This window comes from Streptomyces sp. NPDC101165, from assembly GCF_044768135.1.
GTDB lineage: Bacteria > Actinomycetota > Actinomycetes > Streptomycetales > Streptomycetaceae > Streptomyces.
In genome coordinates this window covers 111,048-165,647 of sequence record NZ_JBIWPG010000008.1, presented here as the reverse complement: position 1 = coordinate 165,647, position 54,600 = coordinate 111,048, and the positions used below count along the sequence as shown (strand labels likewise).

At 71.9% G+C, this 54,600-nt stretch carries 55 protein-coding genes, 1 other RNA gene and 1 pseudogene (2 of these 57 running past the window's edge); 24 read left to right on the top strand and 33 right to left on the bottom strand.

Going from position 1 to position 54,600, the window contains the following annotated elements:
- Together efeU and ACIRVH_RS18865 are read left to right on the top strand one after the other, a co-directional pair.
- Positions 1 to 326: the final stretch of an iron uptake transporter permease EfeU gene (gene efeU, locus ACIRVH_RS18870; RefSeq protein ID WP_403954358.1), read on the top strand. Its footprint begins 547 nt before the window's first position; the window shows 326 of its 873 coding nt (coding positions 548-873); its start codon lies off the left edge, out of view; it ends in the stop codon at positions 324 to 326.
- Complete coding sequence (locus ACIRVH_RS18865; protein WP_403954355.1) at positions 286 to 1,281, top strand: hypothetical protein; 996 nt, start codon at positions 286 to 288, stop codon at positions 1,279 to 1,281. The genes efeU and ACIRVH_RS18865 overlap by 41 nt, the downstream gene beginning before the upstream one ends.
- 112 nt (positions 1,282 to 1,393) lie before the next feature.
- Here ACIRVH_RS18865 and ACIRVH_RS18860 read toward each other — a convergent pair whose 3' ends face one another.
- From ACIRVH_RS18860 to ACIRVH_RS18840, 5 genes are all read right to left on the bottom strand, one after another.
- Positions 1,394 to 2,131: a bifunctional DNA primase/polymerase gene (locus ACIRVH_RS18860; protein WP_403954353.1), complete on the bottom strand. Its 738-nt coding sequence runs from the start codon at positions 2,129 to 2,131 to the stop codon at positions 1,394 to 1,396.
- A gap of 117 nt (positions 2,132 to 2,248) precedes the next feature.
- Complete coding sequence (locus tag ACIRVH_RS18855) at positions 2,249 to 2,863, bottom strand: TetR/AcrR family transcriptional regulator (RefSeq protein ID WP_403954350.1); 615 nt, start codon at positions 2,861 to 2,863, stop codon at positions 2,249 to 2,251.
- Positions 2,864 to 2,939: 76 nt separating this feature from the next.
- Positions 2,940 to 3,935, bottom strand: a complete 996-nt coding sequence (locus tag ACIRVH_RS18850) for a small ribosomal subunit Rsm22 family protein (RefSeq protein WP_403954348.1) — start codon at positions 3,933 to 3,935, stop codon at positions 2,940 to 2,942.
- A 147-nt stretch (positions 3,936 to 4,082) separates the two neighbouring features.
- Positions 4,083 to 5,252 (bottom strand): serine hydrolase domain-containing protein, encoded by a 1,170-nt coding sequence (locus tag ACIRVH_RS18845; RefSeq protein WP_403954345.1) that lies wholly within the window; start codon positions 5,250 to 5,252, stop codon positions 4,083 to 4,085.
- Positions 5,204 to 6,499 (bottom strand): multidrug effflux MFS transporter, encoded by a 1,296-nt coding sequence (locus ACIRVH_RS18840; RefSeq protein ID WP_403954342.1) that lies wholly within the window; start codon positions 6,497 to 6,499, stop codon positions 5,204 to 5,206. Before ACIRVH_RS18840 ends, ACIRVH_RS18845 begins: the two co-directional genes overlap by 49 nt.
- 86 nt (positions 6,500 to 6,585) lie before the next feature.
- On the opposite strand from ACIRVH_RS18840, the gene ACIRVH_RS18835 reads away from it, so the two are divergent.
- A complete protein-coding gene (locus ACIRVH_RS18835) occupies positions 6,586 to 7,614 on the top strand; it encodes a Gfo/Idh/MocA family protein (RefSeq protein WP_403954340.1) in 1,029 nt (342 codons plus the stop codon).
- Positions 7,615 to 7,670: 56 nt separating this feature from the next.
- On the top strand, positions 7,671 to 8,429 hold the full coding sequence (locus ACIRVH_RS18830) for an SDR family oxidoreductase (RefSeq protein WP_403954337.1): 759 nt from the start codon (positions 7,671 to 7,673) through the stop codon (positions 8,427 to 8,429).
- A 266-nt stretch (positions 8,430 to 8,695) separates the two neighbouring features.
- Here ACIRVH_RS18830 and ACIRVH_RS18825 read toward each other — a convergent pair whose 3' ends face one another.
- The gene (locus tag ACIRVH_RS18825) at positions 8,696 to 9,952 is read right to left on the bottom strand and encodes a D-alanyl-D-alanine carboxypeptidase family protein (RefSeq protein WP_403954334.1); all 1,257 of its coding nucleotides are present in this window, start codon (positions 9,950 to 9,952) and stop codon (positions 8,696 to 8,698) included.
- 200 nt (positions 9,953 to 10,152) lie between these two features.
- On the opposite strand from ACIRVH_RS18825, the gene ACIRVH_RS18820 reads away from it, so the two are divergent.
- Together ACIRVH_RS18820 and ACIRVH_RS18815 are read left to right on the top strand one after the other, a co-directional pair.
- Positions 10,153 to 11,616: an ABC transporter permease gene (locus ACIRVH_RS18820; protein ID WP_403954332.1), complete on the top strand. Its 1,464-nt coding sequence runs from the start codon at positions 10,153 to 10,155 to the stop codon at positions 11,614 to 11,616.
- Positions 11,617 to 11,646: 30 nt separating this feature from the next.
- Positions 11,647 to 12,423 carry an ABC transporter ATP-binding protein gene (locus tag ACIRVH_RS18815; protein ID WP_403954329.1) on the top strand — a complete coding sequence of 259 codons (777 nt, stop codon included), beginning with the start codon at positions 11,647 to 11,649 and terminating at the stop codon, positions 12,421 to 12,423.
- A gap of 73 nt (positions 12,424 to 12,496) precedes the next feature.
- Here ACIRVH_RS18815 and ACIRVH_RS18810 read toward each other — a convergent pair whose 3' ends face one another.
- Both ACIRVH_RS18810 and ACIRVH_RS18805 read right to left on the bottom strand, forming a co-directional pair.
- Positions 12,497 to 13,483 (bottom strand): aldo/keto reductase, encoded by a 987-nt coding sequence (locus ACIRVH_RS18810; RefSeq protein WP_403954326.1) that lies wholly within the window; start codon positions 13,481 to 13,483, stop codon positions 12,497 to 12,499.
- 110 nt (positions 13,484 to 13,593) lie between these two features.
- Positions 13,594 to 13,920 carry a nuclear transport factor 2 family protein gene (locus ACIRVH_RS18805; protein ID WP_403954323.1) on the bottom strand — a complete coding sequence of 109 codons (327 nt, stop codon included), beginning with the start codon at positions 13,918 to 13,920 and terminating at the stop codon, positions 13,594 to 13,596.
- 121 nt (positions 13,921 to 14,041) lie between these two features.
- Here ACIRVH_RS18805 and ACIRVH_RS18800 point away from each other — a divergent pair, with 121 nt between their 5' ends.
- Together ACIRVH_RS18800 and ACIRVH_RS18795 are read left to right on the top strand one after the other, a co-directional pair.
- A complete protein-coding gene (locus ACIRVH_RS18800; protein ID WP_403954322.1) occupies positions 14,042 to 14,587 on the top strand; it encodes a DoxX family membrane protein in 546 nt (181 codons plus the stop codon).
- 101 nt (positions 14,588 to 14,688) lie between these two features.
- Positions 14,689 to 15,027 carry a MazG-like family protein gene (locus tag ACIRVH_RS18795; protein WP_403954320.1) on the top strand — a complete coding sequence of 113 codons (339 nt, stop codon included), beginning with the start codon at positions 14,689 to 14,691 and terminating at the stop codon, positions 15,025 to 15,027.
- 22 nt (positions 15,028 to 15,049) lie between these two features.
- Here ACIRVH_RS18795 and ACIRVH_RS18790 read toward each other — a convergent pair whose 3' ends face one another.
- The 9 genes and pseudogenes from ACIRVH_RS18790 to ACIRVH_RS18750 all read right to left on the bottom strand — a co-directional run bounded on the left by ACIRVH_RS18790 (position 15,050) and on the right by ACIRVH_RS18750 (position 20,821).
- On the bottom strand, positions 15,050 to 15,637 hold the full coding sequence (locus ACIRVH_RS18790) for a tyrosine-protein phosphatase (protein ID WP_403954927.1): 588 nt from the start codon (positions 15,635 to 15,637) through the stop codon (positions 15,050 to 15,052).
- A gap of 63 nt (positions 15,638 to 15,700) precedes the next feature.
- A complete protein-coding gene (locus ACIRVH_RS18785) occupies positions 15,701 to 16,249 on the bottom strand; it encodes a hypothetical protein (protein ID WP_403954317.1) in 549 nt (182 codons plus the stop codon).
- A gap of 19 nt (positions 16,250 to 16,268) precedes the next feature.
- Positions 16,269 to 16,946, bottom strand: coding sequence for a DUF429 domain-containing protein (locus ACIRVH_RS18780; RefSeq protein ID WP_403954314.1), 678 nt, complete (start codon positions 16,944 to 16,946; stop codon positions 16,269 to 16,271).
- A 40-nt stretch (positions 16,947 to 16,986) separates the two neighbouring features.
- Positions 16,987 to 17,393: RNase P RNA component class A (rnpB, locus tag ACIRVH_RS18775), an RNA gene on the bottom strand.
- A 118-nt stretch (positions 17,394 to 17,511) separates the two neighbouring features.
- Positions 17,512 to 18,228 (bottom strand): annotated as a pseudogene (locus ACIRVH_RS18770) (DMT family transporter); the annotation flags it as partial.
- A gap of 59 nt (positions 18,229 to 18,287) precedes the next feature.
- A complete protein-coding gene (locus ACIRVH_RS18765; protein ID WP_403954312.1) occupies positions 18,288 to 19,136 on the bottom strand; it encodes an AraC family transcriptional regulator in 849 nt (282 codons plus the stop codon).
- A gap of 26 nt (positions 19,137 to 19,162) precedes the next feature.
- The gene (locus ACIRVH_RS18760) at positions 19,163 to 19,672 is read right to left on the bottom strand and encodes a TetR/AcrR family transcriptional regulator (protein WP_403954924.1); all 510 of its coding nucleotides are present in this window, start codon (positions 19,670 to 19,672) and stop codon (positions 19,163 to 19,165) included.
- Between the two features lie 4 nt (positions 19,673 to 19,676).
- Complete coding sequence (locus ACIRVH_RS18755) at positions 19,677 to 20,087, bottom strand: DUF4260 family protein (protein ID WP_403954309.1); 411 nt, start codon at positions 20,085 to 20,087, stop codon at positions 19,677 to 19,679.
- A 113-nt stretch (positions 20,088 to 20,200) separates the two neighbouring features.
- Positions 20,201 to 20,821 carry a TetR/AcrR family transcriptional regulator gene (locus ACIRVH_RS18750; RefSeq protein WP_403954306.1) on the bottom strand — a complete coding sequence of 207 codons (621 nt, stop codon included), beginning with the start codon at positions 20,819 to 20,821 and terminating at the stop codon, positions 20,201 to 20,203.
- 66 nt (positions 20,822 to 20,887) lie between these two features.
- On the opposite strand from ACIRVH_RS18750, the gene ACIRVH_RS18745 reads away from it, so the two are divergent.
- The 3 genes from ACIRVH_RS18745 to ACIRVH_RS18735 are packed head-to-tail and all read left to right on the top strand — an operon-like array spanning position 20,888 to position 23,931.
- On the top strand, positions 20,888 to 22,546 hold the full coding sequence (locus ACIRVH_RS18745) for an FAD-dependent monooxygenase (protein WP_403954922.1): 1,659 nt from the start codon (positions 20,888 to 20,890) through the stop codon (positions 22,544 to 22,546).
- A gap of 33 nt (positions 22,547 to 22,579) precedes the next feature.
- On the top strand, positions 22,580 to 23,326 hold the full coding sequence (locus ACIRVH_RS18740) for a MerR family transcriptional regulator (protein ID WP_403954304.1): 747 nt from the start codon (positions 22,580 to 22,582) through the stop codon (positions 23,324 to 23,326).
- Positions 23,323 to 23,931, top strand: a complete 609-nt coding sequence (locus tag ACIRVH_RS18735) for a hypothetical protein (RefSeq protein WP_403954301.1) — start codon at positions 23,323 to 23,325, stop codon at positions 23,929 to 23,931. Before ACIRVH_RS18740 ends, ACIRVH_RS18735 begins: the two co-directional genes overlap by 4 nt.
- On the opposite strand, the gene ACIRVH_RS18730 is transcribed toward ACIRVH_RS18735, so the two are convergent.
- Positions 23,918 to 25,351, bottom strand: a complete 1,434-nt coding sequence (locus tag ACIRVH_RS18730; protein WP_403954299.1) for an RNB domain-containing ribonuclease — start codon at positions 25,349 to 25,351, stop codon at positions 23,918 to 23,920. The two genes, ACIRVH_RS18735 and ACIRVH_RS18730, sit on opposite strands and share 14 nt — an antisense overlap.
- A 76-nt stretch (positions 25,352 to 25,427) precedes the next feature.
- Here ACIRVH_RS18730 and yaaA point away from each other — a divergent pair, with 76 nt between their 5' ends.
- Complete coding sequence (yaaA, locus tag ACIRVH_RS18725; protein WP_403954297.1) at positions 25,428 to 26,219, top strand: peroxide stress protein YaaA; 792 nt, start codon at positions 25,428 to 25,430, stop codon at positions 26,217 to 26,219.
- A gap of 75 nt (positions 26,220 to 26,294) precedes the next feature.
- Complete coding sequence (locus ACIRVH_RS18720) at positions 26,295 to 26,942, top strand: bifunctional 4-hydroxy-2-oxoglutarate aldolase/2-dehydro-3-deoxy-phosphogluconate aldolase (protein WP_403954294.1); 648 nt, start codon at positions 26,295 to 26,297, stop codon at positions 26,940 to 26,942.
- Here the strand turns inward: ACIRVH_RS18720 and ACIRVH_RS18715 are convergent.
- Genes ACIRVH_RS18715 through ACIRVH_RS18705 form a run of 3 tightly spaced genes read right to left on the bottom strand, consistent with a single transcriptional unit; the run spans position 26,914 to position 29,801 of the window.
- Positions 26,914 to 28,191, bottom strand: coding sequence for a bifunctional RNase H/acid phosphatase (locus tag ACIRVH_RS18715; RefSeq protein WP_403954292.1), 1,278 nt, complete (start codon positions 28,189 to 28,191; stop codon positions 26,914 to 26,916). The genes ACIRVH_RS18720 and ACIRVH_RS18715 overlap by 29 nt on opposite strands.
- 12 nt (positions 28,192 to 28,203) lie before the next feature.
- Entirely contained in the window at positions 28,204 to 28,947 is a 744-nt protein-coding gene (locus tag ACIRVH_RS18710; protein WP_403954920.1) for a zinc ribbon domain-containing protein, read from the bottom strand.
- A 14-nt stretch (positions 28,948 to 28,961) separates the two neighbouring features.
- A complete protein-coding gene (locus tag ACIRVH_RS18705) occupies positions 28,962 to 29,801 on the bottom strand; it encodes a Nif3-like dinuclear metal center hexameric protein (protein ID WP_403954289.1) in 840 nt (279 codons plus the stop codon).
- A gap of 188 nt (positions 29,802 to 29,989) precedes the next feature.
- Here ACIRVH_RS18705 and ACIRVH_RS18700 point away from each other — a divergent pair, with 188 nt between their 5' ends.
- A complete protein-coding gene (locus tag ACIRVH_RS18700; RefSeq protein ID WP_403954287.1) occupies positions 29,990 to 31,168 on the top strand; it encodes a hypothetical protein in 1,179 nt (392 codons plus the stop codon).
- 350 nt (positions 31,169 to 31,518) lie between these two features.
- Here ACIRVH_RS18700 and ACIRVH_RS18695 read toward each other — a convergent pair whose 3' ends face one another.
- From ACIRVH_RS18695 to ACIRVH_RS18685, 3 genes are read right to left on the bottom strand one after another with little or no spacing between them, the layout of a single operon-like run.
- Positions 31,519 to 32,460, bottom strand: a complete 942-nt coding sequence (locus ACIRVH_RS18695) for a 3-oxoacyl-ACP reductase (RefSeq protein WP_403954284.1) — start codon at positions 32,458 to 32,460, stop codon at positions 31,519 to 31,521.
- A 12-nt stretch (positions 32,461 to 32,472) separates the two neighbouring features.
- Positions 32,473 to 33,549: a Zn-dependent alcohol dehydrogenase gene (locus ACIRVH_RS18690; RefSeq protein WP_403954282.1), complete on the bottom strand. Its 1,077-nt coding sequence runs from the start codon at positions 33,547 to 33,549 to the stop codon at positions 32,473 to 32,475.
- 24 nt (positions 33,550 to 33,573) lie between these two features.
- A complete protein-coding gene (locus tag ACIRVH_RS18685) occupies positions 33,574 to 34,485 on the bottom strand; it encodes a MaoC/PaaZ C-terminal domain-containing protein (RefSeq protein ID WP_403954279.1) in 912 nt (303 codons plus the stop codon).
- A 312-nt stretch (positions 34,486 to 34,797) separates the two neighbouring features.
- Between ACIRVH_RS18685 and ACIRVH_RS18680 the strand changes: the two genes are divergently transcribed.
- Positions 34,798 to 36,075: a sensor histidine kinase gene (locus ACIRVH_RS18680; protein ID WP_403954277.1), complete on the top strand. Its 1,278-nt coding sequence runs from the start codon at positions 34,798 to 34,800 to the stop codon at positions 36,073 to 36,075.
- Here the strand turns inward: ACIRVH_RS18680 and ACIRVH_RS18675 are convergent.
- On the bottom strand, positions 36,053 to 37,621 hold the full coding sequence (locus tag ACIRVH_RS18675; RefSeq protein ID WP_403954274.1) for an alpha-L-arabinofuranosidase B: 1,569 nt from the start codon (positions 37,619 to 37,621) through the stop codon (positions 36,053 to 36,055). The two genes, ACIRVH_RS18680 and ACIRVH_RS18675, sit on opposite strands and share 23 nt — an antisense overlap.
- 229 nt (positions 37,622 to 37,850) lie before the next feature.
- Here ACIRVH_RS18675 and ACIRVH_RS18670 point away from each other — a divergent pair, with 229 nt between their 5' ends.
- Positions 37,851 to 38,462 (top strand): response regulator, encoded by a 612-nt coding sequence (locus ACIRVH_RS18670; RefSeq protein ID WP_403954272.1) that lies wholly within the window; start codon positions 37,851 to 37,853, stop codon positions 38,460 to 38,462.
- Positions 38,463 to 38,475: 13 nt separating this feature from the next.
- Here ACIRVH_RS18670 and ACIRVH_RS18665 read toward each other — a convergent pair whose 3' ends face one another.
- From ACIRVH_RS18665 to ACIRVH_RS18650, 4 genes are all read right to left on the bottom strand, one after another.
- Positions 38,476 to 39,270, bottom strand: coding sequence for a hypothetical protein (locus tag ACIRVH_RS18665; protein ID WP_403954269.1), 795 nt, complete (start codon positions 39,268 to 39,270; stop codon positions 38,476 to 38,478).
- Positions 39,271 to 39,299: 29 nt separating this feature from the next.
- Positions 39,300 to 39,839, bottom strand: a complete 540-nt coding sequence (locus ACIRVH_RS18660; protein WP_403954266.1) for a SigE family RNA polymerase sigma factor — start codon at positions 39,837 to 39,839, stop codon at positions 39,300 to 39,302.
- A gap of 51 nt (positions 39,840 to 39,890) precedes the next feature.
- Positions 39,891 to 41,339: an MFS transporter gene (locus ACIRVH_RS18655; protein WP_403954263.1), complete on the bottom strand. Its 1,449-nt coding sequence runs from the start codon at positions 41,337 to 41,339 to the stop codon at positions 39,891 to 39,893.
- Between the two features lie 75 nt (positions 41,340 to 41,414).
- On the bottom strand, positions 41,415 to 42,626 hold the full coding sequence (locus ACIRVH_RS18650; protein WP_403954261.1) for a lipid-transfer protein: 1,212 nt from the start codon (positions 42,624 to 42,626) through the stop codon (positions 41,415 to 41,417).
- Positions 42,627 to 42,789: 163 nt separating this feature from the next.
- On the opposite strand from ACIRVH_RS18650, the gene ACIRVH_RS18645 reads away from it, so the two are divergent.
- The 5 genes from ACIRVH_RS18645 (at position 42,790) to ACIRVH_RS18625 (ending at position 48,407) form a co-directional block, all read left to right on the top strand.
- Entirely contained in the window at positions 42,790 to 44,523 is a 1,734-nt protein-coding gene (locus ACIRVH_RS18645; protein WP_403954258.1) for an MFS transporter, read from the top strand.
- Between the two features lie 127 nt (positions 44,524 to 44,650).
- Positions 44,651 to 45,301 carry a class I SAM-dependent methyltransferase gene (locus ACIRVH_RS18640; protein ID WP_403954255.1) on the top strand — a complete coding sequence of 217 codons (651 nt, stop codon included), beginning with the start codon at positions 44,651 to 44,653 and terminating at the stop codon, positions 45,299 to 45,301.
- Positions 45,302 to 45,411: 110 nt separating this feature from the next.
- The gene (locus ACIRVH_RS18635; RefSeq protein ID WP_403954253.1) at positions 45,412 to 46,374 is read left to right on the top strand and encodes an N-acetylmuramoyl-L-alanine amidase; all 963 of its coding nucleotides are present in this window, start codon (positions 45,412 to 45,414) and stop codon (positions 46,372 to 46,374) included.
- Positions 46,375 to 46,457: 83 nt separating this feature from the next.
- Complete coding sequence (locus ACIRVH_RS18630; protein WP_403954250.1) at positions 46,458 to 47,291, top strand: hypothetical protein; 834 nt, start codon at positions 46,458 to 46,460, stop codon at positions 47,289 to 47,291.
- Positions 47,292 to 47,396: 105 nt separating this feature from the next.
- Entirely contained in the window at positions 47,397 to 48,407 is a 1,011-nt protein-coding gene (locus ACIRVH_RS18625) for an LLM class F420-dependent oxidoreductase (RefSeq protein WP_403954247.1), read from the top strand.
- Here the strand turns inward: ACIRVH_RS18625 and ACIRVH_RS18620 are convergent.
- Complete coding sequence (locus ACIRVH_RS18620) at positions 48,404 to 48,970, bottom strand: hypothetical protein (RefSeq protein ID WP_403954244.1); 567 nt, start codon at positions 48,968 to 48,970, stop codon at positions 48,404 to 48,406. The genes ACIRVH_RS18625 and ACIRVH_RS18620 overlap by 4 nt on opposite strands.
- 327 nt (positions 48,971 to 49,297) lie before the next feature.
- Here ACIRVH_RS18620 and ACIRVH_RS18615 point away from each other — a divergent pair, with 327 nt between their 5' ends.
- The 3 genes from ACIRVH_RS18615 (at position 49,298) to ACIRVH_RS18605 (ending at position 51,642) form a co-directional block, all read left to right on the top strand.
- A complete protein-coding gene (locus tag ACIRVH_RS18615; protein ID WP_403954241.1) occupies positions 49,298 to 50,161 on the top strand; it encodes a helix-turn-helix domain-containing protein in 864 nt (287 codons plus the stop codon).
- 118 nt (positions 50,162 to 50,279) lie between these two features.
- Positions 50,280 to 50,678, top strand: coding sequence for a hypothetical protein (locus tag ACIRVH_RS18610; protein ID WP_403954239.1), 399 nt, complete (start codon positions 50,280 to 50,282; stop codon positions 50,676 to 50,678).
- 229 nt (positions 50,679 to 50,907) lie between these two features.
- Entirely contained in the window at positions 50,908 to 51,642 is a 735-nt protein-coding gene (locus ACIRVH_RS18605) for a hypothetical protein (RefSeq protein WP_403954236.1), read from the top strand.
- Between the two features lie 63 nt (positions 51,643 to 51,705).
- Here the strand turns inward: ACIRVH_RS18605 and ACIRVH_RS18600 are convergent, their stop codons facing one another.
- The 3 genes in view from ACIRVH_RS18600 to ACIRVH_RS18590 are tightly spaced (each overlapping or abutting the next) and all read right to left on the bottom strand, a layout consistent with a single transcriptional unit that may run on beyond the window.
- Positions 51,706 to 52,785 carry a prenyltransferase gene (locus tag ACIRVH_RS18600; protein ID WP_403954234.1) on the bottom strand — a complete coding sequence of 360 codons (1,080 nt, stop codon included), beginning with the start codon at positions 52,783 to 52,785 and terminating at the stop codon, positions 51,706 to 51,708.
- On the bottom strand, positions 52,782 to 53,534 hold the full coding sequence (locus tag ACIRVH_RS18595) for a class I SAM-dependent methyltransferase (RefSeq protein WP_403954231.1): 753 nt from the start codon (positions 53,532 to 53,534) through the stop codon (positions 52,782 to 52,784). Before ACIRVH_RS18595 ends, ACIRVH_RS18600 begins: the two co-directional genes overlap by 4 nt.
- Positions 53,528 to 54,600 carry the 3' portion of a glycosyltransferase family 4 protein gene (locus ACIRVH_RS18590; RefSeq protein ID WP_403954228.1) on the bottom strand. 349 nt of this gene lie beyond the right edge of the window, so 1,073 of the gene's 1,422 nt are visible here — the last part of the coding sequence; its start codon lies beyond the right edge, outside the window; it ends in the stop codon at positions 53,528 to 53,530. The genes ACIRVH_RS18595 and ACIRVH_RS18590 overlap by 7 nt, the downstream gene beginning before the upstream one ends.

Below are 54,600 nucleotides of genomic sequence, written 5' to 3'. Positions count from 1 at the left end.
CCGGCGGCATGCTGGTCGTGGTCGCGGCGGGCGTGCTCGCGTACGGCTTCCACGACCTGCAGGAAGCCAACTGGATCCCGGGCATCCGGGACCTGGCCTTCGACATCAGCGACACGATCGAGCCGGACAGCTGGTACGGCACGCTGCTGAAGGGCGTGTTCAACTTCCAGCCCGACCCGACCGTGGTCCAGGTCACGGTGTGGCTGCTGTACCTGATCCCGACACTCGCGATCTTCCTCGCCCCGGTAGGGTTCGCCTCCGGGAAGGGGAAGGTGAAGGCACCTCATGACCAGGGAACGCAGCCGTCGAAGGCTCCGCAGGCGTGACCGGAACGGACTCATAGCGGTCTCACTGACCGTCATGTCACTGACGGCGAGCGGATGTGTGGTGGTGCACGGGGAGCGCGAGATGCTTCCCGCCACCACCCGCGCCGAGGCCGCCAAGGCGCTCACCCAGTTCACGGACGCGTACAACAAGGCCGACAAGGCCTACGACCGCTCCCTGGACAAGGACCATGTCACCGGCGCCCTCGCCGACATCGACGGCGCCCGGCTGAAGGCCGGGCACGCCAACAGCCCGTCGGGCAACGCGCATCACGTGCAGCTCACGCTGACGGACGCCCATTTCACGATCCCGAAGAAGGCCGGCTGGCCGCGCTGGTTCGTCGCGGACGCCAAGGGCAACCTCGGAAGCAGCAACGCCCGTTGGCTGCTGGTGTTCACCCGCAACGACCTCGGCGACCCGTGGCGGGTGGCCTATCTGACGCTGGTCGCGGCCGGTGACGTACCGGAGTTCAAGAAGGACAAGGACGGCTGGGCCGAGGCCGTGCCCGCCGACTCCACGCAACTGGCCGTGGCCCCCGGCGACCTGAGCAAGGGCTACGCGGCCTATCTGAAGAACGCCGGCACGACGTTCGCGGACGGCCGGTACACCAGCGGCCTGCGCACGGACCGCAAGAAGCAGACGACGAAGCCGGGCCTGGTCCGGCAGTACATCGACGAGCCGCTGACCCGCGGCGACTACGCGCCGCTCGCGCTGCGCACGGCGGACGGCGGGGCGCTGGTCTTCTTCACCACGCACCACTACGAGAAGCAGACCGCTGCCGCGGGCACCTCCGTACCGACCCCGAACAAGGACGTGCAGGCCCTGACCAAGGGCGAGATGAAGCAGTCGCTGACGCTGGAGATCATCTCCAACGAGGCCGCCCTCGACCCGGCGGGCAGCGGTCCGGTGTCGATCCTGGGACGGGTCCAGGGCCTGACGGCGGCACAGGGCGAGTAGAACGCCCCAAAGGGGCGCGGGGAACTGCGCGACGAGCCACAACGGACCCGCAGCCGCCCGACGGCCTGTCGCGGCACCCCGTGAAGCGCCCGCCGCTCGACCCGCGGAGCGCTCAGTGCCGCAGCGGCCAGGCGGCGCCCGCGTGGTCGGCCTCCGCGCCGGCGTGGCGGGCGCAGGCGTCCGTGAGCACCTCCAGCAGGCTCAGCGGGTCGGGCAGCGCGTGCTCCGGGCCGCGGGCCCAGCGCACCTGCCGGTCGTCGCCGGGCAGCCGGGCGGGCGGTACGAGGACGTAGGAGCCGCGGCAGTGCCAGCGCAGCCCCGGGTGCTCGTCCATGGTCTCGGGGTGGCAGTCCAGCTCGCACGGCCACCACTCGTCCTCGTCCTCGGGGGTGCCCCGGGTGAGGGTGAAGAACAGCATGCGGCCGTCGTCGCTCTCGGTGACCGGACCGACCTCCACACCGGCGCCGAGGAGGCGGTCCAGCGCCTCCCGGCCGGCCTCCAGCGGCACGTCGAGGACGTCGTGCACCATGCCGGTGGCGGTGATGAAGTTGGCCTGCGGCTGGTGCCGGGCCCAGCGCTCGATCTGCGCGCGGTCCGTCGTGGACTGGGTCTGCCAGGCGAACGACACCGGGTGCCGGGCCGGGGTGGGACAGCCGACACGGTCGCAGGAACAGCGGTAGCCGGGGGCGGGGTGCGCGGCGGGCGCCAGGGGCAGTCCCGCGGTGGCGGCGGTGAGCAGCAGGGCCTCACGGCCGCCGTCGTCGGCGGCGGTCTCCTTCGGGCGGCGTCCGAGCAGCCACTGGGAGAGTTTGCCCTGCCGGCCGGACCGGCCGCCGAACGTCGCGCTCATCTATACGCCTCGCCTCGCTGGTGTCCGGACAGCATGCCCTATCGTCCCACCTTCCAATGCTTCGGGGGGCCGGAGCGGGGATCCGGAGGAACCGGACGAGACGTGCCTCACAGCACCTCAGCGGGGGGCGAGACCGTACAGGGCGTAGTCGACCAGGGTGTCCGTGTACGCGTGCGAGATCGGCCCGGTGTGCTGCAGCCAGCGCTGGGCGAGCGGTGAGACGAACAGCTCCAGGGCGATGCGCGGGTCGACATCGGGGCGTACCGCGCCGCTGTCCTGCGCGGAGCGCAGCCGGTCGACGTACAGCTGGAGCTGGGGTTCGAGGAGTTTGGTGACGAACTCGCGGCCGAGCTGCTCGTTGACCACGCCCTCGGCGGCCAGCGCGCGGCTGGGTGCCTCGAAGCGGGGGTCGTACAGCTCGTCGACGGTGGCCCGCAGCACCGCCTTGAGGTCGGCGGCGAGATCGCCGGTGTCCGGGATGGCGTACGGCTCCTGCCCCGCCGCCCGGGCCGCCTGCTCGCCGAGGTCCAGGAAGGCCTCCATCAGCACGTCCGCCTTCGACGCCCACCACCGGTAGATGGTCTGCTTGCCGACCCCGGCGCGGGCGGCGATCCCCTCGACGGTGGTCTTCGGGTATCCGACCTCGGCGACCAGGGCGAGGGCGGCGTCGTAGATCGCTCTGCGGGACTTCTCGCTGCGCCGGGTGGCGTCGGGGGCGGGCTTCTTGACCATGGGGTGACGCTACAAGCTCGGCCGGTTCAGCAGTGCGCCGGGAAGTGCCGCGCTGTGCCGTCGATCGGCTGCGGCGTCAGGGCGCTTCCTCCCGCGGCGGCCAGGCGTCGCCCCAGTCGGCGTCCCGGGCCGCCTTGTACAGGTCGCCGTGGCGCTTGGTGACCGTCGTGCGGCGCAACTGCTCGTCGGCCTCGCACAGGTCGAGGAGCACCTGGCCCTTGCGGATCTGCGGGCGCCGGACCACCCGGGCGGGGGCCGGCTCGGCGGGCAGCCGGGTGGCGGCGACGTAGCTGAACTTCTCGTCCTCGTACGCCAGGGAGCCGCCCTTGACCTGGCGGTGCAGAGAGGAGCGGCTGACCCGGGCGGAGAAGTGGCACCAGTCCGTGCCGGGGACGATGGGGCAGGCGGCGCTGTGCGGGCAGGGCGCGGCGACGCGGAACCCGGCGCGGACGAGGCGGTCACGGGCCTCGATGACCCGGGCGTAGCCGGCGGGGGTGCCGGCCTCCACGATCACGACGGACTGGGCGGCGGCCGCGGCCGCGTCGACGAGGGAGGTGCGGTCGGCCTCGGCGAGTTCGTTGAGGACGTACGACACCGTGACGAGGTCGGCGCTGTCGAGGCTGAGCGCCGTGCCGATCCGGGCCCGCTGCCAGCGGGCGTCCCGCAGCGCGGGGTTGGCTTCGGCGATCTCCCGGCCGAGGGCGAGTGCGGGCTCGGCCCAGTCCAGCACGGTGACGCTGCGCTCGCCGGGCCAGGTTGCGGTGACGGCCCAGGTGGCGGCGCCGGTGCCACCGCCGACGTCGACGTGGCTGCCGGGCGTCCAGTCGGGCACGGCGTCCGCGAACGCCTCCAGCGCCGAGCGGACCGCCTCGAAAGTGGCCGGCATGCGGTAGGCGGCGTACGCGGCGACGTCGGCGCGGTCGCGCAGGATCGGGGCGTCGGTCGGGGTGGCCCCGCGGTAGTTGGCGATCAGCCGTTCCACGGCGCCGGCGGCCTGCGATGGCGGTAGCCCCGCGAGCAGGTCGGCAAGGGTGGCGCGGAGTTGCTCGGCCGGGCGTACGGGGTCGTTCACCCGGCGATTCTACGGCGCCCGGTGCCGGTGCCGGCCTCGCTGGGGGCTCCGCCTCCAGACCCCCGGCCCATGTCCACCCACCACCCGTCTCGGTCGGCTGGAAAGGCGCCGCCACGGGGTCCGACTCGGGCGGCCGGGAGGTGCGCCTCAGACCACCGCTCTCGCCAGACGCGTGGCCGCAGCCGCCCTCGGCCGGCTGTCCGGCGGCCTGCGTACGGGGTGCACCGTGTTCGCCAGCAGCACCAGGAACGTGTCCGTCGCCGGGTCGAGGACCAGCGAGGTCCCCGTGAACCCGGTGTGCCCCGCCGCTCCCCTGCCCGCCAGCTCGCCCATGAACCACGGCTGGTCCAGGGCGAAGCCCAGGCCCGGCGGGGCGAAGAGGAGTTCCACGAAGTCGGGGCCGAGGATGCGCGCGGGGCCGTACGCGCCGCCCGCGAGCAGGGCGCGGCAGAAGACCGCCAGGTCGTGCGCGGTGGAGAAGAGACCGGCGTGGCCCGCCACCCCGCCGAGCGCCCAGGCGTTCTCGTCGTGGACCTCGCCGCACAGCATTCCGCGGTCGGCCTTGGCCCAGGGCCGCCGCTGGTCCTCGGTGGCCGCCGCGCCGGGGCAGGGGCCGAAGGCGGTCGCCGTCATCCCGAGCGGGCGGGTGATGCCGTCCTCGATCAGGACGTCGAGCGGGCGGCCGGTGATCCGCTCCAGGACGAACTGGAGCAGGATCATGTTCAGGTCCGAGTAGAGGTACCGGCCGGGCTCGGACGTGGGGGCCTCCGCGCGGAGCATCGCGAGGAGGGCGCCGGCGTCCGGGCAGTCGTACAGCGGGAGTTCGGGGCGCAGTCCGGAGGTGTGGGTGAGCAGCTGCCGTACGGTGACGCCGTGTGCGGCAGCCGCGGTGAACTCGGGCAGGTAGGCGCCGATCCGGGCGTCCATGCCGAGGGTGCCGCGCTCGATCTGCTGCACGGCGGCGACGGACGTGAAGAGCTTGGTGAGGGAGGCCAGGTCGAACGGGGTGTCGACGGTCATCGGGACCCGGTCGGCGGGCGGCAGTTCGACGCCGGTGTCGGTCTCGGGATCGTAGGAGGCATAGCGGACCGCCCAGCCCGCGGCCTCGGCCACGGCGATCACGGGCCCGCGTCCGGCCATGACGACGGCACCGGCGGCCCAGGGGCGTGCTCCGGTGGTGAGGGCGTGCACCTCACCGGCCAGGTGCTCGAGTTCCCGGGGGGCGAGCCCGGCGCGTTCGGGTGTGCCGGCGCGCAGTCTGGGTGCGCTCAGTTGTCCTCTCCCTCCGACCCCGCACGGGTGTTCCAGGGACGGCACATTCCCACGAAGCAGGCCGCCGCTACCAGTGCTCCCGCCAGTTGGACGACCGCCATGGGCACGGCGGTGTGCTCCCCGGCCACGCCGACGAGCGGGGAGGCGACCGCTCCGACGAGGAAGGAGGTGGTGCCGAGGAGGGCGGAGGCGGAGCCCGCGGCGTGCCGGGTGCGCAGCAGGGCGAGGGACTGGGCGTTGGGCAGGGTGATGCCCATCGCCGACATGAGGACGAACAGGGCGGCGGCGATCGGCGCCAGGCCGACCTCGCCGAAGGTGCCCGCGGTCATCAGCAGCAGGGCGGTCGCGGCCAGCACGATGATCGCGAGGCCGGTGCCGAGAACCTTGTCCAGGCTGACCCGGCCCACCAGGATCCGGCCGTTGACCTGCCCGGCGATCATCAGCCCGACCGAGTTGACGCCGAAGAGCAGGCTGAAGGTCTGCGGGGAGGCGCCGTAGATCTCCTGGACGACGTACGGGGAGGCGGATATGTAGGCGAACAGGGCGGCGAAGGCGAAGCCGCCGGCGAGCATGTAGCCGGTGAAGGGCAGGTCGGCGAGCAGGCCGCGCATCGAGCTCAACGCCTGTCCCACTCCCCCGCCGTGCCGCTCGGCGGGCGGCAGGGTCTCGGGCAGCCGTAGCCAGACGAGGGCGGCGAGCGCGGCCCCGACCACGGTGAGGACGACGAACACGCCCCGCCAGTCCGTCACCCGGAGGATCTGCCCGCCGATCAGGGGCGCCACGATCGGCGCGGCCCCGGAGATCAGCATCAGGGTGGAGAAGAAGCGGGCCATGGCCACACCGTCGTAGAGGTCGCGTACGACGGCCCGCGCGATGACGATGCCGGCCGCGCCCGCGAGCCCCTGGGCGAGACGGAAGGCGACCAGCGCCTCGACGGTGGGCGCGAAGGCGCACAGAGCGGTGGCGACGAGGTAGACGGCGAGGCCGGTCAGCAGCGGACGGCGGCGGCCCCAGCGGTCGCTCATCGGGCCCACGACCAGCTGCCCGAGCGCCATGCCGGCCAGGCACGCGGTGAGGGTGAGCTGGACGGTGGCGGCGGGGGCGTGCAGGGAGCGGGTGACCTCCGGCAGGGACGGGAGGTACATGTCCATCGCCAGCGGAGGTGTGGCGGTGAGGCCGCCGAGGACGAAGGTGACGAGCAGACCGGTGCGGCGGGTGGCGGCGGCCGAGCCGGGTGCGGTGGTGGACTGGCGCTCCGTTTCCGGTGTCGGTGCCGCCGCGTGCTCGGGCATGTGTCCCTCCCTCTCCTGCTGGATCGGCCTCTATGCTCGCAGCTCGTACACACTGCCGTGGCACACATGAACGAGGGCGGGGCGGGATGGCGGAGCAGAGCGTGCGGTGGGGGATCCTGGCGACCGGCGGGATCGCGGCCGCGTTCGCGGCGGACCTGGTGGACCTGCCGGACGCGGAGATCGTGGCCGTGGCCTCGCGCAGCCAGGAGTCGGCTCAGGCGTTCGCCGAGCGGTTCGGGGTCACGCGTGCGTACGGCGACTGGGAGCCTCTGGCCGCGGACCCGGACATCGACGTCGTGTACGTCGCCACCCCGCACACGGCGCACCGGGCGGCGGCCGGGATGTGCCTGACGGCCGGGCGGAACGTGCTGTGCGAGAAGGCGTTCACACTCAACCTCCGCCAGGCCGAGGAACTGGTGGCGCTGGCCAAGGAGCGCGACCGCTTCCTGATGGAGGCGATGTGGATGTACTGCAATCCGCTGGTCCGGCGGTTGAAGGCGCTCGTGACGGACGGCGCGATCGGCGAGGTGCGCACGGTGCAGGCCGACTTCGGTCTCGCGGGTCCCTTCCCGCCGGCGCACCGGCTGCGGAATCCGGCACTGGGCGGCGGGGCGCTGCTGGACCTCGGGGTGTATCCGGTGTCGTTCGCGCAGCTGCTGCTGGGTGAGCCGGACGAGGTCGCGGCACGCGCGGTGCTGTCCGACGAGGGCGTCGACCTCCAGACGGGCGCGCTGCTGTCCTGGGAGAGCGGGGCGTTGGCCTCGGTGCACTGCTCGATCGTCGGCGGTACGGGGGTCACCGCCTCGGTGACCGGCTCGCGCGGCCGCATCGACATCCCGTCCGGCTTCTTCCACCCCGACCGCTTCGTGCTGCACCGCGACGGCCGTGACCCCGAGGAGTTCACCGCCGACCCCGCCGACGGCCCGCGCACCACCCTCCGGCACGAGGCCGAGGAGGTCATGCGGGCACTGCGGGCGGGCGAGAAGGAGTCGCCGCTGGTGCCGCTGGACGGCAGCCTCGCGGTGATGCGGACGCTGGACGCGATACGGGAGCGGACCGGGGTGCGGTATCCGGGGGAGGCCCGCGGGGAGGCCGTGGCCACCGTCACCGGGTAGCCGTATGGCGGACATTGCATTCCGCATCGCGGACTTCCCGCCTACGCTGCGGAGCCATGACTGACAGGCAATCGAAGATCGCGGTGGTGACCGGCGCCGGCTCCGGTATCGGGCGGGCCGTCGCCGTGGAGCTGTTGGGCGCCGGCTGGTCGGTGGTGCTGGCCGGCCGGCGCGTCGAGACGCTGGAGGAGACGGCGGCGCTGGCGCCCGGGTCGCCCGCGCTCGCCGTGCGCGCCGACGTGTCCCGGCCGGAGGACGTGGAGGCGCTGTTCGCGGCGGCCGTGGACCGGTTCGGGCGCATCGACCTGCTGTTCAACAACGCCGGGACGTTCGGCCCGGGCGGGGTGCCGGTCGAGGAGCTGGCCTACGAGGCCTGGCGGCACGTGGTGGACACCAACCTCAACGGGGCGTTCCTGTGCGCGCAGGCGGCGTACCGGCGGATGAAGGAACAGGACCCGCAGGGCGGCCGGATCATCAACAACGGCTCCATCTCCGCCCATACGCCCCGCCCGCACTCGGTCGCCTACACCGCGACCAAGCACGCGCTGACCGGCCTGACCAAGTCGCTGTCGTTGGACGGACGGCCGTACCGGATCGCGGTCGGGCAGATCGACATCGGCAACGCGGCCACCGACATGACGGCCCGGATGCAGACCGGGGCACTGCAGGCGAACGGCGAGGTGGCCCCGGAACCGGTGATGGACGTGGCCGACGTGGCGCGCACCGTGCGACACATGGCCGAGCTGCCGCTGGAGGCGAACGTGCAGTTCGCGACGGTCCTGGCGACGGCGATGCCGTACATCGGGCGAGGCTGAGGACGGGGCTCGGGAGGGGCCGGAATCGAGCCCCTCAAGTTACACAAACGGAATTTCAACGTCCGCACTATTGCGGCCCGTCGGCCGCATATGCTCAACTTTCCTCCACAAGAGCTTCACACTTGGAACATGGGGGTTCCGTAGCCATACCGAGGGGGGGAGTCGGCAGTCGTTCCACCGGACCGGAGTTGGGGGTGGACCTCGCGTGGGACCGCGGGGTACGCACCGGTCGGTGGAACGGCTGCCGCAGTACTCGATCCGGTACCTCAGCGCCGATGCCGTGGCCCCGACCCGGACTCCGGCTCCACCTCGGCCCGAGTCTCTTCGGCCCGAGCCTCTTCGGTCCGCGCCGTCCTGGCCCGAGCCACCTCGGCGCGAGCGGCCTTGGCTCGCACCACGCGCCGCCGCAGCGCCCACGCACCCACGCCCAGCAGTGCCGCCGTACCGGCCGCACCCTCCAGCAGCCGCCACGACGAGGGGTGCCCGGAGGACGCCGAGCCGGGAGCACCGGCCGCGGCCCGGGCCGCCTTCCCCTCGGGCGCCGGGCTCGCGCTCGCCCCGCCCTCGCTGATCGGATCGACGAGCGTGCCCACCGCCTGCGCCGAACGCCCGGCCCCGAAGCCCCAGTCGAGCAGCGCGGCGGTCTGCTCGTAGACGGCGTTGCTGCCCTCGGCCGGATGCATCACGGTGACCAGCAGGGTGCGGCCGCCCCGGGTGGCCGCGCCGGTGAAGGTGTTGCCGGCGTGGCTGGTGTAACCGTTCTTCACGCCGATGAGACCGTCGTACGTGTGCAGCCCCCAGGCCCCCGTGAGCAGGCGGTCGGTGTTCTGGATCTGGAAGGTCTTCTTGCCGCCGGCCGGGAAGTCGGCGGTCCTGGTGCCGCAGTAGCCGCGGAAGTCGGCGTTCTTGAGGCCGTGCCGGGCGAAGAGCGTGAGGTCGTACGCCGAGGAGAGTTGGCCCTTGTGGTCGAAGCCGTCGGGGCTGATCACATGGGTGTCCAGGGCCTGCAGGTCCTCGGCCATGGCCTGCATCTCGGCGACCGTCTTGGCCACGCCCCCGTTCATGTGCGCGAGCACGTGCACCGCGTCGTTGCCGGAGCGCAGGAACACGCCCTGCCACAGCTGCTCGACGGTGTAGGTGATGCCGGGCTTGACGCCGACGAGGCTGGAGCCGGCCGGGATGTCGGCGAGGTCGGCGTCGGTGACCTTGTACCGCTCGGTCCGCTCGAACTTCTTCAGCACGGTGTCCGCGAACAGCATCTTCAGCGTGGACGCGGGCGCCAGCGGCCGGTGCGCGTCGAAGGAGGCGAGCACCTCGCCGGTCTCGCCGTCGGCGACCAGCCACGAGCGGGCGGAGAGCTTCTTGGGCAGGCCGCCGGCGCCGCGCACCTGGACTCCGGTACGGGCCAGCCGCTCACCGCCGATCACGGTCGCGGCGGAGGCGGGGGCGGCCACGGACAGGGGGAGGGCGGCGGCCGTCAACCCGAGGGCGGCACGCCGGCTGAGCCGGGAACATTCACGCACCCGGGGACCGTACACCGCACCCAACAGGCATTTCCTGGCAGGAGGCCCTCCCTGGCATAGGAATTTGCTGTCTTATGAAAATTTGACCCCCCATCCTGCTTTCTCAGCTCTGACACATCCTTTACTCAGCGCGCCTCAAAGGTTCCTCCCTAGCTTGTGGCCGCGCCCACAGCGGGCGCCAAGAACCTTCGAGGAACGGGATGTTTGGCATCTATCTCAAGCGTGAGCTGAGCCGCCGCAAGAAGGCCGCTCTGGTCATCGCGATGGGTCTGGCGCTCGGTATCGCGCTGGTCATCACCGTCAACTCGGTGTCGGCCGGTATGACGCAGGCGCAGGACAAGGTCCTGAAGTCGCTCTACGGCCTCGGCACCGACATGACGGTCACCAAGGCGCAGTCGGCCCCCAAGGCCGGCAGCTCGCAGGGCCCGAACTTCAAGTTCGACGCCAGGTCCAGCAGCAAGAGCTCGCAGAGCTCGGACCGGGTGATGACACAGGGCGGTCAGGCTCTGAAGTCCTCACTGGTCGAGAAGGTCGCCGCGCAGAAGGGCGTGGCGAGCGCGGTGGGCGCCCTCTCCCTGAACGTCACCAAGGTCGACGGCTCCTTCACCCAGGGCAAGGCGAAGTCGTCCACCTCGTCGTCCGGCTCCCAGCAGCAGGGCGGCCCGGGCGGCGGCACCGGCGGCGGCAGCGGGCAGCCGCAGGTGCAGGGCGGCGGCGCCAACTTCAACGTCAACAGCTACTCGGTGGCCGGCGTCGACGTCACCGACCAGGCCCTCGGCCCGCTGGCCACGATGAAGATCACCTCCGGGAAGACCTTCACCTCGGCACAGACCGACGCGAAGGTGGCGGTCGTCGGCAAGTCGTACGCCAAGGAGAAGAAGTACAAGGTCGGCTCGACCTTCAAGATCTCCGGCACCAGGTTCACGGTCATCGGCATCGCCACCCCGGACAGCAGCGAGTCCACCACCGACGTCTACCTGCCGCTGAAGCAGGCCCAGTCGCTCGGTGACGCCAAGAACAAGGTCACCACGATCTACGTCAAGGCGACCGACTCCAAGCAGATCTCCACCGTCAAGAAGACCATCCAGAGCAACATCTCCGGTACGACGGTCACCACCTCCTCCGACCTGGCCTCCACCGTCTCCGGCTCGCTGTCCACGGCCTCGAACCTGGCCGGCAGCGTCGGCAAGTGGCTCTCGATCACCGTCCTGGTCGCCGCTTTCCTGGTGGCCGCGCTGCTCACCTCGTCGGCCGTGTCCCGGCGGGTGCGCGAGTTCGGCACCCTGAAGGCGCTCGGCTGGCCGAGCCGCAAGGTGACCCGGCAGGTGGTCGGCGAGTCCATGGTCAACGGCCTGATCGGCGGCGGCCTCGGCATCGCCCTGGGCCTCGCGGCCGCCTACACGGTCACCGCGATCAGCCCGAAGCTGCAGGCGGAGCTGGGCAGCAGCGGCGGCGGTGGCATGGGCGGCGGTCCCGGTGGCGGCGGCCCCGGCCAGCAGGCCACCAAGAACACCCTGGAGATCGCGCTGACCGCGCCCGTCTCCCTGACCACCATCGCCCTGGCCGTCGGCCTCGCGGTCGCCGGCGGTCTGATCGCCGGCGCCATGGGCGGCTGGCGCGCCTCCCGGATGCGCCCGGCCGACGCCCTGCGCAGCGTCTCCTGACCCACCCTTCTGTTCACTCACGGAGCACCCATGTACAGACTCACCGGCGTCACCAAGCGGTACTCGCGGGGCAAGGAGACGGTGGAGGCGCTGCGCGGCGTCGACCTCACCATCGCCGACGGCGACCAGCTGGTCATCCAGGGCCCGACGGGCGGCGGCAAGTCCACCCTCCTGCAGATGATCGGCGGCCTCGACCGCCCCTCGTCCGGCAGCGTCGAACTGGACGGCGTCGACCTCGCCACGATCAGCGAGGCCAAGCTGACCCGGCTGCGCGCGGAGAAGATCGGCATCATCTTCCAGGCGTTCAACCTCATCCCGACGCTGACCGCGCAGGAGAACGTCGAGACGGCCCTGGTCCCGCTCGGCGTCAAGCCGGCCGAGCGCCGCGAACGAGCGGCCGACGCCCTGTGCTCGGTCGGCCTGGGCGAGCGCCTGACCCACGTCCCGTCCGAGATGTCCGGCGGCCAGCAGCAGCGCGTCGCCATCGCCCGCGCACTGGTGAAGAACCCGAAGGTACTGCTGGCCGACGAGCCCACCGGCAACCTCGACGAGGGCACCCGCGACGACATCATGGCCCTGCTGGAGGGCCTGTGGCGGGAGCACGGGCTGACCTTCGTCATGGTCACCCACGACTCCTCCATCGCCCGCCGCGCCCCGCGCCTGGCCACCATCAAGGCGGGCCAGATCACGCTCACCGAGCAGGGCGGGGGCGGCGCGGGTCGACAGCAGGCGTACGGGCAGCAGGCGAACGGGCAGTATCCGCAGGAGCAGTACGCGCAGCAGCAGTACGGCGGTCACGGCTACTGACGTCGCAGTAGGCCCTGTTGGGCCTCGTACGGGACAGACCACTGGACCCGCTTCTACGGCTCGCTGGGGCCGCTCATCGCCCGAGCAGGCGATCGATCTCGGTCAACTGCTCGGCGGTGAGCGGTCCCTTCGCGATCGCGCCGGCGTTCTGCTCGGCCTGGGCGACGGTCCGGAAGCCCGGGATCGGCACGGTGCGCGGGCTGCGCGCCCACAGCCAGGCCAGGGCACCCTGGGCGGGGGTACGGCCGCCACTGGTGAGGATGTCCCGCAGGGCCTCGACCCGACTCACCCACTCGGGATCGGCACCGGACCCGTCGCCCCCGAACCCCTGGAGCCAGGCGGGCGGCCTGCTCCGGATGTCCCCGGCCTCCAGGGAGGTGTGCCGCTTACCGGTCAGCAACCCCATGGCGAGAGGGCTCCGGTTGATGCTGGCGAGCCCCGACTCCTCGCACAGGGCCAGCATGTCGGGCGCGTCCTGCAGCACGTTGAGCGCGTGCTGTACGGCCGCGCAGTGCTCCCCTTCGGCGAAGACGGCGGCGCGGGCGGGGTCGTCGGTACTCCAGGCGTAGGCCCGGACAAGCCCCTCCTTGACGAACTCCTCACAAGTATTGCGGAGTTGAGCCGCACGCTCGGGCTCGGCGTCGGAGAGGTGCAACTGGTAGAGGTCGACGTGGTCGGTGCCGAGGCGGCGCAGGGAAGCGGTCAGGGCCCGGCGGGCGTAGGCCGGGGAGTCGTCGGCGCCGGTGAGGGTGCGGGTGTCCGCGTCGAAGACGTTGCCCCACTTGGTGGCGACGACGACCTGGTCCCTCCGCTTCCCCAGCGCACGACCGAGGATCTCCTCACTGTGCCCGGTGCCGTAGACATCGGCGGTGTCGAAGAAGGTGACGCCGAGGTCGAGGGCACGGCGGACGGCCCGTACCGACTCCTCGTCGTCGACCTTCCCCCACCCGAGGGGCTGCCCGTCGGGTGCCTGCCACTCGCCGCCGATGGCCCAGCACCCGAATCCGAGGGCACTCACTTCGATCCCGCTGCGTCCCAGTGTCCTGCTGGTGGTCTCCATGCCGCAGAACGCTAGGAGTTGGAGCGCACACGAGGGCAAGCGGTTTCACAGGGGGGACTACTCGGGGGATTGCTCGGGAGGATTACGCCTGCCCGGTCCCGAACCGGGGACTAGGCCTGCCCGGTCTCGAACCGGGAGATCCTGCCGTCGTCCTCGATCTCGAAGTGCCACTTGGTGCGCATCTCGCCCCAGGCGTCGTTGCGGTAGCGGGCGATGAGGTCGCGGCCGCCCCGGGACTCGTTGTCGACATCGATGTGACCGTTGGAGGTGAAGATCTCCCGGTCGATCCACTCGGCGAGGTCGGTGTCGGAGCCGTCGTCGGCCATCGTCGCGCCCGGCGAGAGGAGGGACATGAAGCCCTCGCGGTCGTGCGAGTTCACGGCGTTGACGAAGGCCCGGACGGACGGATCGCTGAGCTTGGCTGGCTGAATCGTCATGGCGTCAGACTCACACCGCTCCCCCGCCCCCGCCACCCGAACGCCCTCCACGACGGGCCCGCAGGAGCACGGGGTGCGACGGTGGCAAGGGACTTCATAGGCGCTGACAGGAGTGACGACCGTGACCTGTTACGACCGACGTGATCTGGGCCTGCTGCTGCTCCGGCTGGGGACGGGCGGGGTGCTCGTCGCACACGGCACGCAGAAGCTGTTCGGGTGGTTCGGCGGCCACGGCCTGGAGGGCACGGGCCAGTTCATGGAGTCCGTCGGCTACGCGCCCGGCAAGGCGAGCGCGACGGCGGCGGGCCTGGCGGAGGCGGGCGGCGGCACCCTGCTGGCGCTGGGCCTCGCGACCCCGGCGGCGGGCGCGGCGGCGGCCGGCGCGATGGCCGGGGCTGCGGCGGTCCACAAACCCAACGGCTTCTTCGCCCAGGAGGGTGGCTACGAGTACGCGGCCACCCTGGGCCTGGCGGCAGCGGGCCTGGCCATCGCGGGCCCGGGCCGCCTCTCCCTCGACCACGCGTCCGGGCATGTCTTCGACCGGGGGTGGATGGTGCCGGTGGCACTGGGGGTGACGGCGGCGGCTACGGCGGTGGTGGTAGGAGCACGAAACCGTCGGGTGCGACAGAAGACGGAGGGCGAGCAGGAGGTCCTGTTCGAGGACTAGCCCCGTCCGGGGCATGAGGTGCTCTTCGCGGACTGGCCCCGTCCGGGGCATGAGGCGCTGTTCGAGGAGTAGCCCAGCCGGGGCATGCCAAGCTTCGGGGCATGAGCGACCCGGACACCTCCCCCGCCCTCTGGCCGACGATCGACGAACTCTGGGACCGCCTGGAGGCGACCCGCAGGCACGCCGGCCCCGAGGGCGTACTGCTCCGCATCCTCAAGCTGTCGGAGGAGGTGGGCGAGGTGGCCGAGGCGGTGATCGGCGCGACCGGCCAGAACCCACGCAAGGGAGTCACCCACACGTGGGAGGACGTCCAGTCCGAACTGTGCGATGTGGCGATCACGGCGCTGGTGGCGCTGCGGACGCTGGCCCCGGACGCCCGGGAGGTCTTCGACGCACACCTGAAGGGTGTGCGGGAGCGCCCGTTGACTCCTCCTGCCTGAGCGCGCGCCCCTTTGCCCGAGCTCAGCCGACGAGGCGGCCCCGCAGGCGAGTCAGGGTGGATCCGTCGAGGCCGAGCCCGTTGATCAGGAAGGCCCCGAAGCTGCCGTAGTCGTGCACGGCCTGGTCCCGGAAGGCGGCAAGGTAGTCGCTGCGCACCTCCTGGAGAGGGATGAGCAGGTCGGGATTCTGCATGTAGCCGGCCGCCTTGAGCTGGTCTCGCAAGGCCTGGTCAGAGGCAGCACGCAGCTGATTGGACAGCAGGTAGTCGATTTCGGCCGTCGACGCGGGCACGCCCACAGCACGCAGGATCGTGTCGGCGACGACTCCGGTACGGTCCTTGCCCGCCGAGCAGTGGAACAGGACCGGCTTGGTGGAGTTCGCGACGGTACGGACGGCGGCACCGAGGGCGGCCCGATTGGCGATGAAGGCGAAGAGGCTGGTGTCGTCGACGGGCTGAGGGACGGGGGTGACGCCTGCCGGGAGCCGGTCGGTTCCGTCGGCCTGCACCTCGGTGAGGGTGCGAAGGTCGATGACACTGCCGAGCCGCAAGCCGGCCAGGGCGGTGACACCCTCCGGACGAATCTTGGCCAGACTTTCGGACCGGTACAGGGCGGAGCCTTCGCCATCTCTCCTGGCCTTCCAGTCGTGGATCGTAACTGGGCTGGTGTCGGCTCATGCTTTCCTCGGCTTGCGGGGCTTGGTCCAGTTGCCGTGCGGCCGGTTTCGTTCCCGGGCAAGCCTCGCGGTGTCGAACTGGGCCTTGCTTGTGACTGTTCGTGGTTCGGGTTCGAGCACGGCTGCACTTGCTCGCCACGGGGCGGCCGAGGCCCAGCCGACGAGGGGCATGGTCTCGTTGTAGTGGGGGGCGAACCGTGCGGTGATGAGCGCCGGCATCCGGTAGTTCAGCTCTCGCACATGCTCGACGAACGCCTCGGGAAGCGAGACGTGGTGCGTCTCGACGTAGTGGGGGAAGTCCTGGCGCCAGAGCCAGGTGCCGTCGGTCACCAACGACGAGCATCCGAGGGAGTGGCGGTGCGCACTGCCGGTGATGACGTCATGGCCCGCTTCCATGACGTCGATGAGGATGTGGCCGGCGTCCAGGTAGGCCACAAGGTCCGCCTCGTCCGGTTCGCCGAAGGGCCGGACGGCGTCGCGGATGGATCCGGTCGGCCGACCGGGGAGGTCGTCGAGTTCGTCGTAGAAGCCCAGCAGTCCCAGCACCGTATTTCCCTCGACTTGGTCAGTACCGGATCTCGACGACGTGCCCCTCCCCATCCAGCTCCGGCACCTCCGGAATCCGCCCCGCGCCCCCCAGCGCGATCCGGTGCGCCGACCAGGCCGCCGCTGCGGCATCGAGTACGTCGTCCGCAGGAACGCGATCCGCCTCGCCGAGCTGATCCGGCAGCACGATCCCGGCTGCGGCCAGCAACTGGCGGCGCGCGTTCTGGCCACGCCACGTCTTCTTGGCGTGGTCCAACGGCACCCCTCCGGCCAGAGCGTAGAAGGACACCTCGGGGTGCACCTCATGGATCCGCTCGTCGGTGAGCCAGCACGCCCGGGCCTCGATGAGTTTGGGAGCCAGGGCCCACGCCTGTCGGCTCAGTCGGTGGCCGGTGAGTTCATGGCAGCGGTCACCGGCCGCCATGTAGTCCGGTTCCTGCCAGGCCGGGCGCGGTGCCACGAGGAAGACGCTGTTGCGCCGTGCCCCCAGGAGTGACCTCGCGCCGAGATCAGCCGCGCGCCAGCCCTTCTCGATCAGGCCCAGGGGCATGTCCACCGCGATCGCCTCTGCCCCGGCGGCACGCTCGATCAGCGCATCGAGACGGAGGTCCACGAGGCTGCCCGCGAAGTCGCCGTCCCTGAGCCGGATCCCTGTCCAGCCCTGCTTGCCGCAGGCGTCGACCCCCAGGACTTCCATCCCGCCTCGCCTCTCGCGCAGGACGAACAAGAAGAAGAGGCAGACGAGTCGGGCTGTACGCCGGGTTCTGTTCTCCGGGGTCCTCGCGGACCTCGAAGCGACGGCCATCCATCTAGGACCGACGTTGCCGTCGGCCTCGTGCGGTCTACCCGCGGACTCGGGCGGGCAGCCCTCGAACGTCCGCGCAGAGCCGCCTTTTACAGCGGCTCCTCTTGACCTTGCTCCGGGTGGGGTTTACCTAGCTGCCCAGGTCACCCTGGGCACTGGTGGTCTCTTACACCACCGTTTCACCCTTACCGAGGGCCGAAGCCCCCGGCGGTTTGCTTTCTGTGGCACTGTCCCGCGGGTCACCCCGGGTGGCCGTTAGCCACCACCCTGCCCTGTGGAGCCCGGACGTTCCTCGGGAAGCCCCCTAGGGGGACTCCACGCGGCCGTCCGCCCGGCTCGTCTGCCGTGTCGACCATGGTACCGGGCGTGCGGGGCGGCGTGGGCCGGCGGTCGCCGTGGCCAGTACCGAGCCCGCCAGGATCAGGGTGAAGGCGACCGCGATGCCCGTAGTCAGGGATTCGTCCAGGAACAGCGCGCCTGCAGCCACCGCCACGGCCGGGTTGACGTACGTGATGACCGTCGAGCGGGTCGGGCCGACCTCCTTGATCAGTTCCAGGAAGGCCACGAAGGCCAGCGCCGTGCAGATGACGCCCAGGCCGGCGAGGGAGGCCAGGACCTGACCCGACGGTACGGCGGACGGCCAGGTGGCCGCTGCCGCGGGGGCGTAGACCAGGGCGGCCAGGGTCAGGCACGGGGCCGTGAGCTGGAGGGTGGGAACGTCCTTCAGCCATCGCGCGGCTATCAGCGGGGCCGTCGCATAGCCCAGGACGGTCAGCAGGACCTCGCCGAGCGAGCGCGCGTCGCCGCCGGTGAGGTGGGGAACGGTGAGGACCGCCACGCCGGCGAGGCCCAGGGCCAGGCCCGCGACCCGCCGCACGCCGAGGCGTTCCGTGTCGCCGAAGAAGCGGGCCAGGAGCACCCCGACGATCGGTACGCCTGCGATCAGCAGGCCCGCCGTGGAGCTGGACAGGTGGCGTTCGGCGTCGGTGAGGGTGAACCAGGGGCCGACGATCTCGATGCACGCGAAGGCCAGCATGGGACGCCAGTGCGTGCGGACGACACGGATCAGGTCGCCCTGGCGGATCGCGAACGGGAGCAGGAGGAGCGCGCCGAGCGCACAGCGCGTGAACACCACCATGGCGGGGGACAGGTCGCCCACCGCCACCTTGATCATCAGATAGGGAATGCCCCAGACCACTCCCATCAGGGAGAACAGGAACCAGCCACGTGCAGTCATGGGGTCGAGTTTCGGCTGCCCCCTGCCCAGGTGTCTTGAACGCTGTTGCGGTACGCCGCCGGGGTCACCCCCAGTACGCGGCGGAACCAGCGGGTGAGGTGCGCCTGGTCCGCGAAGCCCACCAGGCCCGCCACCTCGGCAGGACGCAGTCCTGCCTCCAGCAGGGTGCGTGCCCGCGTCACCCGGTACTGGGCCAGCCAGGCGTACGGCGGTACCCCCATCGTCGTACGGAAGGCACGGAGGAGCTGGTAGCGGGAGAGGCCGAGGTCTGCCGCGAGGAGGGAGAGGGAGGGTGGGGCCGTCAGTTCGTCTGCCAGGCGGTCGCGGACCGTCAGGGCAAGGGTGGTGGCGCCTGGGATGTGGTGCGCGATCGGCCTTGCCGTGGAGTGGCGGTGGGACAGCGCCGTCAGGAGCCAGGGGAGGCGGGATTCGACTTCCAAGGGGTCGGGGCACGTGCTGAGTTCCGTGTGGGTCACGCGCAGGGCCTTGGCCAGTTCGGGGTCCTCCAGGAGTGGTTCGCGGAAGTGCGGGAGGGTGCCGAGGGTGCCGTCCGCCAGCAGGGACGGCTCCGCGTACAGGGCTCGGTAGGCGTAGCCGTCGGTGGGGGTGCCGGGGCCGCCGGTGTGCATCTCGCCCGGTTCGAGGACGACGATCGTGCCGGGGCCGGTGCGGATGTGGCCGCCGCGGTAGTCGATCACCTCGGAGCCGCCCACGCAGACGCCGATCGTGTACTCGTCGTGGGCGTGCGGGGCGTAGGTGTGCCGGTGGAAGTTCGCGGTCAGGAGGTCGAGCGGGGGGCCGCAACGGCCCAGTCGCGCTCTCGTCCACAGCGCCTGTTCCGCCATCGCCCACTCCCCTGCCGTACTCCCTGCTAAGGGTGCAACGCCTTCAGGCCCCGCTTCCATGCCGCGTCCAGGTCGGCGTCGGCCGGAAACCGGCCGTGGATCTCCAGGATCACCATCCCGTGGGCGAAGGCCCAGACCGCGCGGGCCAGGTCCAGGTCGCCGGCGCAGGCCCGCAGCAGGGGCAGGGCGGCCCGGTCTTCCAGGCCTTCGGGGAGTTCGGGGCGCGGGAGGGGCTGTTCCATGGCCAGGCAGTACAGGTGCGGGTGGGCGAGGGCGTAGGCGCGGTAGGCCCCGGCCAGTGCTTCCAGGGAGCCGGGCGTGTGCGCCTCCGCGGCCTCCAGGGTCTCGGCCGATTCCGTCAGCATCTGCGCCGTCAGCTCGACCTCTACGGCGTGCTTGTCGGGGAAATGCTTGTAGAGGGAGGGGGCCTTGATGCCGAGGCGGTCGGCCAGGGCGCGCATGGTGAGGGCGGCGGCCCCGGACTCCTCCAGGAGGGCCCGCGCCGCCGTCGCGATCTCTCGTGCCCTCGGCGTCAGACGCTCAGCCACGCTGGAAGCCCTCCTTCGTCCGCAGTCCGTATCCGAAGGCGCGATCGTACGAGATGTGGGCCAGCCAGCCGCACAGGGCCGCGAAGGCGGGGGCCCAGGTGAAGGGGCCGAACGCGTACGCCGCCAGCAGCGCCAGCGGGACCGGGGCTCGGTGCATCGCGTTGTAGTACGGCACCGCGCGCGGCGCCAGTTGGCCCTTCGCCATGTGAGGCGCCTCGTCCAGTGCGACCAGGAAGGTGAGGTCCGGCAGAACGAGGAGGACGAGCGCGAGGGCGCCGGCGAGCCAGCCGTGGTTGACGGCTTCCAGGACCGCGAAGGCGGACCAGAACAGGGCTCCCGCGAGCCAGGCCGTGCGGCGCAGGACGGTGAGGGGCGAGGTGGCGCTCGTGGTCGTGGCGGACATGGCTGCCTCCGGGGTCGTACGGCGTCGGGCCGGGCTGGCTAACACCGTTAGTCATGACGGTATGGCTAACGCCGTTAGCCGTCAAGGGGTGGCAGTCCGGGGCCCGGGGGCGACTAAGGGGTCATCCGCTCCAGCACGGCGAACGCGGCCTCCAGTCGGGCGCGGTGATCCTCCGCGACCTCCTCCACCGGATCCCCCGCCATCAGCCGGCGCGCCGAGGTGACATACACCGTGCGGTACGCGGCGACCGTCAGGGCGGCCAGCAGGTGCGGGTCGGCCACTTCCGTTTCGGCCAGGGCGGCGGCCAGGGCGGACTCGACCTCCTCGACCCCCTCGCGGGCGCGGGCGCGCAGGGCCGGTGAGTCGATGACGACCCGCCAGAAATGCACGAACCTCTCCGCCATGGCACTCAACGGGTGCCGCTCGTCGAGGAGTTGGAGTGCGAGGCGGTGCAGGGCGGCCAGCGGGGGTTCGCCGGGGGTGCGCTCGCGTACGGCCGTGGCGAACAGTTCGACCGCCTCGGGGATGCGGTCGAGGAACAGGTCCTCCTTGCGCGGGAAGTAGTTGAAGACGGTCATGGTGGAGACGCCCGCCTCGTGGGCCACCTCGGCGACCGTCACCGCGTCGAAGCCGCACTGCCCGAAGAGCAGCGTGGCGATGTCCGAGATCCGCTGCCGCGTCTCCCGCTTCTTGCGTTCCCTCAGCGAAGGCTCTGGATCCCGACCCTTGTTCATGGACAAAATTATAGCCGCTCGAAATTTTTAGTGACTACAGTAAAGCCTGTGACGGCGAACGAGAACATGACGACGACGGATTACGACGTGGTGGTGGCGGGCGCCGGGCCCGTGGGGCTCTTCCTCGGCTGTGAGCTGGGGCTCGGCGGGGCCCGGGTGCTGGTCGTGGAGCGGCTGACCGAGGTCGACGAGACGATCAAGGCGGGCGCGGTCAACATCCCGAGCGCGGTGGCGTTCTACCGGCGGGGCCTGCTGCCGGAGATGGCGGCGGTGTGGGAGGCGGCACTGGAACGGATGCGTGCCGTCCGGAAGGACGGCGGCGAAAGCGACCGGCCTCGCATGCCCCCGAAGTTCGCCGGGCACTTCGCCGGGATCATGATGGACCCCGATCTGTTCGACGGCTCCGACCCGCTGTGGGCGGAGGTCGGCCCGGCCGCCGAGGCCGGACTCGGCGTGCCGCAGGCCGAGTTGGAGCGGATCCTGGCCCGGCGGGCCGCGCAGCTCGGCGTCGAGGTGCGCCGGGGCGTGGAGCTGACCGGCTTCACGGCGGACGGGGACGGGGACGGGGACGGGGACGGGGACGGGGACGGGGACGGGGACGGGGACGGGGACGGGGACGGGGACGGGGACGGGGACGGGGACGGGGTGACCGTACACATCCGTGATCTTGAGAGTGGCCCCGAGGAGATCCGGGCCGGCTGGCTCGTGGGATGCGACGGCGGCCGTAGCACCGTGCGCAAGCTCGCCGGGTTCGACTTCCCGGGTACGGATCCGGAGATCACCGGCTACCAGGCGGTGGTGGAGCTGGCCGGCACCGAGCGGCTGGGCGCGGGCTGGAACACGACCGACGTGGGGACGTACGTCCACGGGCCCTTCCCGGGCCGCGTCCTGAGTGTGGAGTTCGACGGGCCTCCGGCCGACCGGTCGGCGCCCGTCACCGCCGAGGAGCTGCAGGCCAGTCTGCGCCGGGTGTCGGGCGTGCCGGAGGTAACCATCACGAAGGTGGTCACGGCGACCCGGTTCACCGACAACGCCCGCCAGGTCACCGACTACCGCAGGGGCCGGGTGCTGCTCGCGGGCGACGCGGCGCATGTGCACTCCCCCTTCGGCGGGCAGGGGCTCAACCTCGGCATCGGGGACGCGATGAACCTCGGCTGGAAGCTCGCCGCCATGGTGCGCGGCCGGGCGCCCGAAGCGCTGCTGGACACCTACACCGCGGAGCGGCACCCGCTCGGCGCCTGGGTGCTCGACTGGACCCGCGCCCAGATCGCGCTGATGCGCCCCGACCGGCACGCCCGGGCCCTGCGCAAGGTGGTGACCGACATGGTCCTGACCACCACCGGCACCACCTACGTGGTCACACAGATCTCCGGGGTCTGGCAGCGGTACGACCTGCCCGGCGACCACCCGCTGACCGGCCGCAGCGCCCCCGACCTGGAGCTCGCCGACGGCACCCGGCTCGGCGAGCATCTGCACACCGGCCGGGCCCTGCTGCTCGACCTCGCGGACGACCCCGAGCTGCGCGCCCGCGCCGAGGGATACGGCGACCGGCTGGACGTCCTGACCGTCGCCTGCCCAGACCGGCCGGACCTGGCCGCGCTCTTCGTCCGGCCGGACGGGTTCGTGGCGTGGGCGGCGGACGGCCGGGAGGACCGCAAGGCCCTGCCCGAGGTCCTGGAGCACTGGCTCGGCGCACCCGCCGACACCGCCCGGCCCGCCGCTTGACCCTGCCGCGGCGTCAACGTCTGTACTGGTGCCATGCGGATCGGAGAACTCGCCACCGCCGTCGGCGTCACGACGCGCGCGGTGCGGCACTACCACCACCTGGGCCTGCTGCCCGAACCCGAGCGGTTGTCGAACGGGTACCGGCACTACACCCTCCGGCACGCCGTCGTCCTCGCCCGGATCCGGCGGCTGACGGAGCTGGGGATGGGCCTGACCGAGGTACGGGACGTGCTCGCCGACGATGCCGGCAAGGACCTGGTCGAGGTGCTCACCGAGCTGGACGAGGACCTGGCCCGGCAGGAGGCGGAGATCCGGGAGCGCCGACAGCGGCTGCGGGCGCTTCTGGAGGCCGGGGAACTGCCCGCCGAGGGGCCGTTCTCGCCCGAGCTGACCGGGCTGCTCGCCGGCCTGCCGGGCAGCGACTCCCCCATGGCCGCCAAGGACCGCGAGATCCTCGCGCTGATCGACACCGGCGCCGCGCCCGAGGAGCGGGAGCGGCTGCTGTCCGCCCTGCGCGGAGCTCTGGACGGCCCGGACGCCCTGGCGCGGGCGCAGGAGACGTACGCGTTGCTCGACGCGCTCGCGGACGCCGCGCCGGACGACCCGCGCGTGGAGCAGGCCGCGCGGACGCTGGCCGGTCTGCTCCCCGCGGAACTGATGTCCGCGACCGACCTCGGCCCGGACAACGCCTTCCTGCGCGCCCTGTACGCCGACTTCGCGCCCGCGCAGGCCGAGGTGATCCGCCGGGTCCTGCGGATCCTCGCCGGGGAACGGCCATGAGGAGCCGGGGAACGGCCGTGAGCAAGCGGGGTGCGGCCATCAGGACCGTCCACGGCCTGGCCCGGCACGAGGTGCGGCTCCTCGTCAGCCTCGCCCTCTGGCTGACCCGGCGCACCCACGGCACGGCCGGCGGGCGGGCGTTCGGGTACGCGCGCGGGCAGGGCACGACCCTGTTCGGGCTGGGCTTCGTGTGTGTGGTCGAGTCGCTCACCATGTCCGTGCTGCTGCGCAACTGGCCCACCGCGCACCGGATCGTGCTCCTGCTGGACCTCTACACCCTGCTGTTCGTCGTCGGTCTGCACGCAGCCTGCGTGGTCCGCCCGCACGTGGTCACCCCGGACGCCCTGCGGGTGCGGTACGGCGCCCACGTCGACCTGCGAATACCGCTGGCGGCGATCGGGGCCGTACGACGGGAGACACGCACCACCCACGAGCGCACGGCGGGCGAACTCGACCTCCCCGTCGCGTCCCGGACGACGCTCACCCTCGAACTCACCGCCCCGCTCACCCGGACGACCCTTCTCGGCCGCCGCCGGACGGCGAGTGTGATCCGTCTGCACGCCGAGGACCCGGACGGTCTCGTACGGGCCCTCACGCGGGTGTGAACAGGATCTTCGCGGTGCCCGGATCCGCTCGGGCGAGGCGGACCCGCAGGCGTTCGCCGAGCGGCAGGTGTTCGCCCTCGATCCGGCCGCTCACGGCCGGGGACTCCAACTGCACGGTGCCGACGGTCGGTTCGCGATCGGAGAGGTCCACCACACAGCCGTCGAAGACGTCTCCGACCCGGCCCTTGAGGAGGGCGGCCTCGACGATGTCGACGCACTCCCGCTCGACCGTGCCCGCGCGGCGGGTGCCGTCGGCCATCCGCCGGGGCAGCGCGTCGAGCGCGGCGAGGACCCAGTCGGGCGAGGTGTGGCCGGCGGCGGCCGCCAGGCAGAGTTCGGCGGCGTAGCGGTCGGCGAGGCGGCGCAGCGGGGCGGTGCAGTGGGCGTAGGGGGCGGCGACGGCGGCGTGCGTGGTGATCGCGGGCAGGTTCCCGTCCCGGAAGACGGCGTAGCCCGCGCCGCGGAGCAGGGTCGTGCACTCCTGGAGGAAGGCCGCGTGGCGCGGGTCGTGCGGGTCGAGGGTGCGGATCAGCGCCGCGTACGACAAGTGGTGCGGCCAGTCGATGTGCAGGGCGACCGCGGTACGGCGCAGCCGGGCCACCGCGCCGTCGGGAGCGGCCGGGAGGGTGCGCAGGATGCCGGTGCCGGTGGCCACCATCAGGTCGGCCGCGGCCATGCCGGTGAGCAGGGAGAGCTGGGCGTTCCAGCCGTCGGCGGGCAGCGGGGCGCGGAAGGACAGCTCGTAGGTGTGGTCCCGTTCGGTGATCTCCTGCTCGGGGACGCCCAGCGAGATGCCGCCGCGCTCCACCTCCAGGCGCTCCCGGGCCTGCCCGATCTCCTTCAGCAGCGCGACCGGCTCCTCGGCCGTGCCGCTGTCGATCTGCCGCTGCACGCCCGCGTAGTCGAGCTGCGCCCGGCTGCGCACCAGGGCCCGGCGTACGTCGACGGCGACGGTACGGCCCTCCGCGTCCAGGTCGAGCGTCCACAGCACGGCGGGCCGGGTCCGGTCGGGCAGCAGGCTCCCGGCGCCCTCGCTGAGCACGGTGGGGTGGAGCGGGACCTTCTGGTCGGGGAAGTAGAGGGTGTTCACCCGCTGGTGCGCCTCCGCGTCCAGTGGTCCACCGGGTACGACGAAGGCGGCGACGTCGGCGATGGCGTACCGGACCCGGTAGCCGGTGCCCCGCCGGGAGAGGTGCGTCGCCTGGTCGAGGTCGGTGGAGCCGGGCGGGTCGACGGTGAAGAAGGGGAGGTCCGTGGCGTCGTACGACGGCAGGGTGGGCGCCTGCGCCGACCGCTCCGCCTCCGCCTGAACCTCGGCCGGGAAGGCGTCCGGTACGCCGAGTTCGGCGCGGAGCGCGGCGAGGGCGGCCCGGAGGGGGGCCTTGGGGGCGCCGGTCACGCGGATCTTGCGGCGGGGCATGTGTCGAGCGTAGGTCGAAGGGGCTGGGGCAGCACCCCGTACCCTGACGCAGAACCGGAGAGAAGGAGTACCACCCGTGCTTGTCCTGCTGCCGCCCTCGGAAGGCAAGGCGTCCTCGGGCCGTGGCGCCCCGCTGAAGCTGGAGTCGCTGTCCCTGCCGGGGCTGAGCGATGCGCGGGAGGCAGTGCTCGGGGAGCTGGTCGAGCTGTGCGCGGGGGACCCCGAGCAGAACGAGAAGGCGCGCGAGGTGCTCGGGCTGAGCGAGGGGCTGCGCGGCGAGGTGGCGAAGAACGCCGGACTGCGTACGGCCGGGGCGCGGCCCGCCGGGGAGATCTACACGGGTGTGCTGTACGACGCCCTCGAGCTGGCCTCCCTCGACGCGGCCACGAAGAAGCGGGCCGCACGGTCTCTGCTCGTGTTCTCGGGGCTGTGGGGCGCGGTGCGCGTCAACGACCGCATCCCCTCCTACCGGTGCTCGATGGGTGTGAGGCTGCCGGGGCTCGGGGCGCTGGGCGCCCACTGGCGGACGCCGATGGCGTCGGTGCTGCCCGAGGCCGCCGGGGACGGGCTGGTCCTGGACCTGCGGTCCGCCGCGTACGCGGCCGCGTGGAAGCCGAAGGGTGAGGTGGCCGGGCGTACGGCGACCGTACGGGTGCTGCACGCGCCGACCCGGAAGGTCGTCAGCCACTTCAACAAGGCGACGAAGGGGCGGATCGTACGGAGCCTGCTGTCGGCCGGGGCTGCGCCGAAGGGTCCGGCCGAGCTGGTGGAGGCGCTGCGGGACCTCGGGTACGTCGTGGAGGCCCAGGCGCCGGTGAAGGCGGGGCAGGCGTGGTCGCTGGACGTGCTGGTGGAGGAGATCCACTGAGCCTTCCCTGAGGGCACCTGCTCGGCGTTGCAACATGCGCAATGACCTTTGCGCACCCTGCAGGGCGTCGGCAGGATGAGCGGCATGCCCTCGTCAGTGCTGGACCTCGCGCCCGTCGTGCCCGTCCTCGTCATCGAGGACGCCGCCGACGCCGTACCGCTCGCCCGTGCGCTGGTGGCCGGCGGGCTGCCCGCGATCGAGGTGACGCTGCGGACGCCGGCCGCGCTGGACGCGATGCGCGCGGTCGCCGGTGAGGTGCCGGACGCGGTGGTCGGGGCGGGCACGGTGATCGCGCCGGAGCAGGTGGGCTCGTGTGTGGCGGCCGGGGCGCGGTTCCTGGTCAGCCCCGGGTGGACGGACGCGCTGCTGACGGCGATGCGGGCGTCCGGGGTGCCGTTCCTGCCGGGGGTGTCGACCACTTCGGAGGTGGTGGCACTGCTGGAGCGCGGGGTGCGGGAGATGAAGTTCTTCCCCGCGCAGGCGGCGGGCGGTACCGCCTATCTGAAGTCCCTGTCCGGCCCGCTGCCGCAGGCGCGCTTCTGCCCGACGGGCGGGATCGGGCCCGCGACCGCGCCGGAGTATCTGTCCCTGCCCAACGTCGGCTGTGTGGGCGGGAGTTGGATGGTCCCGGCGGACGCGGTGGCCGCCGGGGACTGGACCCGGATCGAGAAGCTGGCGCGGGCCGCCGCCGGGCTCAGGGACGCAGGTGGGACGTGTCGTTGAACAGCCGCACGCTCGCGTTGCCGTCCGCGTAGTACGCCACCGCCGACAGGGAAGCCGCGGAGAGTTCCATGCGGAACAGCGACTCGGGCGGGGCGCCCAGGGCGAGGCGCACGAGCATCTTGATCGGGGTGACGTGCGTGACCAGCAGGACCGTGCGGCCCGCGTAGGCCGCGACCAGCTTCTCCCGGGTGGCCTCCATCCGGGTGGCGGTCTCCGCGAAGCTCTCGCCGCCTCCGGTGGGGTGGGCCCCTGGGTCGGCGAGCCAGGTGTTCAGGTCGTCCGGGTGGCGCTCGCGGACCTCGCCGAAGGTGAGGCCCTCCCAGGCGCCGAAGTCGGTCTCCCGCAGGCCCTCTTCGATCGTGACGTCCAGGCCCAGGCGGGCGGCGACGATGCCGGCGGTCTCGCGGGTGCGGGCGAGGGGCGAGGCGAGGATCGTCTGGATCGTGCCTCGCCTGGCGAGTGCCTCTGCTGCCCGGTGGGCCTGCTCGCGGCCTGCGTCCGAGAGGGAGGGGTTGGTGCCGCCGCTGCCGGAGAAGCGCTTCTGGGGGGTGAGGGGGGTTTCGCCGTGGCGGAGGAGGACGAAGGTGGCGGGGGCGCCCATGTCGGGGGCGGCGCTCCAACCCGGGGTTGAGGGGTGCTGCTCGCCGGCCGGTGCCGCCTCGGCCGTACGGCTGCCCGCGGCTACGTCGGCTGCTGCGGCATCGGCTGCGCGGCCCTGCGCCAGTGCCGCCCGCGCCTTCGCCGCGCCCGCTGCCGCGTCCCCGGGGGGCCCGGACGGCTCGGGTACGGCGCGCGGGGTGTCCAGCGCAGCCCTGGACTCGGACGGGGACCACTGGCCCCCCTTGGCTCCCGCGTCCATGGCCTCGTTGGCCAGGCGGTCTGCGTACTTGTTCTGCTCGCGGGGGATCCACTCGTAGGTGACCCGGTCCCGCGGGAAGACCTGGCCCGCCTCCGCCGCGAGGGGCTTCATGGAGGGGTGCTTGATCTTCCAGCGGCCCGACATCTGCTCGATGACGAGTTTGGAGTCCATGCGGACGTGGATCCGGGCGGTGGGGTCGAGGTCGTGCGCGGCGCGCAGGCCGGCCAGCAGGCCCCGGTACTCGGCCACGTTGTTCGTGGCGATGCCGATGTACTCCGCGGTCTCCGCCAGGGCCTCCCCCGTCACCGCGTCGATCACCACGGATCCGTAGCCCGCGGGCCCCGGGTTGCCCCGCGACCCGCCGTCGGCCTCGACGATGAACTCCCGCACCGCCCCGGCCCCTTACAGACCCGACTCGGCCGTACGCACCAGGATGCGGCGGCAGTTCTCGCAGCGGACCACCGTGTCCGGCGCCGCCGAACGGATCTCGTTCAGCTCGGTGATGGCCAGCTCCTGGCGGCAGCCCTGGCAGGTGCGGGCGTACAGCTTGGCCGCACCGATGCCGCCCTGCTGCTCACGCAGCTTGTCGTACAGCTTGAGCAGGTCCGCGGGGACGGAGGCGGCGATGACCTCGCGCTCCTTGGTCACCGAGGCGACCTCGCCGTCGATCTCCTCGAAGGACGAGTCCCGGCGGGCGCTCGCGGCGTCGATCTTCGACTGCACGGACCCGACCCGCTCGGTCAGCTCGGTCACCCGCTCCTGCGCGGCCTCACGGCGCTCCATGACCTCGAGGACGACGTCCTCCAGGTCGCCCTGGCGCTTGGCGAGGGAGGTGATCTCGTGCTGGAGGTTGGACAGGTCCTTCGGCGAGGTGACGGCGCCGGAGTCCAGGCGCTGCTGGTCGCGGGCGGCACGCCGGCGCACCTGGTCCACGTCCTGCTCGGCCTTGGTCTGCTCGCGGGCGCAGTCACTCTCCTCGGTCTGCGCGGCCACCAGCAGGTCGCGGATCTGCGTCAGGTCCTTGTTCAGCGACTCGATCTCGGCGTGCTCGGGCAGCGACCTCCGCTTGTGTGCCAGCTGCTGCAGGCGGACGTCGAGGGCCTGGACGTCGAGGAGTCGGATCTGGTCGGCGGGCGCGGCGTTCAGTTGGGGGCTCCCGATTAACTAGTGGTGACGTTGGACGCCGCGTGGGCGGTCCAGGGGTCGGTGACCGTCTTGGACACGTGGACGCGCAGGTCCCAGCCGTGACGGTCGGAGATCTCGTCGAGCTGGGCTGCGGCCAGCTCGCACCAGGGCCACTCGGTGGCCCAGTGCGCCGCGTCGAGCAGCGCGAGGGGACTTTGGGCCACCGCCTCGGAGACGGGGTGGTGGCGCAGGTCGGCGGTGAGGAAGGCGTCGACGCCGGCCGCGCGGACCTGGTCGAAGAGGCTGTCGCCCGAGCCGCCGCTGACGGCGACCGTGCGGACGACGGCCTCGGGGTCGCCGGCCACCCGGATGCCCTGGGCGGTCGCGGGCAGCCGCTCGGCGGCGCGGGCGGCCAGCTCGCGCACGGTCAGCGGGTGGTCGAGTTCGCAGACGCGGCCCAGGCCCCGGCGGCCCTCGGGGTCGGTCGGGTCGGGCACGAGGGGTCGTACGACACGGAGGTCGAGCGCGCCGGCGAGGGCGTCCGAGACGCCGGGGTCGGCGGTGTCGGCGTTGGTGTGGGCGACGTGCAGCGCGATGTCGTTCTTGATCAGCGTGTGCACGGCCCGGCCCTTGAAGTGCGTGGCCGCGACCGTCGTCGTACCGCGCAGGTAGAGCGGGTGGTGGGTGACGAGCAGGTCGGCGCCGAGCTTCACCGCCTCGTCGACGATGTCCTGCACCGGGTCGACGGCGAACAGGACCCGGGCGACCTCCTGGTCGGGGTCGCCCACGACCGTGCCGACCGCGTCCCAGGACTCGGCCCGCTCGGCGGGCCACAGGTTCTCCAGCGCGGCGATGACTTCAGACAGACGGGGCACGGGGAAAAGGCTACCTGGCTGTTCTGCCGGGCTGTACCGCATCCGCTCCCGCTGGTCCCGCTCAGCACAAACGTCCCGGCCCCCTCAGAGGAATCGCTTCTGCACCACCCGTATGTGTGAAGCCGGGGCCGGGCGATCCCACGTCTGTGCGGCCGAAAACTAACTTCGTCGCCGGAGGTGACCGAACGATGACGGCCTGTGCGATCGAACCCCCCTCCATCGGTGAGGACGACGGTGTGCCGGGGACGCGGTGCGCCATCACGGCGGACGGCGCGTACGCCGCCCGCCTCGCGCTGGACGGCGACTCCTGGTTCCCGGAGCGCTGGACCCTGGACGGCCCGGAGCCGTACGCGGTGCCGCTGCCCGGCAACCAGCCGGAGGAGCCCGGCACCCAGGTGCAGCCGATGGCGGACGGGCGGGTGCTGATCCAGCGGCCGGTGGAGCGCCGGCACACCTTCTCGCTGCTGTACCCGACCGGCCCCGGCACCGGCGAGCTGCCGCTGGGCGCGGTGGAGTGCCCGGAGCCGGGCACCCGGCTCACGCTGCTGCCGCCGGCGCCGGACGGGGTGCGCGCGTACGCCCTCGCGGTCGGTCCTCGGTCGAGCGCGGTGTGGCTGGTGGCGGGCGGCACCTTCGGGCCCGAGCAGCTGGCGGAGGTGCCGGGGCGCTGCTCGGGCGGGGTCTGGCTGGACCGCGGCGGGCGGATGCTCGCGCTGGACCGGGAACTCGGCGGGTGCACCAAGACGGTCGTGGTCGACCTGGAGCGCGGCGGCGAGATCTCACCCCTGCTGCAGATCGCTGAGGGCAGCGACGACCGGTTGCTGCTCGCCGACCCGGACAGCGGGCTGCTGCTGATCTCCTCGGACGCGCCCTCCCCCGGGCAGGAACGATTGGGCTGGGGGGTCATGGGCAGCACGCTGCCGGTGCGCTTCCCGGAGTGCCTGCGACTCCAGGACTGTGCGGTGACGCCGTTCGCGATCCAGCCTGGGCAGGTGCTGATGCCGGAGAGCTGCGCGGTGGCGCTGTGCATCGGGGGGCCGTTCGCCTGCTGGGTCGGCATCTGGCGGCCGGCCGAGCGGCAGGTGTGCCATCTCCCGGCGCCCGAGGGGTGGTTGACGGGGTCCGGGTTATGGACACAGGACGGGGTGCTGCGGCTGCCGTACGCCACGGGGGAGGTCCCGTGCGGCGTGGCGGAGCTGACGGCACCCAGGGGGGACGTGGGCCCGGAGGATCCGGTCCGGAACGGCACGGCTGCCGGGGTGCCCGAGGTGCCCTGGAAGGCGGCGGAACCGGACCCTCCGGGACCGGTGACGGCCCGTCCGGTACCACTCCAACAAGCACCTCTCGGCCGACTTGTAACGAAGTAGCACCGGTCGGCGTGCCCGCCTGGATTCGGCCCGTGGTGTGCCGGTTAAACTCGCCGCGCTGTAAGAGATCTTGTTAACGGGGTGAATTCTTCCGATGAGCGACACCAGCACGACTCAGCCGCTGTCTGCCGACTCTCAGAACGCGGCCGGACACGGCCGGCACCGGGGCCCGATCGCGGCCCAGGACAGTGAGACGGCTCCGCACGGGCGTCACCGTAAACCGGCCCAGGAGACCGCCGAGGCGGCTGCCTGACGGTAGATGAGAAAAAAAAGGGGGTGCCCGTCGACCGGCGGGCACCCCCTTCCTCGTTCTCCCGTTGCGTTCAGCCGCACTTGAGGCCCGAAGGCCCTCAGTCGCGCCTGAGACCCAGCACCTCGGCCGCGGCGAACGTCTCCCGCGGCGGCCGCTCCGCGTAGTGCGGGGTGAGCAGCGCGTCCAGCTCGTCGTAGGTGAACGTCTCCTGCTTGCTGTCGAACTTCGCCTGGACCCGCGGCCGTTCCACCACGGCGACCATGCCGCCGTGGACGACGAGCAGCTGCCCGTTGACCCGGGCGGCGGCGGGTGAGGCCAGGTAGCCGACGAGCGGGGCGACATGCTCGGGCGCGAGCGGGTCGAGGCTGCCCTCGTCCGGCTCCTGGAAGCCCTCGAAGACGTCCGCCGTCATCCGGGTCCGGGCGCGCGGGCAGATCACGTTGGCCGTGACGCCGTACTTGGCGAGGGCGAGGGCGGTGGAGGTGGTCAGGCCGACGATCCCGCCCTTCGCCGCCGCGTAGTTGGGCTGTCCGGCGGAGCCGGCCAGGAACGCCTCCGAGGAGGTGTTCACGATCCGCCCGTACACCTCCGCCCCGGCCGCCTTGGCACGGTCCCGCCAGTGTGCGGCGGCGAAGTGGGTGGTGTTGAAGTGTCCCTTGAGGTGGACGCGGATCACCGAGTCCCACTCGTCCTCGGTCATGGAGAAGATCATGCGGTCGCGCAGGATGCCCGCGTTGTTGACGAGGATGTCCAGCCTGCCGAACTCGGCGACGGCCAGGCCGACGAGTTCCCGGGCCTGCTGGAAGTCGGCGACGTCCCCGGTGTGCGCGACCGCCCGGCCGCCGCTCTCGCGTATCTCGGCGGCGACCTCCGCGGCGGGGCCGGCCGAGGCCTGGCCGGAGCCGTCGCGGCCCGGCTGTCCGTAGTCGTTGACGACGACGGCCGCGCCGAGCCGGGCGAGTTCGAGTGCCTCGGCCCGGCCGAGACCGCGCCCGGCGCCGGTGACGACGGCGGACAGTCCCTCAAGTGGCAGTGGCATTCCGGTCCGTCCTCAGATCTCGATGCACGTACGCAGGGCCGTCCCGGTACGCATCTGGTCCAGGGCCTCGTTGATCTCCGCCAGCGGCACCCGGTGGGTGATCAGGCCGGCCAGGTCGACACGGCCCGCCCGCCACAGGGCGATGGTGCGCTCGTAGGAGCTCAGGACGTCCCCGCCGCCGTACATGGACGGCAGGATCCGCTTCTCGTCGAAGAACAGCTCGAACATGTTGAGCTGCAGGAAGTCGTCCATGGCGCCCGCGCCGACCACGACGAGGGTGCCGCCGCGCCGGGTGTTCTCGTACGCGGTGCGGGCGGTGGCGGACCTGCCGACGACCTCGAAGACGTAGTCGAAGCCCTCGCCGCCGGTGACCTGCTGCTTGGCGTCGGCCAGCTCCTCCGGCGAAACGGCCTTCGTGGCACCGAACTTCAGCGCGGACGCGCGCCGGGAGGCGACCGGGTCCACGGCGACTATCTCGGCGGCGCCCTTGAGTCGCGCCCCCTGAATCGCGGAGATGCCGACGCCGCCGCAGCCGATGACGGCGACGGACGAACCGGCCTCCACGTCGGCGGTGTTGAGGGCGGCGCCGAGTCCGGTCGTCACCCCGCAGCCGATGAGGGCCGCGATGTCGAAGGGCACGTCGTCCGGGATCGGCACCGCGCAGCCCGCGTCCACGACGACCTCCTCGGCGAAGGTACCGGTGCCCGCGAAGCCGAAGACGTCACCGCCGGAGCGCTTGAAGTTGGGGGTGCCCGCGTTCATGAACCCGGCCAGGCACAGCTCGGTCTGGCCGCGTTTGCAGGCGGGACAGGCGCCGCAGGCGGGCAGCCAGCAGATGACGACCCGGTCGCCGGGCTTCAGGTGGGTCACGTTCTCGCCGACTTCGAGGATCTCTCCCGCGCCCTCGTGACCGGGCACGAAGGGGGCCGGCTGGGGCAACACCCCGTTCATCGCGGACAGGTCCGAGTGGCACAGCCCGGTGGCCCGCACCCGGACCCTGACCTTGCCCGGTCCGAACCCCACCGCCTCGATGTCGTCGAGGATCTCCAGCTTTTCCTGGCCGATCTCGTGCAGTACGGCTGCGCGCATGGTGCGGCTCCCCTCGGAGGCTCTTCAGGAGTGCTGAACGATGGTGTCGGCCAGGACGGGCGCGTCCTCCCTCCCCCACTCTCGGCTTCGCTCGAGCGGGGGGACCCCCATGCCTGCGCTCACGACGACCCGGACCTGCCCCTGCTCGCGCCACATCCGGATGCGCAGGGTCTCGCCCGGGTACACGACCCCGGCGAACCGCGTGGTGTACGCGCGCACCCGGGTCACATCGCCGCCGAGCAGCGTGTCCACGACCGCCTTGAGCGTGATGCCGTAGGTGCACAGGCCGTGCAGGATGGGCCGGTCGAACCCGGCGAGCTTGGCGAACTCGGGGTCGGCGTGCAGGGGGTTGTAGTCGCCGGAGAGGCGGTAGAGCAGGGCCTGGTCGGCGCGGACCGGGCGCTCGACGGTCCGGTCGGGCTCGCCGGTGGGCGGCTCCAGTCGGGTGGAGGGGCCGCGGTCGCCACCCCAGCCGCCTTCCCCGCGTACGAAGATCTGGGCGTCGTTGGTCCACAGCGGGCCCTCGGCGTCGGCGACCTCGGTGCGCATGACGAGGACGGCGGCCTTGCCCTTGTCGTACACGGCGGCGATGCGGCCGGTGGCGTCGGCGGTGCCCTCGGCCGGCAGGGGCCGGTGGATCCGCAGGGTCTGGCCGCCGTGCAGGACCCGGGCGAGGTCGACGTCGACGCCGGGCATGGACAGGCCGCTGATCACCCCGGGCGAGCCGGCACCGGCGACGGTGGCGAAGCTCGGCAGCACGTGCAGCCGGGACTCCAGGGTGTAGCGCAGCTCGTCGGGGTCGGTGGCGGGGCTGCCCTTGTCCGGGTTCGCGCCGGCGCCGATGCCGAGGTGGTAGAGCTGGACGTCCTTGGTGGTCCAGGTGATCTCGCCGGTCCGGGGCTCGGCGGCGAGGGCCTTGGCTGCGTCGATGGGCATGGGGCTCCTGACGGGGTCTCAAGACCTCGGTGCGGACGTCCGCACCGTCGGCCGCACCGAGGTCGTCCACGGGCGGATCTAGAACGCGTTCCAGTCCGGCGCCCCCTGTATAGCCCAGCACTCAGCACATGTGAAGACTCCTGACGCCGTGTCAGGTGATCTGGGAGTGACATTTGTACTGCCCGAGTGCGGACATCCGCATCTACCGGGACCGGGTCCGGGTTCCTATCGTCGTAGAGGCAGGGGCCCAGCCCGATGCGATCATCGTGCTACCGCCGCAGGGCGGGAACCATCTGATCGGGGGACGAAGAGATGTCGTGGTGGACGCGGGCGAGACGCCGGATCCGGGCCGTACGGGAGGCACGGGCCCGGTGGCAGGCGGACATGGAGCGGTTCAAAGTGGCGCAGCGGGCCGCCCGGAAGAACGGGGGCGCCACGGACGTCGACCACCCGGGCCCGCCGCCCACCGGCTTCGCGCTGCTGCCCTGGCTGCTGATGGGGATGGGGTCCTTCTCCGACCTGCTGCAGGGCAAGACCCCGAACCCGTGGATCGGCGGCCTGGGGCTGCTCGCCTTCAACTCGCTGTACATCTACGTCACTTTCCGCTCCTTCGACCGGGAGAAGCGCGAGGCCGTCTCCACCCGGGTGGCGCTGGGGCTGATGGGCCTGCTGACCACGGGCCTGGCCATCGGATACGGCGGCAACTGGCTGCTGTTCTTCCCGCTGCTGGGCCTCGCGACCGGCGCCACCCTGCGCGGCCCCTGGCTGGGCCGCACCGGCGTGCTGCTCTCGGTGTACGCGGGAGCCGTCTCCGGCGTCCGGGACGGCTGGGGGGACGCGACGAACATCGGCTACGCGACCTTCCTTTCGAGCATGGTGACCGCCGCGATCCTCGGCCTGTCCGAGGCCGTGCGGGAGCTGCGCGCCGCCCGGGAGGAGCTGGCCCGGCGGGCCGTGGAGAAGGAGCGGCTGCGCTTCTCCCGCGATCTGCACGACCTGCTCGGCCACACCCTGTCGGTGATCGTGGTGAAGTCGGAGGCCGCCCGGCGGCTGGCCCCGCGCGACATGGACGCGGCGCTCACGCAGATCGGTGACATCGAGTCGGTGGGCCGGCAGGCGCTCACCGAGATCCGCGAGGCGGTGACCGGCTACCGCGAGGGCAGCCTGGCCACCGAGCTGACCCGGGCGCGCTCGGCGCTGTCCGCGTCCAGCGTGGAGCCGGTGGTGCGTCAGTCCGGGACGCCGCTGGCCCCGCAGACCGAGGCGCTGCTCAGCTGGGTGGTGCGCGAGGCGGTCACCAACGTGGTCCGGCACAGCGACGCCACCCGCTGCGAGATCACCATCGAGAGCACGACCGAGCAGGCCCGGCTCACCGTCACCGACAACGGCACCGGCGAGGCCGTGACGCGCCCCGCGGAGGGCATCGGCGGTACCGGTCTGACGGGCCTGACCGAGCGCCTCGCGGCGGCGGGCGGCTCCCTCAGGGCCGGCCCGTCGCCGCGCGGCGGCTTCACGGTCACCGCCGAACTCCCGGTGGAGTCGACGGAACTGACCGCCGTGGCTGCGGCTACGGCGCCCAGGGCGAGCTGACCGCCCAGCTGACGTCGTCGCTCCACGAGGTGCTGCTGTCCCAGGCGTTGGAGCCGCCGTTGCTCGCTATGTAGACGGTGAGGTTGTAGTGGCGCAGGTATCTCGTCGGGTAGTTGTACGAGGCGAACGAGGTGCCCGTGCCGCTCTTGCCGGTCTGCGGACAGAAGGTGGCGTCGGCCCGGAACTGGCTGGTGCCGTCCATGGGCTGCCGGTAGAGCCGGTAGTTGTAGTGACGCAGGAAGTCGCCGGGGTAGTTCCGCGACTCGAAGGAGACACAGGCGCTGTCGGCGAGCCCCCGGCGCACGATCCAGGTCGCGTCGTTCTTGTCGAGGGACGAACTGCTCGACGTGACCGGGGAGATGGCGGCCGCGTCGTTCTGGTGGCGGACGTAGTCGGTGGTGCAGCAGGAGGTCGTCGCGCGCAGCGCGATCTCCGAGCCGGCGCCGAGCGTGCCGGTGCTGCCGGTCGGGCCGCCGTAGCCGACGGAGACGATGTTGGACTGGACGGCGTCGTCGGCGGCGTCCGTCGGGATGCCGGAGGTCATCACGCCCTCGAAGAAGGACCCGATGGAGCCGTTGCTGTTGTCGCCGCCGGTGCCGAGGACGATCGCGCCCTCCTGGTGCATCGGCGAATAGCCACTGGTGGTCGGCTCACCGCCGGAATAGGTCGTGGTGAGCCCGCCGGACTGCGCATTGCCGTATTTCAGCGCGAAATGGTTCTGCCCGTTGTTCTTCAGCAGCGCGGTCACGAACGGCAGCGGTCCGGTGCCGGTGTCGGACGTGTTCTTGCTGTACCCGGCGTCGGACTGGAACAGCCCGTTCTCCAGGTCGGCCTGCACCCACGGCCCCTGCCCGTAACAGGGCGAGAACCAGCACTCGGTACCGAAGTTGATGGCGTCCATGTGGCCGTTGCCGGTGTCCAGGTTGTTCGTCTCGGCGTTGCCGTAGTCGAAGCAGCAGCGGCCGTTGACGTGGGTGCCGGAGGTCACCATGTACATCCCCTCGGCCTGCCCGTTCACGGCCACGCCCGAGGTGGAGTTGTCGCGGTAGCCCATGCCGGCGGAGATCTCCAGGCCGTAGACCTGGTGACCGCCGACGGTCACCGGCAGGGCGTCCGCGGGCGCCCCGACGTCGGCCGCGCCGGCCCCGCCCGCACCCTCGACGGTGAGGTGGTTGTGGCGCGAGGACTGGTCGTAGATCTCGGTGATGATGCAGGTCGTGCCGGAGCAGAACGAGTCCTGGGCGGCCGCGTTGGCGTAGCCGCCGGTGGCCAGCAGGCCGATGTTCGCGGTGGCGCCGTCGGAAGCCCGCTTCACCTGGTAGAGCGAGCCGCTGTACGACGAGTACAGCGCCCGGACCAGGCTGTGCGCGGCGACGCAGGGCGTGCCCGCGGCCGCGTAGACGTCACAGGGCAGGGAACTCGCGGCGGCGGCCTGCGGGGCGCCGACGCCGACGACCAGCGCGGCGACGGTCGCGAAGGCCGCGAGTACGGACAGGGCGGCTTTTGTGAGCCGCCGCGGACATGAGCGCAGGAGTGTGGGGAGCACGTGCACCTCTTCGGTTCCTCGTAGGGCGGTGCGGGGGGGGGTGGCCGAGCGAGTTGATCGATATACCGAACGTCGTTCGATCGAAATACCGAACCCATTCGACGTCGAAATGCCGAACAATTACCGGAAATGCAGAGGCGATTGTTTGCGGGTCCCCGTGGACCGTCAACCCCTGCGGACTCGAACCATGACGAGTCTTTAATTTCCCACCCTTGGCTACGCTGGGACCGTGAAGAACATCCGGGTCCTCCTCGCCGAGGACCAGGGCATGATGCGCGGCGCGCTCGCCCTGTTGCTCGGCATGGAGGACGACATCGAGGTGGTCGCCCAGGTCGCGACCGGTGACGCGATCGTGGCGGCCGCGCTGCTGCACCGGCCGGACGTGGCCCTGCTGGACATCGAACTCCCGGGCATCAGCGGCCTGGACGCGGCCGCCGAGCTGCGCGAACAGGCGCCGGACTGCCGGGTGCTGATCCTGACCACCTTCGGCCGGCCCGGCTATCTGCGCCGGGCCATGGAGGCCGGAGCGGCCGGCTTCCTGGTCAAGGACGGGCCGGTGGAGGAGCTGGCCCAGGCGATCCGGCGCGTGCTCACCGGGGAGACCGTGGTCGATCCGGCGCTGGCCGCGGCCGCGCTCAGCGCCGGGCCGAATCCGCTGACCGCCCGGGAGCGCGATGTGCTCAAGGCCTCGGCGGACGGGGCGAAGGTCGCCGACATCGCCGACCGGCTCCATCTGTCCGAGTCCACGGTCCGCAACTACCTGTCGTCCGCCATCGGGAAGACGGGCACGCGGAACCGGGCGGAGGCGGTGCGGGAGGCCCGGCAGCAGGGGTGGCTGTGACCTCCGGGCGGTGCTACTTCGTCACCTCCGCCGACCCGTAGGACGTCCCGGCCGGTGCCGTGCACACGAACCAGTTGGCCCCCTGGAAGCCGTCGATCGAGCGGATCGCGGATCCCATGTCGTCGGCGGAGAAGCCATCGACCCGCTCGGCCACGGCCGTCCTGCCGTCCTGCCAGTGGCAGGTGACCTGCCGGGCGGTCTTGGCGACGATGCCGATCACCAGCCGGCCGGAGCTCTCGCCGCCTTCCCCCAGCCGGGTCGCCGCGGCCGTGAGGTCCGTGCCCGAGTAGCGCTCGAACTTCTCGACCGAGTTGAACATCACCTGCTGCGGCCGGTCATAATCGCCCCAGCCCCGGGTCGCGAAGTACGAGATCTTGCCGATCAGGTCGGCGGGCTTGTGCGCATCCGCCGGCTGGATGCCCAGCCCGGCCATGGCCTCGAACTGCCGGGCCGCCTCGTCCTTGTTGCGCGGTGCTCCCCACACCTGGACGACGACGTGCCACTCCTTGCCCTTGTAGACGCCCCGGGCCAGCTCGGTCCGCTGCGGCTCGTACACATGCCGGGCCTCCGCCGAGGCCGGCGGCTTCGCCACGTGCGCCTGCCGGTCCGCAGGGCCGCCGCCCGGCAGCCCCGTCACCGCGAGGGCTCCCGTCGTCCCGGCCACCACCAGCGCCGTGGCCGACGCCACCGCCCAGCGCCGTGCTCTGCGTCGCCGGCCGCCGCGGATGACCGCCTGCACCGGGGCTGTACCGATCTCGACCTCGTCCGCGGCGTCCGCGAGGAGGAGGGCGATGTCCGTCTGGCTCATGTCGTGGTTCCTGTTCCGGTCCGCGCTCATCACTTCCGCCCTCCCTGCGTCACCATCTCGGCCAGTCCCGGTACGGCGCGGAGTTTCGCGATCCCCTTGGCCGCGTTGCTCTTCACCGTGCCGACCGAGCAGCCCATCGCCTCCGCCGTCTGGGTCTCCGTCAGGTCCTCCCAGTAGCGCAGGACCACCGCCTCGCGCTGCCGTGCGGGCAGTTGGGCGAGCGCCTTGAGCAGGGTGCTGCGGTCGTCGGCCTGCGCGATGCGGTCGCCCGTGTCGGGCACCTCGTGCACCAGGCCCGAGTCGTCCCTCGGCGCGAGGAACTCCTTCAGCCTTCTTCTGTGTTTGCGGGCATGCGCGTTGATCATCACGCGCCGTACGTACGCCTCCGGGTCGTCGGCCGAGCCGACCCTGCGCCAGGCCACATAGACCTGTTCGAGGGTCGACTGGACCAGGTCCTCCGCGGCGTGCTGCTCCCCCGTGAGGAGATATGCCGTACGCATCAGCCGCGGCCAGCGGCCGATCATGAAGCTCTGGAACTCCTCGTTCCGAGCCTGCTTCCCGTCCCCCATGGGCACCTCCTAGATGTCAAAAGGAGTCCATGGGCCGCCCGGACCGTTGCCTCACCGCACGGAACTCGCCGAATTTTTTCTCGGCAGCCACAGCAGCATGAGCACCACCCCGCCCAGCAGCACCCCGGCCCCGGTCCGGAAGGCCAGCGCGTACCCCTCGGTCAGCGCCTCGTCCCCGACGCCGTTCCCGGTGTGCGCCGTACGCGCCGCCGCGATCGTCGACATCACCGCGAGCCCCAGCGAACCGCCCATCGTGCGCGAGGTGTTGACCAGACCGGACACCAGCCCGGCGTCGGCGGCCGACGCCCCCGAGGTGGCGAGCGCGGCCAGTGGCGTCGCCGAGAGCCCGGCGCCCAGCATCATCAGGATCCCCGGGCCCATGACGGAGCTGAGGTAGGCGCCGTGCGCGGTCATCGTCGACTGCCACGCGAACCCGGCGGCCGCGATCAGCGCCCCCACCACGGCCACGGTGCGCGCGCCCAGCGTGGGCAGGAAGCGGGGTGCCAGCTTGGAGCCGAGCACCACCGCGAGGGAGCTGGGCACCAGCGCGAGTCCGGCGACCAGCGGGGAGTAGCCGAGCACGTTCTGCGCGTACAGCGTCATGAAGAACCACATGCAGAACATCGCCGAACCGCTCAGGAACATCGCCGTGTTCGCCGACGCCACCGAGCGCAGCCGGAACAGTCCGAGCGGCATCAGCGGGGCCGGGGTGCGAGCCTCGACGGCGAGGAACAGCCCGACCAGCGCGAGCCCGGCGACCAGCGGCACGAGCGTGGCCGCCGCCGTCCACCCCTCGCTCTCGGTCCGCGAGATGCCGTACGCCAGCGTCGCCAGACCCGCCGTCACCAGCAGCGCGCCCGGCAGGTCGAGGCGCCGTCCGTCCCCCGCCCGGCTCTCCGGCAGCCACCGCAGTGAGCCGGCCAGCACCACCGCGCCGACGGGCACGTTGATCAGCAGCACCCACCGCCAGTCCAGCACGTCCACCAGGGCCCCGCCGACCAGTCCGCCCGCGGCCCCGCCGCCGGCACCCACCGCGGTCCAGGTCGCGATCGCCCGGGCCCGGGCCGGTCCCTCGGGCACCGCGGCCGTCAGCAGCGTCAGGGTCGAGGGTGCCAACACCGCCGCGCCCAGCCCCTGCACGGCGCGCGCCAGCAGCAGCTGCCAGCCGTCCTGGGCCAGCCCGCCGCCCAGCGACGCCAGCGTGAACAGGCCGAGCCCGACGAGGAACATCCGCTTGCGGCCGTAGAGGTCGCCGGCCCGCCCGCCGAGCAGCATGAAGCCGGCGAAGGCGATGGCGTACGCGTTCACCACCCACTGGAGGCCCGACGTGCTCAGCCCGAGGTCGGTGCGCATCGACGGCAGGGCGACGTTCACCACGGACACATCGAGCACGACCAGGAACTGTCCGGCACAGGCGAGCGCCACCACCAGCCAGGTGGGCAGGGCGACGCGGCGGGATATGAGGGGCGAGGTGTCGGCGGCTTCCAGCATGGGTGTCATGCTCTCAACCCGGTTACGGTCCTTGCATCGGCATTTCGGACCACCGGGTCCTGGGTCGTACGACCTACACCTGGCCTATGCCGCCCGCAGCAGTGTGACCACCGCCGCCCCGCCCAGCCCGATGTTGTGGGCGAGGCCCACCCGGGCTCCGGGCACCTGCCGCTCCCCCGCCTCGCCGCGCAGCTGCCAGACCAGTTCGGCCGCCTGGGCGAGGCCGGTCGCGCCCAGCGGGTGCCCCTTGGAGATCAGCCCGCCGGAGGGGTTCACCACCCAACGGCCGCCGTACGTCGTCGCCCCCGACTCCACGAGCTTGCCCGACTCGCCCACCGGACACATGCCGAGCGCCTCGTACGTCAGCAGTTCGTTGACGGAGAAGCAGTCGTGCAGCTCCACGACGTCCACGTCCTCGATGCCGAGCCCGGCCCGCTCGTACGCCTGCCGTGCCGCCTCGCGGGACATGGGCTGTCCGACGACGTCGATGCACGAGCCGGACGCGAACGACGCCTCGGTGTCGGTGGTCATGGCCTGCCCGGCGATCTCGACCAGGCCGGTCAGCGAGCGCTCCTCGGCGAACCGCTCCGACACCACCACGGCCGCCGCCGCGCCGTCCGAGGTCGGCGAGCACTGCAGCTTGGTCAGCGGCCGGTGCACCATGCGCGCGGCGAGGATGTCGTCGACCTCGTACACGTCCCGGAACTGGGCGTAGGGGTTGTGTGCCGAGTGGCGGTGGTTCTTGGCGGCGACCGCGGCGAGCTGGGCCTCGGTGGTGCCGTACTTCTCCATGTGCTCGCGGGCCGCGTCACCGAAGATCTGCGCGGTCGGCGGGGTCATCTCGAAGCCGTGCCGGGCGGCCATGATCCCGTAGTGCCGGGCCACCGGCGAGGTCGAGCTCCAATCATCAGCGGCTCCGCCGCGGGCGCCGGTGTCGGCCCCTCCCCCGAGCGCCCCCTTCTTCATCTTCTCGAAGCCCAGCGCCAGCACGCAGTCGCAGGACCCGCCCTCGACCAGCTGGCGGGCCAGCATCAGCGCGGTGGCGCCGGTCGCGCAGTTGTTGTTGACGTTGTAGACGGGGACCCCGGTCAGGCCGAGTTCGTACGCGGCGCGCTGGCCGGCGGTCGAGGGCTGGAAGCAGTAGCCGACGGGAACCTGTTCCACATCGGCGTACGCGACTCCGGCGTCGGCGAGCGCCGCTCCCCCTGCCTCCCGCACCATGTCCCAGTACTGCCATTCCCGGGTCTCGGGCTTCTCGAAGCGGGTCATTCCGACCCCGGCGACATAGGCCTTCATGGCGCGCCAGACTAGAACGTGTTCCATCAACATGCCAGGGCCTGACGGCGGTTCAGAAACCCATGAGCCGGTCAAGGATTCATTAGAGGCCCGAAGCAACGGAATAGTTGCCTGTGCATACGAGGTTTACCGGGCACTTATGTATCGCGGGAGGCCTCACTCAATGACGCACACGACGACCGACAAGCCCCACCGGAGGGCCGGCGGAGCCGTGGTCCCGGTGCTCGCCTTCGCGGGCATCGTGGTCGCGGTGATGCAGACGCTGCTCGTACCGGTCATCAAGGACCTGCCGCAACTGCTGGACACCGCCCCCAGCAATGCCACCTGGGTCCTCACCTCGACCCTGCTGTCCGGCGCCGTGGCCACCCCGATCATGGGCCGCCTCGGCGACCTCTACGGCAAGCGGCGCATGCTGATCCTCAGCCTCGCCGTGATGGTGGCCGGCGCCCTGGTCAGCGCGCTCACCAGCCAGCTGCTCACCATGATCGTGGGCCGCACCCTCCAGGGCTTCGCCATGGGCGCGATCCCGCTCGGCATCGGCCTGATGCGGGACATGCTGCCGCGCGAGAAGCTCGGCTCGGCCATGGCCCTGATGAGCTCCTCGATCGGCGTCGGCGGCGGCCTCGCGCTGCCCGCCGCGGCCCTGGTCGCCCAGCACACGAACTGGCACGCCCTGTTCTACGGCGCCGCAGGCCTCGGCGCCCTCTCCATCGTCGTGACCCTCCTCGTCGTACCGGAGTCCCCGATGCGCGCCGAGGGCTCCTTCGACCTGCTCGGCGCGATAGGCCTGTCGACCGGTCTGGTGCTGCTCCTGCTGCCCGTCACCAAGGGCAGCGACTGGGGCTGGTCCTCCGGCACGACGCTCGGCCTGTTCGCCGCGTCCGTCGTCGTCCTCGTCCTGTGGGGCCTGTTCGAGCTGCGCGTCAAGGCACCCCTGGTCGATCTGCGGACCACCGCCCGCCGCGAGGTGCTGCTCACCAACCTCGCCTCGATCATGGTCGGCGTCAGCTTCTACGTCGTCTCGCTCGTCCTGCCCCAGCTGCTCCAGCTGCCGAAGGCGACCGGCTACGGCCTCGGCCAGTCCATGGTCGTCGCGGGCCTGTGCGTGGCCCCGCTGGGCCTGACGATGATGTTCACGGCGCCGGTGTACGCCCGCCTGTCCGCCCGCTTCGGCCCCAAGGTCACCCTGATCATCGGCCTGCTGATCATCGCGATCGGCTACGGCGGCGGCCTCGGCCTGATGGACGCGGCCTGGCAGACCATCGTCACGTCCGTGGTCCTGGGCGCGGGCATCGGTCTGGCCTACTCCTCCCTCCCCGCGCTGATCGTCGGCGCGGTCCCGGCCTCGGAGACCGGCGCGGCCAACGGCCTGAACACCCTGATGCGCTCCATCGGCACGTCCGTCTCCAGCGCCGTCATCGGCATGGTGCTGGCCAACACGGCGAACAACGTGGGCGGGCTCGCGATCCCGACCATGCACGGCTTCCACGTCTCCTTCCTGATCGCGACGGCCGCGGTGGCGGTGGGCCTGCTGCTGGCCCTCTTCCTGCCGAAGCCGGACCGCGCACCGCAGCTGCGGGCGAGCAGCGAGGAGGACGCGAACCTGAAGCGCGCGGAGGAGGTCCTGCGCGGCTTCCGCGGCCGGGTCCTGGACGCCGAGGGCACCCCGGTCGCCCGAGCCAAGGTCACCCTGATCGACCGCCGGGGCCGCCAGGCGGGCGCGACCCTCTCCGAGGCGGACGGGACCTACGCCCTCGGCGTCCCGGCCCAGGGCGCCTATGTCCTGGCCGCGCAGGCCACCGGGCACGGGCCGCACGCCTCGTCCGCCATCCACACCGGGGACGAGCGGGCGGTGGAACTGGACCTCTCCCTGCCCGGTGAGACGGTGACCGCCTGAGAGACATGCCACTCGTACCCCCTGTCGCTTCGGTGCCAGGGGGTACGACAGCATGGGGCGCCGAACACATCGGACACCCCTGACACGTCGTGCAGCCTCGACATGTCGCACAACCGAAAGGCCCCCCATGCCCGCCGCACCCAAGCCCGAGATCCTGGCCGCGTTCGAGGCCGCGAAGGGCTTCATGCCCGTGGACGAGGGGCTCGCCCTGTACGCGGCCGCGGTGGAGGCGGGACGGCTGGGGCTGCCCCTGCTGGAGGTCGGGACGTACTGCGGACGCTCGACGGTCCTGCTCGCGGACGCGGCCCGGCAGGCCGGCGTCAGCGCGCTCACCGTCGACCACCACCGGGGCAGCGAGGAGCAGCAGCCGGGCTGGGACTACCACGACCCGGAGACCGTCGACCCCGAGATCGGTCTGATGGACACGCTGCCGGCCTTCCGCCGGACCCTGCACAGGGCGGGGCTGGAGGAGCACGTGGTGGCGCTCGTCGGCCGTTCGCCGCAGATCGCGGCGATCTGGAACTCCCCCCTCGGTTTCGTGTTCGTCGACGGCGGCCACACCGACGAGCACGCCACCGCCGACTACGAGGGCTGGGCACCGCACGTCGCCGAGGGCGGCCTGCTCCTCATCCACGACGTCTTCCCGCACCCCGAGGACGAGTTCACCGGCCAGGCGCCGTACCGCGTCTATCTGCGCGCGCTGGAGTCGGGCGCGTTCACGGAGGTCTCCGTGACCGGATCGTTGCGCGTACTGCGGCGGACCGGAACGGGCGTCTGACCCGGGCTCACCCTTGATCACCCGTCGTCCGTGGTTCCCGTGGCGGCCCAGCCACCCGCCCGGCCCTCTCTGCCATGTGAAGGACTTGTGCGGCCGCTAGGGTGGCAGGCGTGTCGTACGTAGGCCCGGACTTCGATCCCCCGCAGCCCCGCCGTCCCCGGCGAGGGCCGCTGACCGTCGCGCTCGCCGCGCTCGTGCCCGGCGCTCTGCTGGGCTGGCTGGTGTACGAGGCGGTGGGCGGGTCCGGGGGTTCGGGCTCCGGCTCGGACACGGCGGGCCCGCAGACCTCCGCCGCCTCGCCGAGCACCGCCAAGCCCTGGTCGGCGCCGGCCACCGACGACAAGCAGAAGAGTCCCTCGCCGTCGCACACGTCGCGCACGTCGACCGCCGACGGCCCCCTCAAGGGCAAGGTCGTCGTCATCGACCCGGGCCACAACCCCGGCAACTTCTCGCACGCGGCCGAGATCAACCGCCAGGTGGACATCGGCACGAACAAGAAGGAGTGCGACACCACCGGCACGTCCACCAACTCGGGTTACACGGAAGCCCGGTTCTCACTGGACGTGGCCCACCGGCTGCGCACGATCCTGGAACAGCAGGGCGCCACGGTGAAGTTGACGCACGACGGCGACTCCCCGCCCTGGGGACCCTGCGTCGACGAACGGGCCCGGATCGGCAACAGCGCGCACGCGGACGCCGCCATCTCCATCCACGCCGACGGCTCCGCCGAGGGCGACCGCGGCTTCCACGTCATCCTCCCGGCGTCCGTGCACGCGGGCGCCGCGGACACGCGCCCGATCGTCGGTCCCTCCCGCGACCTCGGCGAGCGCGTCGCGGGCAACTTCCTCCGTGTCACCGGTGAACCGCCCTCCAACTACGTTGGCAAAGGTACCGGTCTCGTCACACGTGAGGACCTGGGCGGTCTCAATCTGTCAACGGTTCCCAAGGTCTTCATCGAGTGCGGCAACATGCGCGATAGCAAGGACGCGGCACTGCTGACCAGCGGCGCCTGGCGGCAGAAGGCCGCGCAGGGAATCTCTGAGGGAATCGTGAGTTTCCTGCGCGAGTCGTGACCGGCGGGCGGAACCGGCCGGACAGTGCGATCTTCCGGACGATAGTGTCTACCGACGACGAGACGACTCACGAAGGACCTGTTGTGAATATCCGCTCCCTCACTAGAGGCGACGGCGTGGTGATCGGAGCAGCGGTGTTGCTGTTCATCGCGTCGTTCCTCGACAACTACTCCGATGACAAGCTCCCGGACGGCTTCGACATCCCGAACCTGTGGGAAAGCGGACCGGTTCTGCTCAGTGTCGTCCTGGCGGGGATCATCGGCGCGGGGCTCGTCGTCTTCGCCCGGACCCAGTCGCAGCCGCTCAAGGTGGCGGGCCTGGACCTCGGCCAGTTCGGCGTGGCGTTCACCGTGTTCGCCGCATGGAGCGCCCTCGGCAACGTCATCGACCCGACCGGCGGTGTGAACAACCTCGGCAGCTCTTCCGACGGGCCGGACGCCGGCACGGGCCTGATCCTCGCCCTCATCGCCACCCTGGTGATGGCAGGCGCGGCCGTCGCCACCCCGCTGGTCCCGGCCCTGCAGGCGGGCCTGGCCCCGGCTCCCAAGCCGGCCGCCCCGCAGCCCTACGGCGCCCAGCCGCCCGGTGGTTACGGCTACCCGGGTGCCGCCCAGCCGCAGCAGCCGTACGGTGCCCAGCCGCAGCCGGGTCAGCCGTTCGGGCAGCCGCAGCCCCCGCAGGCCGCCGCTGCGCCGGCCCCGCAGCCGGCCGCCGGTGGGGACTTCTCGCCGTTCTGGTTCGCCGTGCCGGTGCCCCGGCAGCTGTTCGCCGAGGACGGTTCGCCCACGCCGATCGCCGAACTGGCGCCGGGCGCCTGGTACTTGGCTGTCGAGCAGCGCGGTGCCGCGTTGATCGCGCAGACCCAGGACGGCCGCCGTGGCGTGCTGCAGGACACCTCCGGGATCCAGCGCGGCTGAGCCCCACCCGTACCATCGCCGACGGCCCCTCGCCCTTCCGGGTGGGGGGCCGTTGTCGTACAGTCGCCTCCCGCTCATTGACTGACGTACCGTCAGGAGGCAGGCGTGCGGCTCGGTCTCGCGCTCGGCTACTGGGGCCGCGGCCCCTCCCCGGACCATGTGCCTCTCGCGCAGGAAGCGGAACGGCTCGGATATCACTCCGTGTGGACGGCCGAGTCCTGGGGCTCGGACGCCTTCACCCCGTTGACCTGGATCGCCGCGCAGACCTCGACGATCAGGCTGGGTACGGCCGTTGCCCAGATGGCGGCCCGCTCGCCGACCGCGACCGCGATGCACGCGCTCACCCTGGACCATCTCTCCGGGGGGCGGATGATGCTGGGGCTGGGTCTGTCGGGGCCGCAGGTGGTGGAGGGCTGGTACGGCCGCCCGTTCCCGAAGTCGCCGCTGACCGCGACCAGGGAGTACGTGGACGTCGTACGGCAGGTGCTGCGGCGGGCGGCGCCGGTGGAGTCGGACGGCCGCTTCCATCCGCTGCCGTACCGGGGGCCGGACGGCACGGGACTGGGCAGGCCGCTGAAGCCGATCACCCATCCCCTGCGGCACGACCTGCCCGTTCTGCTGGGTGCGGAGGGCCCCAGGAACGTGGCACAGACGGCCCGGATCGCCGACGGCTGGCTGCCGCTGTACTGGGCGCCGAGCCGGCCCGAGGTGTACGGGGACGTGGTGCGGGAGCTGCCCGAGGGGTTCCTGGTGGCGCCGATGGCGCGGGTGAAGGTGTGCGACGACGTGGCCGAGGGGTTGCTGCCGGTGAAGGCCATGCTCGGCTTCTACATCGGCGGGATGGGCCACGCGGTCCGTAACTTCCACGCCGACCTCATGGCGCGCATGGGCTACGAGGAGGAGGCCCGGCGGATCCAGGAGCTGTTCCTGGCCGGGCGCCGTGAGGAGGCCGTGCTGGCCGTGCCGGACGCCTTCGCCGACGAGATCTCCCTGGTCGGCCCGCGCGAACGGGTCGCGGAACGCCTCGAGTTGTGGCGGGGGGGTCCGGTGACGGACCTGCTGGCCCTGTCACCGGACCCGCACACCCTGAGGGTGCTGGCGGAGCTGAACGCCTAGCCGCCGCTCAGCTGCGAGGCGGACGGCACCTGGTTCTTGACCGGGGCGCCGGCGCTCTGGCCCGCGTCCTTCACCTTGTTGATGATGTCGTCGAAGGCACCGGCCGCGCCCTCGTCGCCGCTCCGCAGCCTGGACGGCAGGCTCTTGAGCCCCGCGATGCCCGCGGTGAGCGGCGCGAGGGCCTTGGAGAGCGTCGGATCGCCCTGGGCGTTCTTCTGGGCCGCCTTGAGCCGGTTGTAGGCGAAGGCGCCGGCCAGACCGGCCTTCACCAGGGTGAGCTTGCGGCCCTGGGCGCCCCTCTTGAACTTGCCCTCCTTCGCGGGCTTGACGATCCACTGGTAGACCGCGCCGGCCGCGAGGCCCGCGTTCGCCACGAACCGGGTCTTGGCGAACTTCTGGCGCTCGGCCGACGTGGTCGGACTGGGCGTGGCCGCATCGAGGGCGGCCACCTGCGAGGTGTCCTTCGTACTGGTCTTCTCGCTGCTGCCGCAGGCGGTGGAACCGGCCAGCAGGGCGCAGCACAGGGTGAGCGCCACGCAGAGACGCCGTATCGGTACGGGCACGAGGTCCTCCGGACGTGTCTCCCCGAGCGGGTGTTTCCTCCGGAAGCCTCACTCGGACGGCCGGTGTCCGCCACTCGGGCGGCGCCGTCCGGGTTCGTCGCCGCCACGGTTCGTGGGTCACGCCATCGCCAACCGGATGCACCACCGACACCGAGCGCCGTCCCGGCGTCCCGGGCGCCAGGCACCGGCAGCAAGCTCGGGCAGGTCAGAGCCGTGGGACGTCCCGCGTCATCCCTGGGACGGTGGCGTCCGTGGTGCACCTTCCCGCCCGGTCCCACAGTGGTGACCGGCCCCGGGACGGTCCCGGGAACCCGAGGGGGATGCGCGGTGAGACGTCGAGTGTGCCCGCAGGGCGGCCGCAACAGGTTCTACGCAAGACCCGATGCCCGGCTACGGCCGGGCATCCTCGGTTACCGGGGATTTCGACTGGCCGACGGCCCCGCACGGGAGCGGTTGGTCGTGCCGCGGGGGACGGTGTCCCTGCTGATCGGTTTCCAGGGTGAGACACACGTCGGCCGCCACGTGGGCAGGCTGTCGAGGACAGTGCCCGCCACCGACTTCCGGCACACCTCGGTGGTGTCGGGGCTGCACACCGGCGCCCGGGTGCTCGCGCATCACGGCGAGCTCCGGGGGGTGGAGGTCACCCTCGCCCCGTGGGCCGCCCAACGCCTCCTCGTCGGCACCACTCTCGGCGAGCTGACGGACGGCGTGGCGGATCCGGCAGAGGTGCTCGGGCAGCGTTTCCACCGCCTCGGGGAGATGCTGGAGGCCGCGCCGTGCTGGCAGGACCGATTCGCACTGCTTGACCGTAGCCTGCTGCGCTGGACAGCCGACTCCGGCCCGTCCCGCGAACCGTCCCCAGCCGTCCTGCACGCCTGGGACATCCTCACCCGCACCTCGGGCGCCGTCTCCATCCGTGAGGTGGCGGCGCGGACGGGTTGGGGGCTGCGGCACCTGGAGACCCGGTTCCGCGAGCAGATCGGGCTCGCGCCCAAGGGCCTCGCCCGCGTGCTCCGCCTGAACCGCGCGATCTGCATGCTGTCCAGGGGCCGGAGACAGGCCGACACCGCGCTCGACTGTGGGCTGTACGACCAGTCGCATCTCGCCCGCGAGTTCAAGGCGATGACGGGGATGCCACCGGGCCGATTCCTCGCCACCAGGTCGCAGTCCAGCTACTGGCTGGCGGGCTGAGCGGGAGATCACCCTGGCTCGTTTTCGTCCAATACGCGGTCGCGGGGCGGGTGTCAGTCTTCGGTCCGCACGGCTTGCCCGGCCGATCGCACCACTCGCATTCCTTCAGGAGCAATCGATGAAGAAGTCCCTGGCCGCTCTCGCGGTCGTCGGCGTTGCCGCCGCTTCGCTGGTCACCACCGCCCCGGCGGCCTCCGCCGCCGGATGTGTCACCAGCGGCATCACCACCGGATACCAGGGCCCCGGATCGGTGGCGTACAAGGCTGCCAGCGGTTGCAGGGACCTCAACCTCACCTACTCCTACGACTCGGCCGGCACTGGCTGGGACAGCTACGCCGGCTACTACAAGAACTCCTCAGGGACTTGGACCCGAGGCTCACGGGGCTACACCGGCCTGCTCAGTGACGGTGCCTACAGCCTCGGTTCGATCGTCCTCGTCTCGGACCTGACGAGCGGCCGAGCGTTCAGCGTCGCCAGCGACTACAACGGCGGTGACTGGGTCGTCATCACTCACTGAGATCCCGGCGGGCGCCGCCGGGTGCGGCGGCGCCCACAGGCGTTCCCTGCTGCCCTGAATCCTCCCGGAGGTACCGCAAGTCATGCCCCGCACTGCCCGCAGCACACGGGGCCCTCTTGGCCTGGGCATCGCACTGGCGTGCGTCGTCATGTCGTCTACGCTGACCGCGTGTTCGAACCCTCCGGCCAAGGCGGCGCCCGGGCCGGCCCTGTCGCTTCACCCGACCGCCGTGACGTACGGAATGCCGGCGGACCTCACCTCCATGGTGTTGCCGACGACCGGCGAAGAGACCCGCGCGACGCAAGGCCTTGAAGTCTTTGGCAAGCTGGCCGCCGCCTGGGTGGTCTTCGACTGTGCCCGGCAGCATGGCGAGACTCTGCCCGACGGGCCACCACCGATGTTCACCCGCTACTCCATGCTGCCCGACCTGGAGTTCCTCCGGGTCCACGGCTTCGACGGCGGGACCTTCGCTCCCGGTGCGCCACCGGCGAGGCGAGACTCGTCCGACGGTGCGGCCACTCCCGGCGCGGAGCTGCGGCGATGCATGGATCGGGCAACGCCCGTCACCCGTGAACTCCAGCAGGTCTACGCCCCCTTGCAGTCCCAGTGGTTCGCACGGTTGGCACCGCTCGACCGGGATCCCACTGTGCGCAAGGCCTACCGCTCCTTCGCGCGCTGTCTCGGCGACCACCATGTGAACGCCAAGGACGAGAACGACTTCTTCGGGCTCGTCGACCAACGCCTCCAAGCCTCGGACACCTCTGGGAGCCGCAGACTGGCCGCCGTCTATGCGACCTGCATGAAGCCCGTGGAGGCCGCCCGAAAGCCCTTGCGCAACGACCTCGCCCGCAAGTTCCGCGTCACCCACGCCGAGGAGATCGCTCAGGTACGTGCGGAACTCCCGGAGAAGGTCCACGAGATGGAGAAGGGCTACCGGATCCGCTTCTCGATCCCGAAACTGTGAGTCACTGCTGTCGACCTGATGGCATCGCGGCGCCGACCGCAAGGGCCGGGGCCGCCACCGCCGTCAGTCTCGGGCTTGGCAGCAGTCGGGGTCCAGGCCGGCAGGCAGGTGTTCCCCTCCGAAGACCGCGCAGGTGGCGTCGTGGCCGCCCAGGGCGGCGACGGCCAGCAGGAGGGAGCCCGCCGTCCAGGTGGTGAGCTCACGGGGCCAGATCGCGTCGTCGTCGAAGACGTAGCCCGTCCAGTACAGGCCGGTCTCCGCGTCGCGCAGGTGCTGGATGGACTGGAGGATCTCCAGGGAGCGGTCGGACTCGCCCATGGCCCACAGGGCCAGGGCCAGCTCGCTGGACTCGCCGCCGGTCACCCAGGGGTTGGGGACCACACAGCGCACGCCGAGGCCGGGTACGACGAAGCGGTCCCAGTCCGCCTCGATGCGGGACTTGGCCTCCGCTCCGGTCAGGGCGCCGCCGAGGACCGGGTAGTACCAGTCCATGGAGTAGCGGTCCTTGTCGAGGAAGCGCTCGGGGTGGAGGCGGATCGCGTGGCGCAGGGCGCCCACCGCCAACTCCCAGTCCGGCTGCGGCTCCTCACGCTGCTCGGCGATGGCGAGGGCACAGCGCAGGGCGTGGTGGATGGAGGAGCTGCCGGTGAGCAGCGCGTCCGTGGTGGGCGTGCCGTCGTCGTCGCGGCGCCAGCCGATCTGGCCGCCGGGCTGCTGCAGCCGCAGCACCCACTCCATGGCCGCGTGGACGGTGGGCCACATGCGGTCCAGGAAGGTGTCGTCGCCGGTCGACAGGTAGTGGTGCCAGACGCCGACCGCGATGTAGGCGACGAAGTTCGACTCGCGGGCGCGGTCGGTGACGTCGTCGTGGGCGCCGTCGGCGTAGGCGGCGTACCAGGAGCCGTCCTCGTTCTGGTGGGCGGCGAGCCAGGTGTACGCCCGCGCGGCGGCCTCGTGTTCGCCGGCCGCGTCCAGGGCCATGGCGGCCTCGGTGTGGTCCCACGGGTCGAGGTGGTGACCGCGGAACCACGGGATCGCGCCGTCCTCCCGCTGTACGGCGAGGATGCCGCGCACGGTCGCGGCGGCCTGCTCGGCGGTGAGGACCCCGGGCAGGACGAGGTGTTCTGTCCGGGGCGTCGTCACTTGGCGGACGCCCCGTCCGTCTCGGCGAGCCGCGGCAGGTGCGGCTTGGTCGCGTAGGCCACGAAGCTCTTGCCGATCAGCGGGTTCAGCGCCTGCTCGGCGACCCGGGTGGCGAGCGGCTTCTTCATGATGTCCCAGACCAGCAGCTTGTGGTACGCCCGCACCGGCAGCGCCTTGTCGTTGTCCACGCCGAACGCGCACTTCAGCCACCAGTACGGCGAGTGCAGGGCGTGCGCGTGGTGGGTGCCGTACGGCCTGAGGCCCGCCTCGCGGATCTTGGCGAGCAGTTCGTCGGCCTTGTAGATGCGGATGTGGCCGCCCTCGACCTCGTGATAGGCGTCGGAGAGGGTCCAGCAGACCTTCTCGGGGCCGTAGCGGGGCACGGTGATGGCGATGCGGCCGCCGGGCTTGAGCACGCGGACCATCTCGGCGAGCACGCCCTTGTCGTCGGGGATGTGCTCCATCACCTCGGAGATGATGACGACGTCGAAGGACTCGTCCGGGAAGGGCAGCGCCAGTGCGTCGCCCTCCATGGCGGTGGCGGTGGCGCCCGTGGGGGCCTCGCCGGCCTCCTTCATCGCCGCGAACCACTTGGCGACCTCGCGGATCTCCTCGGCGTTCTGGTCGAGGGCCACGACGTGCGCGCCGCGCCGGTAGCACTCGAAGGCGTGCCGGCCGGCCCCGCAGCCGAGGTCCAGGACACGGTCGCCCGGGGCGAGCGGGAACCGGGAGAAGTCGACGGTCAGCACGTGGCCCTGCTTTCGGAAGAGATGCCGGTGTCGGTCATGGCGGCTGCCGGGGCAGCGCTCGCTGCGGCCGCGGAGCGGCCGGGTTCTCCGACCGTGGAGCGGTGGACTCCTGCCACGGAGCGAGCGATGGCCTCGCGGTACCGGGACACCGTTCCCTCGGCGGCGCGGGCCCAGGTGAACCGCTCCAGCACTCGTTCGCGGCCCGCCGCACCGAGCCGCACGCGCAGCTCCGGGTCGCCCAGCAGTCGGCCGAGCCCGGCGGCCAGTGCTCCCGCGTCGCCGGGCGGTACGGCCAGGCAGGTCTCGCCGTCGCGTCCGGCGACCTCGGGGATCGCGCCGCCGGTGGTGGCGACCAGCGGGGTGCCGGTGGCCATGGCCTCGGCGGCGGGCAGCGAGAAGCCCTCGTAGAGCGAGGGCACGCAGGCGACCTCGGCCGAGCGGATCAGGTCGACGAGTTCGGCGTCGGAGATGCCCTTGACGAAGTCGACGGCGCCTTCGAGGCCGTAGCGCTCGACGGCCTGGGCGACCGGGCCCTCCGTGGGGCGCTTGCCGACGACGACGAGGTGGGCGGCCGGGTGCTCGGTGCGCACCTTGGCGAGGGCCTCGACGAGGAAGACCAGGCCCTTGAGGGGCACGTCCGCGCTGGAGGTGGTGACGATCCGGCCGGGCACCTCGGGCACGGCGGGATTCGGCGAGAACAGGTCGGTGTCGGCGCCGATGTGGACGACGTGGATGCGGTCGTCCCGGACGCCGAGGTGGTCGACGATCTCCTGGCGGGAGGTGCCGGAGACGGTGAGCACGGAGGGCAGGCGGCGGGCGACGCGCTTCTGCATGCGGGTGAAGGCGTACCAGCGGCGCACCGAGTAGCGGCGCTGCCAGCCCTCGGCCGCGTCCAGCTCCAGCTGCCGGTCGACGGTGATGGGGTGGTGGATGGTGGTGACCAGGGGGGCGCCGATGTCCCCCAGCAGCCCGTACCCGAGCGTCTGGTTGTCGTGGACGACGTCGAACTCGCCGCGGCGGGCGCGCAGATGGCGGCGGGCGCGCAGGGAGAAGGTGAGCGGCTCGG

What these genes read in the sequence shown, in the direction of transcription:
- ACIRVH_RS18865 (WP_403954355.1), top strand. Translation starts at nt 286, where the DNA reads ATGACCAGGGAACGCAGCCGTCGAAGGCTCCGCAGGCGTGACCGGAAC.
- ACIRVH_RS18860 (WP_403954353.1), bottom strand. Translation starts at nt 2,131, where the DNA reads ATGAGCGCGACGTTCGGCGGCCGGTCCGGCCGGCAGGGCAAACTCTCC.
- ACIRVH_RS18855 (WP_403954350.1), bottom strand. Translation starts at nt 2,863, where the DNA reads ATGGTCAAGAAGCCCGCCCCCGACGCCACCCGGCGCAGCGAGAAGTCC.
- ACIRVH_RS18840 (WP_403954342.1), bottom strand. Translation starts at nt 6,499, where the DNA reads ATGCCCGAGCACGCGGCGGCACCGACACCGGAAACGGAGCGCCAGTCC.
- ACIRVH_RS18835 (WP_403954340.1), top strand. Translation starts at nt 6,586, where the DNA reads ATGGCGGAGCAGAGCGTGCGGTGGGGGATCCTGGCGACCGGCGGGATC.
- ACIRVH_RS18830 (WP_403954337.1), top strand. Translation starts at nt 7,671, where the DNA reads ATGACTGACAGGCAATCGAAGATCGCGGTGGTGACCGGCGCCGGCTCC.
- ACIRVH_RS18820 (WP_403954332.1), top strand. Translation starts at nt 10,153, where the DNA reads ATGTTTGGCATCTATCTCAAGCGTGAGCTGAGCCGCCGCAAGAAGGCC.
- ACIRVH_RS18815 (WP_403954329.1), top strand. Translation starts at nt 11,647, where the DNA reads ATGTACAGACTCACCGGCGTCACCAAGCGGTACTCGCGGGGCAAGGAG.
- ACIRVH_RS18810 (WP_403954326.1), bottom strand. Translation starts at nt 13,483, where the DNA reads ATGGAGACCACCAGCAGGACACTGGGACGCAGCGGGATCGAAGTGAGT.
- ACIRVH_RS18805 (WP_403954323.1), bottom strand. Translation starts at nt 13,920, where the DNA reads ATGACGATTCAGCCAGCCAAGCTCAGCGATCCGTCCGTCCGGGCCTTC.
- ACIRVH_RS18795 (WP_403954320.1), top strand. Translation starts at nt 14,689, where the DNA reads ATGAGCGACCCGGACACCTCCCCCGCCCTCTGGCCGACGATCGACGAA.
- ACIRVH_RS18780 (WP_403954314.1), bottom strand. Translation starts at nt 16,946, where the DNA reads ATGGAAGTCCTGGGGGTCGACGCCTGCGGCAAGCAGGGCTGGACAGGG.
- ACIRVH_RS18765 (WP_403954312.1), bottom strand. Translation starts at nt 19,136, where the DNA reads ATGGCGGAACAGGCGCTGTGGACGAGAGCGCGACTGGGCCGTTGCGGC.
- ACIRVH_RS18755 (WP_403954309.1), bottom strand. Translation starts at nt 20,087, where the DNA reads ATGTCCGCCACGACCACGAGCGCCACCTCGCCCCTCACCGTCCTGCGC.
- ACIRVH_RS18750 (WP_403954306.1), bottom strand. Translation starts at nt 20,821, where the DNA reads ATGAACAAGGGTCGGGATCCAGAGCCTTCGCTGAGGGAACGCAAGAAG.
- ACIRVH_RS18745 (WP_403954922.1), top strand. Translation starts at nt 20,888, where the DNA reads ATGACGACGACGGATTACGACGTGGTGGTGGCGGGCGCCGGGCCCGTG.
- ACIRVH_RS18740 (WP_403954304.1), top strand. Translation starts at nt 22,580, where the DNA reads ATGCGGATCGGAGAACTCGCCACCGCCGTCGGCGTCACGACGCGCGCG.
- ACIRVH_RS18735 (WP_403954301.1), top strand. Translation starts at nt 23,323, where the DNA reads ATGAGGAGCCGGGGAACGGCCGTGAGCAAGCGGGGTGCGGCCATCAGG.
- ACIRVH_RS18730 (WP_403954299.1), bottom strand. Translation starts at nt 25,351, where the DNA reads ATGCCCCGCCGCAAGATCCGCGTGACCGGCGCCCCCAAGGCCCCCCTC.
- ACIRVH_RS18720 (WP_403954294.1), top strand. Translation starts at nt 26,295, where the DNA reads ATGAGCGGCATGCCCTCGTCAGTGCTGGACCTCGCGCCCGTCGTGCCC.
- ACIRVH_RS18700 (WP_403954287.1), top strand. Translation starts at nt 29,990, where the DNA reads ATGACGGCCTGTGCGATCGAACCCCCCTCCATCGGTGAGGACGACGGT.
- ACIRVH_RS18695 (WP_403954284.1), bottom strand. Translation starts at nt 32,460, where the DNA reads ATGCCACTGCCACTTGAGGGACTGTCCGCCGTCGTCACCGGCGCCGGG.
- ACIRVH_RS18690 (WP_403954282.1), bottom strand. Translation starts at nt 33,549, where the DNA reads ATGCGCGCAGCCGTACTGCACGAGATCGGCCAGGAAAAGCTGGAGATC.
- ACIRVH_RS18685 (WP_403954279.1), bottom strand. Translation starts at nt 34,485, where the DNA reads ATGCCCATCGACGCAGCCAAGGCCCTCGCCGCCGAGCCCCGGACCGGC.
- ACIRVH_RS18680 (WP_403954277.1), top strand. Translation starts at nt 34,798, where the DNA reads ATGTCGTGGTGGACGCGGGCGAGACGCCGGATCCGGGCCGTACGGGAG.
- ACIRVH_RS18665 (WP_403954269.1), bottom strand. Translation starts at nt 39,270, where the DNA reads ATGAGCCAGACGGACATCGCCCTCCTCCTCGCGGACGCCGCGGACGAG.
- ACIRVH_RS18660 (WP_403954266.1), bottom strand. Translation starts at nt 39,839, where the DNA reads ATGGGGGACGGGAAGCAGGCTCGGAACGAGGAGTTCCAGAGCTTCATG.
- ACIRVH_RS18655 (WP_403954263.1), bottom strand. Translation starts at nt 41,339, where the DNA reads ATGACACCCATGCTGGAAGCCGCCGACACCTCGCCCCTCATATCCCGC.
- ACIRVH_RS18650 (WP_403954261.1), bottom strand. Translation starts at nt 42,626, where the DNA reads ATGAAGGCCTATGTCGCCGGGGTCGGAATGACCCGCTTCGAGAAGCCC.
- ACIRVH_RS18645 (WP_403954258.1), top strand. Translation starts at nt 42,790, where the DNA reads ATGACGCACACGACGACCGACAAGCCCCACCGGAGGGCCGGCGGAGCC.
- ACIRVH_RS18640 (WP_403954255.1), top strand. Translation starts at nt 44,651, where the DNA reads ATGCCCGCCGCACCCAAGCCCGAGATCCTGGCCGCGTTCGAGGCCGCG.
- ACIRVH_RS18610 (WP_403954239.1), top strand. Translation starts at nt 50,280, where the DNA reads ATGAAGAAGTCCCTGGCCGCTCTCGCGGTCGTCGGCGTTGCCGCCGCT.